We start from the raw sequence: 57,223 nt of genomic DNA, 5'->3' as shown, positions 1-57,223 counted from the left end.
CGCGCAGCGTCAAAAGGAAAAAGCAATTGTGGGTTTTATCGGTCCGAGTGGTTCCGGTAAGACGGCCGGCGCCCTTCTGATAGCTTACGGAATGATGCGTGAGGCATATCCAGAAGTAAACGACGAGGAAATCTGGTCAAAGATCGGTGTCGTTGATACTGAGCACCGACGCGCAAAACTGTACGCTAATTTACAGTTTGATGATATTCGCATCGGTAGCTTTAAGCATATTGATTTTACACCGCCGTATACGACAGAACGATATCAAATGGCAGTCGAAGCAATTAAGAACGCCGGTGCCGAAGTTGTCGTAATTGATTCACTCTCACACAACTGGCAGGGTGAAGGCGGAATAGTTGAAACACATGGCAGCATGTCCGGCAACTCGTTTCAAAACTGGGGCAAACTTGCGCCGGAAACAACCAAACTCATTAAGACGTTAACAAAAAATGACGTTCACATCTTGGCGACATTGAGAACAAAAACGGAGTATGTAGTGGAGCCTGATAATAACGGAAAAATGGCTCCGCGTAAGGTTGGAACAAAACCTGTACAGAAAGATGAAATGGAATACGAGTTTATGCTCAATTTCAATATTGATATTGATCATATGGCTGAGACATCAAAAGACAATACGCGGATGTTTGAAGGATCTTCAATCAAGCTAAACCCAGAAGTCGGCCGCAAACTTTATCAGTGGCTTGAGCTTGGCATTGACGTAATGGCGGAGGAAGAAACAGAACGCATCGGCTTGATTACTCACATCAAAATGATGATTGAAGGCAACGAAAAGGCTGCGCAAATGATTGAGGAGTTCCAGATCAAAGCGAATCAGAAGCTTGAACAATGGAATATCAAACTTGCTAATGCTGCTATTGATAGATTAAACAGCGTACTTGGAGGTGAGCCAAGTGAAAAATGATTCAAAACTCGAAGAGATTCGGGGGCATGCGACCATATCTGATGTGCCCTGGTTAATTTCAGAGATTGATAGATTGAATAGTGGCATAGACAGTGTAATTTATGATTTGCGAAATGAAGACATCACCGATCCGCATGTAGTGGATTCAATTACTCAAAATCTTGTAGCTGTACTAAACGGCAAATAAAACAAAAAATTGGAGGAATTAAATATGTTCACAGTAGACCACAGCAAAGGCGATACATTTGAACCAATTAAACCAGGAGAATATGAAGCAACAGTAATGCATTTTGAAGAAAAAACAGCAGCGTCAGGCAATAAGCGACTTGTCGTAGATTATGAAATTCGTTCAGATGTTGAACAGCCATGTCAGGGGCAGAAAATTTTATATGATAACTTCACGGTTACAGAAAACGCTATGTGGAGATTCCACCAGGCATCAAAAGCCGCAGGTTTCCCCAATGGAATGAAATTCAAAGATCATATCGAATGGGCGAATGCTTTCTTAAATAAACCAGTTCGTCTAGTTGTCGGAGAAAGAGAGCATAACGGGAAAACATATCCCGAAGTCAAAGGGTTTAAATTGTCCGAAGCATCGGCCCCTAATGCTGATCCAATTAATATCAGTGACGACGATGTACCTTTTTGATCATAGAAAACACAATTGAGGGAGTTTATAGCTCCCTTGTCTTTAAAGGGGAGTTATTACATGTACGAATTTAAGAACATACCGCAAGAGCTCAAAAACGCCCCTCAATGGATATTATGGCGTTCCGAAGAACGTGACGGTAAGAAAACAAAAGTCCCGTATCAGATTGACGGCAGCATGGCACAATCCAGTAATAAAAGAACCTGGTCAACATTTCCGACCATTATAAAATTCTATAATAACCGAGACTATGACGGGATCGGCTTCATGTTTTCAAAAGATGATCCGTTTATAGGCATAGATATTGACCATTGTGTGGAGGATGGGGTTTTGTCGCCATTCGCTCAAGAAATTGTTGATAGTGTAGGCAGCTATACCGAATTTTCACCAAGTGGAGAAGGTGTCCACATTATTGCCAAAGGTAAAATTCCGTTACGGGGCCAGGGAACAGGAAGAAAAAATCCCGAACTAGGATTAGAAGTATATAGACACGGGCGCTATTTTACCTTTACAGGAAACAGTCTCGGGATAGGGGCCATAGAAGAACGATCAGACAAGCTCAAGGAGCTCTTTAATAAATATTTGAAGGACAAAAAAGAAGAAACGAAAACATCTAGCCCACCTGCTGCTTCATCCCGTGATATGAATAATCTTTCTAATAAAGAGATATGGGAAAGGATGTTTAACAGCAAGAACGGGAAGAGCATTCAAGATTTGTTTAATGGTCATTTGATAAACGAGGATCATTCTGCCACAGATATGGCCTTGTGTAACCACTTGGCATTTTGGACCGATAAAGACACTTCAAAAATGGATTCAATGTTTCGTGAAACGGGATTGTATCGGGAAAAGTGGGATCGGCAACATTCGTCCGATGGTGCTACATATGGAGAAATGACCATTGCAGCTGCCGTTTATTCTACTCATAAAACAATATCCGATTTGATGGAAGAACAGCAGGATCAGCCTTACGAAGTATATATTTCTCATCCTGATAATTCTCAAGTTGAGGATACCGAAGAAATTATAGATACGCCGCCCGTGTTCCATTTGACCGAGTTGGGGAATGCTGAAAGGCTTGTCTATTATCACGGAAAAAATATCCGGTATTGTAATGAGCTTGAATGGTTAATTTGGAACGGGAAGATGTGGGAGGAAGACAGCAAACGAAAGATTGAGGCTTTAGCTGCTCAAACATTGCGTGCCATTTATGGTGAAGCAAAAGCAACGGAAGACGGGTACAAAAAAAAGCAGCTGAACGATTGGGCCAAAAAATGCGAGCGCCGCAATATTCGGATGAATACGATTTTAGATACACGGCCTATGGTTGCCGTTAAAAAGGAGGAGCTCGATTCTCATAAATATCTGTTTAATTGTGAAAATGGTGTGATTAATTTAAAGACAGGTGAAATTTTGCCACATGATCGGGATTTACTCTTTACAAAAATTTCGTCAGTAGCTTATGAAAAAGATGCGGATTGTTCAAACTGGAAAGCATTTTTAGAAAGTATTTTCATAGATGAAGAGGGCAACCCAAACTATGAAATTATTAATTTTATGCAAAAGGCTATTGGCTATGCATTAACGGGTGATACGTCTGAACAAGTAATGTTCTTCCTGTTCGGAAATGGACGTAATGGTAAATCAACGTTTATCAATACTGTTCAGCAACTACTTGGAGACTATGGGCGGCAAACGAACAGCGATACATTTATCAAAAAGAAAAATGATAGCAGCATTAATAATGACATAGCTCGCCTAGATGGTGCACGCTTTGTGTCGGCTGTAGAGAGTGAAGAAGGCCAGCAACTTTCTGAATCATTAGTGAAGCAGATCACCGGTGGCGAAAAGATGTCCGCACGTTTCTTGCGCCAGGAGTATTTTGAGTTTACACCGGAATTTAAAGTGTTCTTTACGACAAACCATAAACCAATCGTAAAGGGAAGCGACGAGGGTATTTGGCGGCGCATTCGATTAGTTCCTTTTACAGTTACGATCCCAAAGGAAAAAGTAGATAAGAAGCTACCGCAGAAACTAGCTGCAGAAATGCCAGGTATTCTAAGATGGGCCGTTGAGGGTTGTTTGAAATGGCAGAAGGAAGGGCTCAAGGAACCGGAAGTCATAAGGAAAGCAACCGAGGGATATCGAGAGGACATGGACATTTTAGGGCCGTTTCTTGCTGAAAGATGCGTGATCCATCCGGCCTCAAAAGTTGAGTCGAAAGAGATTTATAAGGAATACAAAAACTGGTGCTATGAAAATGACGATGTAGAACTTAAAAATAGAGCCTTTTATCGTCAACTCGAGATTAGAGGTTTTAAAAAGGAAACAGGAGCAAAAAATAAATTGTTTTTCATCGGAATTGGCTTACAAAAATTACAAGGTCATCTTAATTTTGATGAAAGGGTTAGTAAAGGGGTTAGTGAACCAACAACAAAAAATAACGTAACGCCGATGACAAGAAAGAAGCTCTAAGCATTGGTATATAAGGGTTTTAGATGATATTTTTCATTGGAAAAACAATATAGGGTTAGTAAGGGTTAGTTTTTTTATATGTTCCTCTCACATGAAAATTAATTAATAAAAAATAAATATATATATATAGGGCTTTAATACAAAAATATATAACCCTAACTAACTCACTAACCCAAAAACTAACCCTTTTTAAAAAGAGGTGGGGAAAATGCACCCGAAACAAATTTGTGCAGATATAGAAATGATGGGCGCTCGTTTGGTTCTCGATGGTAATGATCTTTATATTGAGAATCCCGAAAACGTCTATCAAGAACTTGTGGAATTTGTCCAGTCTTACAAGAAACGAATTATTCGTTATTTGAAAGGCGAATACTCGGATCATGAACATAATGTGAAACAAACAATAGATAAGATCATTAATTATTACATGGGCCTTGCTCAAGACTTAAATACAAAAATAGATGACTGGTTTAATCATGATTGGGAGGCAGCGATAAAAGTCTCGAGATTGCTCGTTTTATTTTGGGAGAACGGATGGAGAGACTTTGACAGTTCCGTTTCAAATTTTGAAAGTGAGGAAACGTACAAACTCTCATTAGAAATTTATGAAAGGGCAATGTCTTATTTTAAGGGGAATAAATCATGACTATTATTCATTACAACTATTCAGACACAGAGTTAAAAGAAATTTTAGGCAGCATGGTCATTATTGTGGATACGAGAGAACAGAAGAATCAACATGTTCTTGACTATCTCCGCAAAAAGAACGTATCAATCAAGTTCAAAGGGATGAAGACGGGCGACTATTCCGCAATGATTCCCAAAAATGAGGCATATGGAATCAATAGAGATATGTATTTAAACGCTGCTATCGAAAGGAAAAACGGAGTTGACGAGCTTGTTCAATCCATTAAGGATCGTTCCAGGTTTGAAAATGAATTGATTCGTGCATCAAAAAACCCTTTCACTCTTCTTGTGGAAGACCTGGAAGGGTATCAAAAGATACTCAACGGGAAATATCGTTCAAAATATGAACCGAAATCGTTGTTAGGCAGCTTAAAGACATTTGAGGTTCGTTACAATTTCTCAACGGTTTTTATTAATCCAAGTGCGACCGGAAACTATATCTATCATCACTTTCATTATATGGCCCGTGAATTACTAAAGGGGGGCTTGATGTGAATGAATTAATGAAGGCCCTTTATCTTGAGCGAAAAAAGGATGAAATCAAAGCGCAGCTGCTTAAAATGGGATATTTTAAAACGCCTGATGGTCGACAGTTGTATGAGCTATCACTAGATGAACTAGACGAAATATTCAAAAAACAATTGATTGAAAGGGGAAAATAAAAATGGCGTTTGTAGGTTTTGAAGAATCACACGAGGTGCGGCAGCTGGCTAAAAGTTTAATTGATGAACACCACCCACATTTAAAAGATGCGATAGGGCACATTGGTTTTTATATTCGAGAAGGTAGCAGCAAATGGGCGGGAAAAGCGAAAAAATGTACGGCCTTTGAACGCCATATGACTGATTACATGCTTTTCGTATTTGTAAATAAGGAAGCCTGGAAGGCAATGAACAAGAAACAGCGTGCCACCCTGGTCGATCATGAACTTTGTCATTTTACACGTACCAAAACGGAAGAACCGGACCCGAAAGATCCGAGGAATTGGATTACTGTGTACGGGCCGGCCGATGATCCTGATAGTTGGGGAATTCGAGAGCATGATGTGGAGGAATTTTCCGAAATCATTGAGCGTCATGGACTTTGGGATACGGGTATTGAATCATTCGCCGCAGTTGTGCGGGAGGCTGATCATCAAATGAATATTGATGATGTAAACCGTATAACAAGGGTGAAGTAAATGAGGAATCGGCTACTTATCTTTTATATCGTGTTCGGATTGTTTTCAGCTTTATCAATAATAAATGTGAAATAAGAGTCTTATATAATCACTAAAAATACCCTAAAGGATTTGGAGTTAACGCAATGAAAAGTATAGAGCTATTCGCAGGAATCGGAGGAATTGCGCTTGCTGCAGAATGGGCTGGCATTGAAACTATCGCTTTCTGTGAGCGTGAACCCTATTGTCAAAAACTACTGAATCAAAATTTCCCGAACGTTCCTGTCTTTGATGATGTACGCACCTTGAATAGACAACTTTTTGAAGACAAAGGAGTGATTGAACCTAATGGAACAATTGACATTATTTCAGGAGGATTCCCTTGCCAGCCTTACAGTATTGCCGGGAAGCGAAGAGGCACGGAAGATGACCGCGACCTCTGGCCAGAAATGTTTAGGATCATCAAAGAACTCAGACCCATTTGGGTTGTTGGTGAAAACGTTGCTAACTTCGCAAACATGGAACTCGACCGCACGGTACTTGACTTGGAAAGTGCAGATTACGAAGTCCAAACGTTCCTTATACCGGCTGTCGCCGTCGAAGCCCCGCATGAAAGAATGCGAACCTTCGTTGTGGCCTACGCCAAGAACAAAGGGGATGTGCGGAGGGACAGGATCATTTCAGACGATGATCGACCTTCAAACAAAAGGCGTGATCACAGAAACCGAGAGAAAACAAATGACGGCGGGCAATGGTGGGCAGCTGAACCCAACGTGGGTAGAGTGGCTCATGGGGTTCCCGATCGGGTGGACAGAATTAAAGGATTAGGCAACGCTGTTGTACCGCAACAAATTTACCCAATCTTTAAAGCGATTGTTGATATATCAAATAGAGCCTTGTGAAAGGAGGCAATGAAAGACTTGAGATTACAAGACATTCCAAGTAAAATTATAGATAATATTGAGACTTTAGGCACGAAAGAGCCTATTGTCGTTGTTTTATCTGATGGTAAAGCGAGATATGCACCGCTGCCGTCTCACGGTGAAACAAAAATCGTTACACATGACAATAAGGTGACTCGTGTTAGCTTCAATGAAGGCGAGTTGTTCAAGTAAATAAAACCGTTCTACCGGAAAGCCGGGGGCACTGATCATGACAGCATAAGCGCTGTTTGGTTGGTGTCCCTTTTTTATATTTCAGAAAAGAAGAAAACGAGGTGTAAATCTATGTCTAAAAAAGAACGAACGTTCTCTTAAGAACAAATGTACCCAAAATCACACGCAGGAGCTTTCACATGAAGAGATAAAGGAACTCATGGGCATTTACCGCCCAACATATAAAAGAAGCAGTGGCGGGGCATTAAAAAGCAAATAAAAGGGGGAAGTATTTTGAGAGATTTAATCATTGAATATAAAAGAGCATTGAAAGGTGCTAAAAAGATGCACCGACAGTTATCGGCTCTTACTGACAGTCTCTTAACCACTGAACATAAGAGCGATAAAAAGATTATCGGTGGAATGATTTATGACCTTGAATATACAATTGAATGGCTAAAGAGTGGTAAAGAACCGGGTGCCCGCCGTGGTGCTGATCGTAGAAATGTGTATAAAAGAACAATACTATCTGACCCTCGGTTAATTGATGCATTGTCGGAAGAGTATGCTATTAGTTGGAGAACTGATGGAGAACTAAGTGAGTGTGATAAAGAAAGAATTGAAGATGCTCTTTCTGTTCTTACTGAAAGAGAAGTTGACATTTTCATTATGCATACTGTGCAGAATATGTCTTTTGAAGAGATCGCTCAGTTATTAAACATTAAGAAAGGTACAGTTCAGAAAAACATTGAGCGATCTCGTTTGAAAATGAAAAATAGAAAAGAACAAAGCCTATTCTGTTTAACTTGAATAGGTTTTATATAATCGTTTTTGCCATTACAACTGCATCATTGTAATCATTATCAGTTGCATCTTCAAATCCTATCTGAACATAGGCATTTTCTCTGGATAAACTAATTTGTTTGTAGGGGCTTTGTTTTATAGAATTATCATTAGGATTAATATTCCATGCTGTTAAAAATAATCTAATTGGCGAGGATCCATCATTCTTTTGGGATATCCAATCTTCATTACCTAAGTTTCGATTATCCTTTTTAACTAATTCATTATATTCTTCATCATATAGAATAATTGTATTTTCATTGGCTGCATCAAATCCAAACATTAGTTTAACTCTATACCCGGGATGAATATTTAATTCATAAGTTTTGTTTTCTTCCAGTAACATTTGTTTATTCGGTCCTAATGCATTAGAGGTATTTGGCATAATTATTTACTCCTTTATACTCTACTTCATATTTCCATCTAGATCATCAGGTGGAAATATGTGTTGTTATAAATTTAATTATTTTATAAAAGTGTTTATATCTTAATTAATTTTCAATATCTGCAATAACAATGTACTCTGCATCAGCAGAGATTTGTTCCCCCGCTTCTGACTCTCCATTTATTATAACAACACCTTCTACAGCATTAGTGTCATGAGGATGAGGACCAGCTAAGACTCTAATTCCATAATTTTTTATCCCTGATTTACAATTAATATTTATACTGCACAGGGCTGCAACTGCATAGTTAACTTTTCCATTAAACTTTATGTAATCTTTGTAATGAAAAGTGTTAGGGTCAGTTGCTAAATTTTCGTTATTTCTTTGGAAAGTACCAACTACTTTTACTTCTAACGTCAAAATAAACACTCCTTTACTGTAAATTCCTTTATATTTTAGGATAATTATTTTTTTTTATGCTCATCATAAATTTCCAATTATTGATTTTGCATTTACTTTTTATTGTTGAATAGAAGATATAACGATAATTCAATTAGCTGGTTAATCCGGTGTATTCTAATCATTGGTTTGAATAAAAAATAATTAATGAAGCTAAGGGTGAATTTTTGTCTTACGAGTTTGTCCTATTTGTAAAGGATGTTTTCGTTCGACAAATTTTGCGAAGAATAAAATTATTCAAATGGCACGTCGATATATAATCTGGGGTGATTATATATGACTAGGAAACTTGGAGAAGCTAAATATGTTAAAAGTTATTTAGAACGCCGCTATGGTAAGATTTACAACACTACTTTCAACGACGATGTTGAGTTACAAAAAACAATTATCTTAGAGCATGATAAAGATCAGTTAAACAGGTTGTTAAAAAGAATTGAAGCTTCAATAAGTATAGAGAAAGATACTCAAACTTTATTCAGTCAACCTTTTTCAATAATACTTGTTATGATTACTGTTATGATGTCAGCAGGAATGGCAATGGTATCAAGCTTAATGTCATTTATGAGTAGTATCTTTGGTAAATATTTAGACAGTAAAGATGTTAAAGAGATTAATTTTGACGAGTTGTTCAATTCTCTAAGTGATTTTACACCTGTAATTCGATATGCTTTATCAATTTCTTTTGTGCCTTTTTTGTTTTTAATTATTTTTTGGTATTTTTCTTATAAAAGACATAAGAATTTAGTTAGCAAGTTATATGCGATCTTGGTTTTATTGGAAGAGTGCATAGAGCACTATGATGAAGTAAAACAGCAAGTTAATTCTGAATTAATGAAAGAATCAAAAAATAGAATAACCACATAAGCATGTTGAGAATGATGAGAGATACATAATTAAGTTAACTGGTGGACTGTGTGGATAAATGTTTAGGCTAATTTATAATGTTCTTAAGAACAGATTGGAGATTTATGGTGAAAGATAAACAAATAGGTGTTTCTCATTTTGTATACGTTTGTATCATTGCATTATTAATCATTTCATTTATATTAGTATTTGCTTTTGGTGGTAGCCAGGATGCTGGCAACCAAGTGAATGTAATGGCTACTGGAATTTCTATAATTCTAGCAGTGATTGCGATATTTATGACTTTAGTAGATGTCGCTGGTCAAAGGCAGTCAATTATTGATATCAAAGAAACTGCTGAAAAATTAGCTGAATCACAAACGATTTCTCAAGAAACTGTACAGAAGTCAATAGAAACATTAAATGAATTAGCTGATTTTAGAAAAGAACTGTTGAAATCAGTATCTGATTATAGAAATGGCACAGAGGAATTAATACTCGAATTATTTAAAAAGGAAGAGCAATCAATAAGTAAAGAAGAATTGCAAGAATTGTTAAATAAACTTAATAGGAAAACTTCAGATTTAGAATCAAAAGTACAAAAAATTGCTCCAAATGAAAAAATTGAATATAGATCGCAAAGGCAAATTCTTATTGATTTTAAACAATGGGTTAGAAGTAAATATCAAAATCAGTCAAAAATAAAAAGTAGCGAATTTTTCGAAGAAATATATAGAAAATTCTCTAATATGGAAATTTCAACTATTAAGAACTATATATTATATACAAGAGGTGTATATATAAGTACTGAAGAAAACGAAGACTATATTGATTTAGAAAAGTTAATGAATGTTGAAGACACAAGACCATTTGTAAGAACAAAATCCGGCATAATTTTGTAAGTTGAAATAAAAAAGGCACACTTTTGGCACAATCTTGGCAAAGCGTTTTGTCTGAGAGTGGTTATGATGGTATTAGGTGATAAATTGAGAGCGGCTTCCATTGTGGAGGTCGCTTTTTCGTTCGACAAATTCTGCGTTTTATAAAGAGTTCAACTTCTTCAGACGATATTTTATCTGAAAGGAGTGTTTTATTTTGCCAACAAAAAAAGTAACCTATGATTTTTACACATTTAAGTGTCAGTCTGATCAAAATGCATTATTGAATGCGTTGGAAAATGAAATAAAATTACGCAATAATGAAGAAATTAATAATATCTCATTATTCGATTTTGTCGCGAGAATATGGGATATAGAGAAAACAAATGAAGGTTTTTATATTTGCAACGTCGAAAAAATAAATGTTCAAGACGAGGCGAATATTGGAGATCTTCAAGCAAAAAGAACAACTATAGCAACGACACCTACTCAAGGTCCGTTGTTTGATACAGCGTTCATGTATAATCCGAAAAATGAAGTTATTGTACTTCAAAGAAACTGGAAGGGGTTGACTTACAAATCTTTTCTTACATTCCTTCATAAATTAACAAATAATGAAGAGGTTAAACTCGAAATTATAATAGATCCAGATATACTTGTTAAATTAGAAAAAATGGATTTAGTTAAAAAGGTTCATTATACAATATCAAATCCAACAAATTTAAAGTTTGCAGAAAATAGTAATCGTGGAGTCAATGGTGACTTAGAGGTTGCGAAGAATTTATTAGGAAATTCTATGAGTGTAGTAATTGGATCAGATAGAGGTAAACAGCTCTCGTTAGAAATGGCAAAGAAAAAAATTAAGTCTCTTCTTAAATTTCCTGAAAACATTTCAAAATTAGATGTTCGAGGTCAAGTTGACGAAAATATGGAAACTATTCACCTAGTGAAACATAAGGTTACTCATGTTGAAATATTCAAATTGAAAAAAGAAGAAAGATTAACTGTTACTAAGATTCTGGGAGCATTACCAGTTGCATATAAAGCACATGAAATTGATTTAAATAGGATGTATTTGAATAGAGAAGAGAAAAATTAAGAGGGTGAAATAATGCAAATAATGCTAGAAAAAGCTTATCCGCTAATAGGTGGTTTTCTTGGTGTAATACTAGCTTTTATTTCTAAGTTTAATTTATTAGAAATAGAAAGTTATAAAGAAATAATGTCTTCTTCAATAAGCCTTGGTTCAATAGCAGTTGGTTTTCTAGCAGCGGCCATTACTCTTTTGCCTTCTCTATCTAATAATGAATTGGTAAAGAACTTAAAAAGGTTAGGGGCTTACCAAAAATTACTATTGTATATTATTAAAGCGATCATAGGTTTGTTTATAATATCAATTTTATCAATTGTAGGTCTTTTCATTACTAATATTTCAATAGGAATTGTAAGGGACCTTTTCGGTTATACTTGGATATTTATTTTCATAGTGGCTATCTTATCTATTATTAGAGTTATTCATCTGTTCTTAAAATTTCTAGTCTTGACTCAAAATAATATCGACTAAGATCATAAAAATGTTAAAGAAAAACATATTGTTTAATTGCATAAAGAATTTTGTGAATGTCACCGGGCTTAAAAAGTGTATATATCGAACTAGCATCCTTCGGGGTGCTTTTTATTTTTTGGGGGGGAATCATATTAAATGAAAAAGCCATTAAAGCCATGCAATGAGCTCGGATGTCCTCAGCTAACGCGCGAATCATATTGCAAGCAGCATAAGATATCGAAGCCTTCATACGATCTGCGCCGTGAATCATCAGCACGTCGCGGATATAATAGCCGATGGCGTAAAGCCCGTGAAGGTTATTTAGCAAAATATCCTTTGTGTCAGTCATGCATGTTACAAGGCAAACGCCTTGCTGCTACAGTAGTGGACCACATCAAACCTCATAAGGGAGATAAAAAATTATTCTGGGATTCTTCTAATTGGCAGCCATTGTGTGCGTCCTGTCACAGTAGAAAGACCGCCAAAGAAGATGGAGGGTTTGGGAATGGATAATCAAACATGCGTGTGTGATCAATGTGGCACAACATTCATTATTAAAAGTTGTTCTAGGATTAGAAAGATTGGCGAAGGGATCAAACAACATCTTCTAGTTTGTCCGAGGTGCAAGACTGAGTACACATCCTATTATACGAATGCGTATATCAGACAACAGCAAAGCAAAATTAGAAAGCTATTCGTTGTCCTTCGGAACACGAAGGCTGAAAAGGCTATCGAAATGCACAAGATGAAAATAGCAACACTTCAAGAAAACTTACAAATTGATATGAATCAGCTTCGCATCGAAGTGGAGGCCCCCCAGGGTTAAATCCCTAGAAACGATTTGCCGTAGACCGCGTCTCCCTCAACATCACGAGAAATTCCCTAAATGAAATTTTGAAAGGAGGTGAGAGGATGGCGAGGCCTAGACAACCTGTAGATTTATTGTTGGTAAAGGGTAAGAAAAACCTTACCAAGAAAGAGATTAAAGAAAGAAGAGAGCAAGAAATAAAGGCACCAGATGGCAAAGTGAAAGCTCCTTCTTATTTACCAAAAGACTTAAAAAGAGAATTCAAAAAGATAGCGGATGAGCTCAAAAACATCGGAATTATGACAAATTTAGATGTAGATGCGCTTGCCCGTTTTTTGTTTGCTCGAAAACAATACTTAGAAATAACAGAAATCTTATTAGAGACACCGATCACAACCCTTGCTGAAAATTCAGAGGGAGAAAAGTTTGAAATTGCGAATCCTGCCTATAGTGATCTTCTTATAAATCAAGACAAATTATTTAAACAATGCAGACAAGCATCAAGTGATTTAGGCTTAACCATTTCCTCACGCTGTAAACTCGTTATCCCAAAGAAAGAAGACAAGCCTAAGACAAAAGAAGAAGAACGCTTTGGAGGTCGCATGTAATGCTAACGCAAGAAATGACCGCGGAGCTTTTAATTGAGCACGTATGGTCATATTGCGAAAAAATCCAAGCGGGGGAAATAAAAGCAGGAAAGAAGCACAAATGGGCTGTTCAGAGGTTCATCAAAGACGTAGAGCGGCTAGCAGATGAAGATTGCCCGTATTATTTTGACGCGGAAGCAGTTCTTGATTTCTATGAATGGGCCAAGCAATTTAATCATGTCGAAGGGATATTAGCAGGTAAGCCAATTGAACTTACAGACTTCCAATTATTCATCGCTGCTAATATCTACGGCTTTTACAAAAAAGTGAATGGTGCCAGGCGTTTTAGAAAAGCATACATCCAGTTAGCGAGAAAAAACGCGAAATCACAGTTGCTGGCTATCATGGCTTCATATGAAATCTTTCCTACTAGAGAAAAACACCGCGTGTTTATTGCTGGTTGGTCAAGAGAGCAGTCAGATGAAGTCTATCAAGCAATCATTGAACAACTAAAGCACGCACCTATTTTAGAAGGGAAATACACAGACGCTAACGGGCAAGTCACAAAATACGCAACAAATTCAATCATCAAACCGTTATCCCGTGAAGCCCGAAAGGTAGGAGACGGAAAAAACCCTTCTCTTGGAATAGTCGACGAATACCAAGCACATGAAACAAGTGAAATTTATGATGTTATTGACAGTGGAATGGTCGCACGTCGAAGCCCTTTGATGGTTATCATTACTACAGCAGGTTTCAACTTAAACGGGCCGTGTTTCAAAGAGTATCAATATGTTTCCAAAATTCTTGATCCCGACATTGAAATTGAAAACGATGACTATTTTGTTATGATCTGTGAGCTTGATCCCGAAGACGACGTAAAGGATGAGTCGAACTGGATCAAGGCAAATCCGATTGTAGCAACTTATCCAGAGGGAATGGAATCACTACGGTCAGCGATAAAAGTTGCATTAGACGTGCCTGAAAAGATGAGAAGTTTCCTCACAAAAAACATGGACATATGGGTCGATCAAAAGGACAACGGCTACATGAAAATGTCTAAATGGCGGGCCTGTCATGGTGAAATACCTGATCTAAAAGAAATGGCGATCTATCTTGGTATAGATTTATCTATGACAACGGATTTGACTTCTGTCGGGTGGGTTGGCGTTCTTGATAGCTTTTATTATGTCGGCCAGCATTCCTTCATTCCAGAGGAAAAGGCAAAAGAGAAAATGGCCACTGATAAAGTGCCTTATGATTTATGGCGTGATCAAGGTTGGATGACATTTACACCAGGGGAGGCGGTTGATTATCAATTTGTCGAAAGGTGGATTATTGAATTTGCTCACGTCAACAAATTGAGAGTGATTGAAGCTGCTTACGATAAATATAATGCGTTGCACCTTGCACAAAGGCTTGAAAGCAAGGGATTTAATATGATTGAGATGCCGCAAAGGATTCAACATCTTTCTTTACCAACAAAGAACTACAGACAAAAGGTATACGAGGGTAAGCTTATTCATGGGAACGATCCACTTCTAACTTTTGCGTATAATAACGCAATCATCAAACAAGACGCACAAGAAAATATTATGTTAGACAAAGCGAAATCACCACAGAGAATAGATCCAGCTGCAGCGATAATGAACGCTTTTGCCAGGGCCATGTATCACGATATGGGGGCAAATGTTGACTTAAACAAACATTTTTCAGGAAATTTCAGTTTTTAGGAAGTGAGAGAGTGAAAAAATTTATTGTACTACTGAAATCAATATTAAACGACTTGCTGTTTATTGGAGGGTGCATCTTTATTCTGCTGGCAGCGTATCGGGTAAATACAAACATCGGTCTATTTCTGACGGGTGTATTTTTTATGTTTTATGCATACCTGCTGTCAAGTCATGCGCGGCAGAAAGAGAGGTGAAAATAAATGTTTATAGACAAGTTTTTTGAAAAACGATCCGGCTCAAAAACGTTAGACGGTTTCAGCCAGTTGATCAATCTGTTTGGAGGTAGAGAAACGGCAAGTGGTGAAAGAGTCAGTGAAAGTAATTCATTTGAGCAGCCGGACATTTTTGCCTGTGTAAATGTATTGTCTGATGACATCGCAAAGCTGCCGATACACACATTTAAAAAAGAGAGTCAAGGAGTCAACAGAAACCCTAATCATCCATCTGCCTATGCGATCTACGCAAGGCCTAACCCATATATGACTGCATATGTGTGGAAGAAACTCATGATGACCCATGTCCTCACATGGGGAAATGCCTATTCGATGATTGAATTTGGGGCACATGGGTTCCCTGAAAATCTTTACCCGTTGCGGCCGGATGCAACAAAAGCATACATCCATCCCGACTCAGGGAGGCTATGGTACCAAACCAACGTTAACGGAAGAACGATGGAACTATATGAACACCAAGTGCTGCATTTTAAAGGTTTATCAACGGATGGCATTCACGGTAAGTCACCTATTGGGGTAGTGAGAGAGCATATAGGCGCTCAAGCAGCTGCCACAAAATATAACGCAAAACTATATAAGAACGAAGCCACGCCGCGAGGTATTCTAAAAGTACCTTCTTTCTTGGATGAAAAACCAAAAGAGAACGTCCGTAAAGAATGGCTGCGGGTAAACCAAGGTGAAAACATAGCCATTATTGACAATGGACTAGAATATCAATCTATTGCCATGCCGTTGCAAGAAGCGCAGTTTGTAGAATCTATGAAATTCAATAAAGCTCAAATTGCCATGATTTACAAAGTTCCTTTGCATAAACTCAATGAACTTGATAAAGCCACATTTTCAAACATTGAGCATCAATCCTTGGAATACGTAAAAAATACACTGCAACCGTGGATCGTGAATTTTGAACAAGAATTAAATATTAAGCTGTTTACTGACAATGATCAAAAAGCGGGCCATTATGTAAAATTCAATGTTGATAGTGAGCTGCGCGGCGACAGTAAAACTCAAGCAGAGTATTTTAAGACCATGAGCGAAGCGGGTCTTTTAAATAAAAATGAGATTCGCGACTTGATAGAGAGAAACCCTATCGAGCATGGCGAGAAATATCTTTCCAGTTTGAATTATGTGTTCCTTGACTTTATGGAAGAGTACCAGCGACTTAAAGCAGGTTCAACCATGAAGGGAGGTGACAACAAGAATGAGTAAAGAAAAAGAAGTGCGGCTGCTCACGACGCCAATTGAGATCCGTTCCGGGGGAGAAGGACAAGCCGAATTTATAGAGGGATATGCCCTGAAGTTTGAAAAGTGGTCCGAGCGTTTGGGATGGTTCAAGGAGATCATAAGCAGGGATGCTTTAGAATCTACCGATCTATCAAACGTAGTTGCACTGTTCAATCATCGAGAAGACTTTCCACTAGCGCGAAATACCGTCTCAGGTGATTCAGGACGGCTTGAATTAGAAATAGATGGTATAGGTCTTAAATTTAGATTTAAGCCTACTGATACGTCGTACGCACGTGATCTCTGTGAGAATATACGCAGCGGTCTTATTAATCACTGTTCATTTGCCTTTTCTTTGGATTACAACGGAGACGAACCCGACGAATGGAGAATAAACCAAAACGAAGACATATACGAACGAAGAATAAACAGGATACACCGCCTTTATGACATATCTCTTGTAACGACACCTGCGTACAGAGATACCGAAGCTGTGGTAGGAGCCCGCAGCTTAGAGAAAGTAGAAGAAATGAAAGAACAACGAAGCGCACCAACAGATGAAATTCTAAAAATTGAATTGGAACTTTTAAGCCTTGATCTTCCCGAATAAGGCTTTTTTTCGTTCAATAAGGAGGAAAAATAAAAATGTCTAAAAAAGAAATTGAATTACGTCAGCAGTTTACACAAAAGAAAGAAGATGCTAATAAAGCACTAGCGGAAGGAAAATCAGAAGAAGCACGTCAGCTTCTCGATGAAGTGAAAGAGCTTAAGAATCAAATTGAATTGATGGTAGAAGGACGATCACTGAACGTGCCGGATTTACCTGGCGGTGAAAATTTTGTGCCGGAGCTAGAACGTAACCCGGAGGGACGGAAAGGCGCCGAGGAAGATAAAGAAGAACGTCAAAAGAAATTCACTAAGGTGTTCTTGAAGTCTCTTCGCGGTAAATATTTAACACACGAAGAACGTGAATTATTAGAAAACCCCGAGTTCAGAGCAATGTCGGGTATAAACCAAGAAGATGGCGGGATCCTGATCCCTGAAGATATTTCAAGAACCATTAAAGAGTTAAAGCGGGAGCAAGAACATCAACTTGAACAATACGTAACAGTGGAGCCTGTAGGAACTCGTTCAGGTAGCCGTTTGCTTGAAAAAAATGGAGACATTATACCATTTCAAAAAATCGAAGAAATGGGAGAAATTCCGGAAACAGATCATCCTAAGTTTACTAATCTATCATACACAATCGCTGATTATTCAGGGCTTTTACCTCTCTCAAATACATTGCTGCAGGATACAGATCAAGCCATCATGACACATGTGGCGAAATGGTTTGTCAAAAAATCAGTCGCAACAAGAAACGCTCTTATCCTGGCTATCCTTGATGGATTGAAAAAGGTTGAATTTAAAGGCCTGGACGATATTAAAAAGACATTAAACGTTACTCTTGATACTGCCATTACATCCAGCGCAATTATCATGACAAATCAAGACGGGTTTAACTACCTTGATCAATTGAAAGACGCGGATGGCAAATATCTACTTAAAGATATTCCTTCTGAACCGACTAACAAAATGCTGTTTGGTCGCCGCGTGGTGGTAATCTCAAACAAAGTCTTGAAAACAAAAGCAGGGAAAGCACCTGTAATCGTTGGGGATTTAAAAGAGGCAGTTGTCTTATTTGATCGTCAGCAACAATCTATCGCCTATACGAATCTTGCTGCAGGATCGTTTGAGACTAACACAACGAAAGTACGAGCGATTGAACGTGAAGACGTTGTGGCTTGGGACAAAGAAGCGGTAGTATACGGCCAGTTGTCAATCAGCGAGTAAATAAAAAAGAGGTGAATAAGTCATGCGAGTGACAAAAAATTACACCACTGACGGCGGGGATCGAACTGTCATTGGTGGTGTTTTAGAATTTGCAGGCGGAAAAATCGTCAAAGACGGCGAGGAAGTGAGTGTAGGAGGCGGCGGATCAGCTGCACCAGGAAGCGTGACACATGAAATGCTTGCTGAAAAAGCTGTCCGGTCAGTAAACATCGGGACGGGAAGCGTCATGCCGGAGCATCTTAATTCGTCTATTGAAACTAGACTCAAGGGAATGGAAGACGAAATAAAAGAGCTGAAAAGCAAACTGAGTAAAGAATAAACATTGGAAAGGAATTGATCTAACATGGCAAAAGATTTTCTGAATGAAAGTAATGGAGTATTAACATCTGCAGAGGCGGACGCTGACGGAAAACCTATCACGGCTGTTTACGTAAAGGGAAACAGCAAAGAAAATCCTCTTTTCATTCAAGGGATGCAAGGAGAACAAGGGCCTAAAGGTGATACTGGCCCTCAAGGTCCAAAAGGCGACAAGGGAGATCCTGCAGTAATTGAAACGGGAGCCATTAAGAACGATCATTTAGGCGATGGATCTGTGAACTCACGGACAATCGGTAAAGGAAGCGTTAAATGGGACAATATCAATTCAGAAGTGCAAAAAATGATCACTGATTTAGAGTCGCGAGTCGACAAACTAGAGGGTAAAGAAAATACAGAATAAGTAGGCGGTCTTCTATGGATTTAAAAATGCTGAAAGATGAATATTTAAAAATTGATACCGATCAAGATGACGCCTTGCTTAAATCCTTAATCAATGCAGCAAAGGGATATATCAAAAATGGAATAGGGCGGTATGTAGAAGGTAACGAGCAGTATGCGCTTGTAACAGGCATGCTTGTTGCTCATTGGTACGAAAATCGAGGGGTGTATGAGTCAGGCGTTTCCGGCTCATCCATCCCTTTTACTATTCGGGACCAACTAACCCAACTTCGCTATGTGGAGGCAAAAGAGGATGAAGAAGATAAGCGAGTTGAATCGTCGATTAACTTTTCAAGTTAAGAAAAGGGAGCAGGACGACGAGATGAAATGGAATGAATCTTATGAGAATGTTTTTGAGACATGGGGTTCAATTGAAGGATTTTCCGGCTCAAAATCTGACACGCTTGTGGCCGGAGCTTTAGGGGTCAAGTCACCGAAGAAAATTACAATAAGATATCGGGAAGACGTTAAGCAAGACATGCGAATCCTTCATCAAAGGGGAACCGATGACGCAGGAGAGCCAATATACCGCACTTTCGAAGTAATGGATTTTAACGACGTTGATAATAAAAAGAAGCAGCTTGAAGTCACATGTAATGAGGTCGGCATAAATGGCTGATATGGATATTGAAGGATTCGAAGATTTAACAAGATTTTTTAATAAAATCGGTGATGACGTTGAAAAAGCTGAAAAGGTTGCTCTTAAAGCTGGCGGAGAGGTAATAGCAGAACACCAAAAACGTAACGTGAATAAGAGTTCAAAAAATCAGCCTCACATGGTTGAAAACATTACCGTTTCTGCGGCAAGAGAATCAAAAGACGGTGAGCTGTTTGTTTCGGTTGGACCGAATAGAAAAGTCGCTTACAGAGGGCGATTTTTAGAGTGGGGCACGTCTAAAATGCCACCGCATCCGTTCATCGAGAAAGGCGGAATCGAAGGGGAGGGACCAGCTGTGAAGATCATGGAAAGAATTATCACAGCGCCTATTAAATGAGTCTTGATGCAAAGAAAGAATTGAGTGCAGCGTTAATAAAAAACAATGAATTAAAGCAGCTTGTCACGGGTGGTTTCCATAATCTTGTGGCCGATGATGTGGCCGCATTCCCCAGGGTTGTGTTTTCAGAGATTACAAATAGGGACCAGGAATACAGAGACAACCATTCCGCAGCAAGTGAGGTTCGATTCCAGTTAAGCATATTTTCAAAAGCAGACACACGGAAAAACGAAACAGAAATAGCGAAACAAATAGATCGTCTTATGAAAGATTTAGGTTACGGAAGATATGATTCAGTCGATCTTTACGAAACAGATACAAAAATCTTTCACAGAGGCATGAGGTACGTCAAAACATTTTTCTAGGAGGAAAACAGATGGGGAAAACAATCTATGGACTAGACATGTTCCATTTTGCCGAGCTTATTCAGGATGATGACAAAGGACTTGAATATGCAAAGCCTGAAAGACTGCCAGGAGCTGTAAACGTCAAAGTCGATCCAAAATCAGAACAGTCTAAGTTTTGGGCTGATAACGGCGTGTTCGATTCATTTAACAACATGGGTGACATTGACCTTGAAGCAGAACTAGCGGATTTACCTATTGAGGTGCAAAACAAGATTTTCGGACACAAGGTCGAGAATGGGATTTCTTTTGCCAGTTCTGATGACAAGGCTATTTTCTTGGCTTTCGGCTTTAGGGCGAAAACATCCACAGGCGGCCATAGGTTTTACTGGTTCTTAAAGGGACTTCCTGAACTGATGGCTAACGAAAATAAAACCACAGAGGGGAAAGCAGATCCTGAAACCGCAAAATTCAAGGCAGGCTTTATGACTTTACAAAATAAGAAGGGGAAAAACCGTTGGAAGGCACAAGCTGAATTCGATGAAGGCTTTGACCCGGATGAATGGTTTAAACAAGTTGTATACGACGGGGCGTCGTTTGCAAAGGGAAAAGATACAGAGGATTCCACAAGTTCAGTAGACATCGGAAAGGGCGTTTAATAACGCTCTTTTTTATTTTGTAATCGGGAGGCAATAGCATGGAAGCATTGACAATCACCTTGCATTTAAACGGTAAGAAAAAGAAATTTTCCACACCTAACTTTATCACGGGTGTTTTATTTAGGACTGCGGCAGAAATAACAGAAGACCTTGAATCGAATGATCCTGAAAGGATTTATACAAGTAAACAATCAGAGTTTATCTGTGAAGTGTTCGGAAACAAATTCACTGCAGAAGAATTTGAAAAAGGCATTGATTCAAGACTTTTATATAGAACAATCTACGCAACTGCAAACTATGTCATCGGAAATATCGTTGAAGCGAGCAAGATCCTGAATCCAGAAACCGCAGAGGAAGCAGAGCCGGGGGAGTAAGTTTGTCCGATGCTGTCCTTGATATGTATAACGCATTAGAGGACATTGGCTTTTCACAGAACCAAATAGATGAAATGGATATTGTGTATCACTTGAAGCGACTCGCGCGGCGCAAAGAAGCGAGCAAGGAAAAGCCAAATAAGAACGCTGTAGCATCGGATGAGCCTTTGTACATTGATCAGATACCTGGACTGTAAAAAGGTGGTGAGGGATTGAGCAAAGACATTAAAGTAAAGCTGTATTCTAATTCGTCCCAATTTAACGGGGAAATGAAAGCAATTGCCGTTCAAATGAAGAACATAAAGTCTGAATTTGAAAAGAATCGGACTGCCGTCGGTGTGTGGGGTAATGAACTGAAAACGTCACAAACAAAAGTCAGAACCCTTTCACAGCAATTAGATCAGCATAAAATGAAGGTCAAAGCACTTGAAAGAGCTTATGCGGATTCAGCCATCAAGAAGGGAAAGGACGCGCGAGAGACACAAAATCTTGCCCGTCGGCTGAACTATGCAACAGCTGAAATGAACAAAACGCAAAATGCGTTGACTGAGACAACGAATAAAATTAAGAAAATGGAAGCTGAAATAAAACGTACTTCATCCTCTATGTATAAGATGGGCCAAAGAATGAATACAGTTGGCAACACAATGAGAAGCAAGGGTGCTTCAGTAGCGATGACTACAGGTGTTGCTTTTGCTGGCTTGGTCCTCCCACTGAAAGACGCCGTAGAAGTTGGTATGTCATTCGAAACACAGATGAGCAAAGTTAAAGCTATTTCAGGGGGAACAGCTGCAGAAGTCGAAAAGCTGAAAAACCAGGCAAAAGAGCTGGGAGCAACAACTGTTTTCACCGCCAGCCAAGCCGCAGATGCACAAAGCTTCCTGGCGATGGCCGGATTTAAAGCGAATGATATTTATGCAGCTATGCCAGGTATGCTGAATTTAGCAGCTGCAGGTCAACTAGATTTAGCTGCTGCCGCCGATATTTCATCTAATATGATGCAAGCTTTTGCCATGAAAGCATCGGAAGCGGGGCACGCATCGGACGTAATTGCATACGGTGCGGCAAACGCTAACACGAACGTGGAGCAGATGGGAGAGGCCATGAAGTTCCTTGCGCCTAACGCTAATTCACTAGGTTGGGGATTAGAAGAATCAGCGGCCGCAGTCATGGCGTTTGGTGACGCAGGTCTGCAAGGTTCAATCGCAGGACAAGCCTTTGGTACGTCTTTGATCAGGCTGGCAACACCAGCTAGAAAGGCGCAGAAGGTAATTGATAAGTTAGGGTTTGCTTTCTTTGATGCAGCGGGAGACATGAAGAGTATGCCGGAAGTTGTTGCCGAGATGGAAAAGGGTATGAAGGGCATGACGAAGGAGCAGCAAGCCGCAACCTTAAAAACCATTGTCGGAGCTGAATCATATAAACATTGGGCCGTTCTCTTACAAAAAGGCAGCAAGGCATTGAAGGATAATACGAAGGCGCTAAAAGAATCAGACGGTGCAGCTAAAAAAATGGCTGACACAATGCTTGATAATGCGCGGGGCAGTATCATTGCTTTCCAGTCTGCAGTTGAAGGGGCAAAGATTAAGCTTACTGAAAGTCTACTTCCTGCGCTTGGTAACCTAGCTGAAAAAGGAGCAGACATCGTTTCCATGTTTAACAAAATGGATTCTGCCACAGCTCAAACGGTTGCTAAAACTGCGTTGTTTGCTACGGGTGTTTTAGGCGCCACAACAGCAGTTGCAACGCTGACGATGGGTATCGGTGCGCTCTTAGCATTTACGGGTCCGGTGGGGCTTGCCATAGTTGGTGGAACGGCTTTACTAGGAGGCATTGCCGTTGCGACGTATGCTTACAATGAGCAGCTGAAAAATCAAAAGAAACGCCAAGAAGAAGCAAAAGAATCGGCTCTTCTATATGGTGAGGGCGTTTCTAAAGCGACACAAAAGGCGGCCGGTTCATATGTGAACCTACGCGAAAAAGCTACGTCGCAATTGTTCCAATTGACACAGGTTTCAGGAAAAGAAGCCGAGAAGATGGCAAGCAATCTATTGTCTACTTATCAAAAAATGTCCACATCTCTTATTAAGGAGTTAGAAGGATTTAAGACTGATGCAATTGCAGTTCTCAAAGGATTATTTGAAGACCAGGAGAAAGAGACGAAGAAAATCGGAGAAGATTGGTCTGATCAATTAGTTGGAGACATTGACAAAGACGTTCAAAAAGTCCGCGAGAAGATGCGTAAATTAGAACAGCTGAAAGATGAAACGGGTTTAATCACCTCTAAAATGAATGCGTCACAAAAGAAAGCTTTTGAAGATATCATTTCATTTTTCCAGCAGTCGACGAGTAAATTTGCTGCCAATCAAAAAGACGCTATTGCTATGCAGCAGAGGGTTTCTGAAAGTCAAAATAAACTCTCTTTCAAAAATGCCAAAAGCTACAACGATCAAATCAGCGGCATTTATAAAGAGGGACAGAAGGCGGCTAAAGAAGATCGCGACTACAGAAATAAAGTTTTAGACGAGGCCCTTGCAAAAGAAGCGATATCAGCAGCGCAGCACAAAGCACTAAAAGCTAAAAGTAATGCTGATTATCAAAAGGCTCTTGCTGAAAACCTAGAGGCTTACAAAAACAGTTCGAAAGCTTTGTTTGATCAGATGTCGCAAGATGGTAAGTTGCTGGACTTGGAAACGGGAAAAGCCCTGGAAAAACAAAAAGAGTATTCCAGTAATTCAATGGGGATTTTCATTGAAATGGAAGAGAGCGATGCAAAATACCAAGCACGCTGGGCCGAAAAACAGGTTGCTTTCTTACAAAAACTTGGAGAAAGCAAAGAAGAAGCCTTAGAAAAAACGAAACAAGCTCTCATTGAGTTTAACGAGGGTCTAGGCTTTTCTGCAGAAGAATCGGCGAGCAAAGCAAACGAAGCAATCATAAATGCTGAAAATGAATTCAACCGTGCAACATCTGCCCGTGAATCAGGAAAGAAAATGGGCGATGAATTTGCGGACGGCTTAACAGCTGCCACGCCTAACACGTTAGCAAGTGGGTCGATCCTTAAACAAACACTGGATCAAAAACTGCGAGAAGAAAACGGCATCCCTAGAATTGCAGGACGTGAAAAAGGTCAATCATTTAGCGATGGTATTAGTTCGACAAAAGTTAACGTATCTAACAGTGGTACAGTTCTGCAGCAAGCACTAAAACAAAAGCTGAGCGAAGGCAATGCAGGTGCTAAAACATTCGGCTCACAAAAAGGCCAATCATTTAGCGCGGGTATAAGCTCAACAAAAAGCAGCGCAAGCACTGCAGCAAGCAGCGTAAACCAAACAGCGTTATCAAACCTAAACAAAAATACCACTCAAGCTACTCAAGCAGGAGAGACAAAAGGGAAAAGTCATAGTGCGGGAATAACAAGCACAAAGGGCGCCAATACGTCTGCAGCATCATCCGTTAGTGCGTCAGCAACAGTCCAACTTGCCAAAACAACCGATGGCGGAGGCGGACAAAAAGCAGGGAATCAATTCGCGTCGGGCATTCGTAGTCAAGCCGGAAACGCAAGTAATTCAGGTAGTACCGTCGCAAAATCAGGAAAACAAGGCTTATCGAGTGTTAAGACAACTAGCACGGGTGCTGATTTTTCTAAAGGCTTTGCTAATGGTATTCGCAGCATGGGAGGCACAGGGGGCACGATATGGAAAGCTGCTTGGGCCATCGGGAAAGTTGCAATACGTTCGCTGAAAGATTCCATCCAATCAAAATCACCTGCAAAAAGGACCATCGCAGAAGGCGTGAACTTTGGTGACGGCTTCATCATTGGTCTTGGTGAAAAAGCGACGGAAGTGAAAAAGAGCACTGCAGCAATGGCACAAGGTGCTATGTCGTCCTTTAAATCTGAAATTAATAGAATGGCGTTTAACATCCAGGGAGCCGCGGATGAAATAAATACGATGCGCGCCGAACTGACTGTGAAAAACGAAATTGATACGCCTATTCTAAATCAGAAGCTAGATGCTCTTATTAACCTTCTATCAAATAATCTACAGACCAACAATGAAAACGTAAGTGCTACAGGGCAAACAATCAGAATCCATCCTGCGCCTGTCATTATTGGCGGTGAGCATTTAGCAGACATCGTTTTTAATCAAGGAGACACATCTATTCTAGACAAAAAGAGCGCTCAAAAATATGAGCAGAATGCCTATAAAGGAGGGCTGAAAAGATAAATGGATCTGTATTTTGATTTCAGAGATGGTTTAGGGGAGCAACCTTTGTCAGGGTTACTGCCCTGTTTTAAGTTGCTTAGCTTTGCACCTGACGCGCCGAGCACTGATAGGGAGCTTGTACAGTTGACCAGGTTTAACGGACTTGTACCAACGCAGCATCCGCGCGACATAGTGTACAAAGAAAGGTCTATCAAGGTTGAAATATTGCTTGATGCTAAAATAGCGGCAAACTTTTATCAGTACAGGCATGAGTTTTATGATCTCGTTGTTCAGCCCTTCTGGTATTACATCTCATGTGATCTGCTTCCTGGGAGGCGTTTTGCGGTTACGTGTGACGGAGGGTTTCAAATACCCAAAGACAAGCAAAAAAACCAGGTATCCTTCCAATTGGATTTTAACAATATCACAGGGCTGGCAGAGACAAAGGGCACGTCTTTAAGCGCGCAGAACTTTTCTAATGAAAGATGGTTTTCAGGAATGGGAATTCAAAGGCGCGACGATCTGCAGTACCGATTCAAAAACAAAAAACGGTTTAGTGTTTTCAATCCTGGCTTACCGATTAATCCACTGCAGCATGATTACAACGTGCTGCTAAACGCAAAGGGAAAAAACATAACGATTATCAATCACACGAACAATGAAAGATTGAAAATAGAAGCCGAATTGAAAAAGTCACAACAGGTCAGAAACCTGAAACAGTATACCGTAGTGGGTAGTAAAAGGTTGAAAACATCCGGTAGGCTACCGTCTTTAGATAAAGGCATGAATGAGTTTGAGATTCAGAATACAAATGATTTTGAGATTGTATTCGATACAAGATTTTATTTTCCGTAAAAGGGGGTTGTCATGGCTGCAAAAGATTTTATAAAAGAGATAGCAAAAGACGCGCAGAGGATTTATAAGAAATACAATATTTTAGCTTCTCTTATTATCGCGCAGTCTTGCCTGGAAAGCGGATGGGGAAAAAGCGACCTAGCTCAAAAGGGTAAAAATCTATTCGGAATAAAAGGATCATTCAACGGTCAATCAGTCCTCATGTGGACCACTGAATATGATAAAAAGGGTAAAGCAACGAGAGTTAAAGCCCCTTTCAGAAAGTACCCTTCATGGTACGAATCCGTACAAGACTTAGCAAAGCTCTATCTAAAAGGGGTAAGCTGGGATCCAAACATTTATAAGGCTGTAATAGGCGAAAAAGATTACACCAAGGCAACAGCAGCACTTGTGAAAGCCGGATATGCAACCGATCCAATCTACGCAACAAAATTAAACAGCATCATCTTTACTTACAAACTTACACAATATGACACCTTTGATGATGTGCCGGATGAACCAGAACCAGAAACACCAACTAAACCGACATATCCAAGCAAGGAATACCAAGGCAAGGATGTAGAATTAAATGGCGGGTTGCCCACTGACATTGATTTCAGGCAGCTGCACGTCTCAACCAAAGACGGCAAAGAGCTTGTGGAAATCGTTGGTGCTGTGTTGGAGCTGCAAGACGACACAACAGGTAAAAAGAGTTTCACTTTTACGTTAATGCGAACAGAGGATAACGGAACGGAATTTGATTTGCTTGTTCCAGGGAACATATTGTACTTGGATGAAAAAGATTACAATCATCAAAAATATTACATTACGGATATTGAACTTGATCAAAGTAGAAAAAACGTGTCACAGAAAAAGATAACGGCCAATCATGTGTATACCGTCTTGCTGGTAAATGACAGGGTGGAAGAAAAGATTTCAAAGAAACTGAAAATTAATGAAGCTTTAGACATTGCCCTAGCCGGTACCCCTTTTCAATATGTTCTAAAAGCAAAATTATCGGAGTTTGACGAGGTAGAGCAGGACGGCTTCGGTGAAAAGTTTCGCATTGAATTAATGGATCAGATTGTTGAAGATTATGAAATAGAGCTTGATGTAAATAACTACGTCATCTATGTACATTTAAAAATGGGTAAGGTAGTAGACTTCACACTTGACAGCCGATACAATATGCCAGGCTTTAAGTTGAAGATCAATGACCAAAACACGTCAACGCGCGCCTGGGGTTACGGCGCAGAAAAGAAAGCTAAGAAAAGTGACACAAAGTCAACCGATACAAAGTCGAACGAAGATGAAAAGGTGAAAGAGCCCGAATACGAATTCGAGCCTATTCTATACATCCATCCTGATGAGGACAAATTTTTGATCGAGGGTAAGCCGCGCTGGGGTGAGCCGATAAGAGACGACACAGTAAAAAAAGTAAGCAACATGGTATCTGCTTTGAAAAAGCACGTAAACCCGTATCCTGACGTGGTAGTTGAGGCTGAGTATCAGTATATCTATGAGCCAGTATTGCAGGGTATAGAAGAGGATTTTTGGAAAGGTGACACGATCCATGTCATTGCTGATACAGCAAATGGGATCACGTTTGAGGACGATGTAAGGTTAGTGTCTGTCACTTATAATCCCCTCAACCCGTATGACAGCCCTAAAATGACTTTCGCTAACTTCAGGAAAGACATTCAGGATTATCAAGTAAGTCAGGCGCGGCAGATTAAGCAGCAAAAAAGATATATTGATCAATTGATGAGAACGCTCAATTAGAAGCGTTTTTTCTTTTGGAATTGAAAGGAGTGAACATATTGGTCCGGCTTAAAAAAGATTATGACACAACCCGAAACTCGGTCTACGAATCCCAATTGCGCGGCGACATGCAAACGGTTGAGAATGAGCTTAATAAAAACGCAACTGAATTACAGTCTCACAAGGACAGTAAAAAAGCTCACTTGTCGAGTCAGATTATGCATGGTCTATTCACGGTTGCAAATAGGATTGATAACATGTGGGCTAGATTGACAAACCTTGTATTGAATCATGATGGAAAAGACGTAAAGGAAGTCATAGATATTCGTGTTGCTAGGGATGCATCCATTCATCCCACCGCAAAAGACAGATTGGATTATGACTTTCAAATTCTTGAGCAAGAAATAGAAGATTCTGCTGTTTCCCTGAATCTAAAAAGATTTATCAAAAAGTACGGAAGTTTTACGACAGGATTCAAGGCAGCCCTTAGTCTTGCAAAATTATATCCTGTGCACATTGTTGTTCCTCCTGGACAATACAAATTAATGGAGACAGCCCGTATCTACAAAAACACTCACTTGACCTTGCAAGCTGGTGCCGTTATTAAACGTGGCTTTGTAGGATCAATGCTTGTAAATGGTGACAAAGGTGACCAAACCAAAGGATATGACGGCCACGGAAATATACTGATTGACGGACAAGGGGTGTTTGATAGCGCAGGAGAAGAGATCAAAGAACAATGTTCAGTCATAGGTTTTGCACATGCTGAGCGCATTATCATACGGGACATCACGATCAAAGATGTGTGCGGCGGTCATGCCTTTGACTGTGCAGGTAATAAACACGTATTAATAGAGAATGTCTGGTTTAAAGGTTTCGCTGATTATAAAGGCGACAGGTGGTTTTCTGCTGCGATTCAGCTGGACTTAATGAGATCGGCGGGCAACTTCGGCGCCTTTGGTGCTTATGACCAAACCGTCAGCAAGCATGTCACTATTCGAGACTGCTATTTCAGCAGATCTGAAAGCTTAAAAGGATATGCACGGGGGATAGATTCTCACACCAGCACAGATGGCTTTTGGTATTCTGATATTCGTATCGAAAACAACGATTTTGAAGATACGACCGAGTACGCAATTTCAGGGAACAAATGGGAAGATGTTGTAATAAGCCGAAACAGATTTAAGGATTGTGCATCCGGTGTAAGACTAATGATTCCTAGAGTAGAATCGGTCTACACGCAAGACGCAAACGGCAATCCTACGAACAGGGTCAACAAGGTAAAGCGTCTTTCAGTCAAAGATAACACTTTTACCAATATCAAAGAGCGTCATGCTATTCAGGTATATGGCCGTAAAGGGATTCAAAAAATTGACGACGTTGAAGTTTCAGGAAACAAAATCAATGGCGTAAAGGTCAAGCATGCTATCCATTTATCGGATGTGGATGGCTTTTTGGTGTCTCACAATCAATTTAGAGACATCAAGCATCATGGGGTGCTCTTAACACGCTGCAGCAATGGCAAAGCTGATCTAAACGTCGGACGAGACATCGAAGGAAACGGCGTGCGCGTAGAATTAGGGTGCAAGAACATTGATGTCACAAACACAACTTTACGTGAAGTTGGATATTCGGGGATTTCTGTTTCAGGAGATTCAGAGGACATAAACGTTGATTTCAGCGATATTCAGAATGCAGGTAAAAGGACTTCTTCATCAAACCCGTATTACGGAATTATCTTCATGGATGGAGTCACAGATTCAGCAGCAAGATTCAACAAAGTGCGCGGAAAAAAATGCAGATACGCGATGTATTTAACCAGTAAATGCTCACGCATTCAGCATTTCGGCAATCGACTTAAAGGAGCTGGCGCAGAAGGTTCTTTAAAAGACAACAGCGTTGATCCTATTAAATCAATTGAAAATGTAATTTGAGTGAGGTGAGAGAAAATGATTCGAAAGAATGGGTCGCTTGATTTTGAAGTGAACGCATATACCAGTTCGAGCGTATCAACCAGCATAAATTTTTGGACGCAGGATCATCAGACGGCAAGGCTTATTTTCAAACTCACAAAAGAAGGAGTGCCGTTGCCTTTAGCAGCTGTCACTGGAAAACTTGTATTAGTTATGGCCGACGGCAGCCGATTCATTCGAGACGTAACGATAGTTGATAGAGTGAATGGACACGCCGAGTACGTTTTGTCAGATAAAGAGATCAAGCACTACGGTATAGTACAAGCTGAGCTGAATTTGTATTATACAAATGATCAATCTATGTCTGTGCATCAGTTCTCTTTTAACATTTCAAAGTCACTCATTGATCAAGACATTGTGCCGATCACTGAGTATTATGTAGACGAGTTCGAGGCGTTAAGAGCAAAGATAAATGAGCTTTACGAAGAATCTATACAAACGATTGATGATCTGAGGACCAAGTTTAAGGACTTGGATGAGATCGAAACAAAACAAGGTGCACAAGATAAAGTGGACGCTGCACTTGCGGCAGCTAAAAAATACACGGATGCTCACGCGGAAACACCTGCAGGTGCAAAAGATAAAGTAGCGGCGGCACTGGAAGCGGCAAAAGAATACGTCGATCCGCACCTTGAAAACAAAAAGATTCACGTAACAGAATCAGAAAAAAGTAACTGGAATAACGGCCAGCTGCACAGGCTTACACCTAACGACGGTAAAGTTGCAAGGTTGCCAAACGGTACTGATATTTTTTTACTGCCAACGGGTTTTTATATGGGAGCAAATCTGTTAAATCTGCCTGTAGAGAATGATTCCAGTTTCTATTACATTGAAGTTTTAGAAACATCATATGTCCAAAATGAAATTAATTACAAAAGGATTATTGCCACGAGATCATTTGATAATATGACTTGGATTGGCACGTTCCATGCACAAGGATTTCGAGGTTGGAAACGTCTCATAACAGACGGAGATGCTGCAGTCACTTGGAAAACACCTTCATTGTCCAAAGGATGGAAGCAATATGTATCATCAGATGGCTTTCCGCACACGTTACGCTATTCAAAAGATGCTTCGGGAGTGGTGGAGATCATCGGGTCTATTACTGGCGGTGTGATTGGTAATGATGTCGAGGCGTTTACATTACTTGAAGGATTCTTTCCCTTGCAGTCATTTCACTTTATTGGTGTAGCATCCAGTTTGGGGACACCGGGTGTACCACAATATCACCGAACCTATATAGGTACTGACGGTCGAGTTTGTGTTCAATCTTGTTCTAATACGGTAAACCCAAATGAATTTATTACGTTTGGGGTCCGTTTTAAAGCAAAGTAAATGTGGGAGGTGCGAATATGATCTGGGTGTATAAATATGATGAAAACTACATTTGGCAAGCAGACAAAGACATCGAAGTAGATGTAGAAAACGGAGAGGAAATCCCCAAAGGCTATACAGATATACAGCCGCCAGATGGGCTATTTATTGCAAAGTACGATCCCAAAAAAGAAGAGTGGTTTGAATCAGCAACACAAGAATACATTGATAGTTTGCAGCCTGATCCACCGCCACCAGATGATGTAGCGCTGCTAAAAAAACAAGTCGCTCTACTTACATTGCAGCTTTCGCAGCTGCAGAGAGGCGGGGTATCATGATTTATCCAACGGCGTCCGACATTAAAGTATTTTGGGATTGGGGCGTGTATACGCCTGAAATTATGAGGGAATATGTTTCGTTGAAAGTTATCACTAAAACAGAATTTGAAGAGATCACAGGATTGAAGTTCGACAAGCCTGCTGTCTCAGTGGATTTAGGTTCAACAGCATCTTAACAGGTGCTTTTTATTTTGCCTTCTTAAAGGAGGTGATTAACGAAATGGAGGAAACGATAGTGTTTATTAACTTTGAAACTTTGGATCTTGCACGAACATATCTATTTGGCGGAGTGAAATTTCTGGATTTACTCTTGCTGCTAAGTGTTATTGACGTTCTGACGGGTATCATCAAAGCGTGGAAAGTTGGCAAACTACGCAGCCGTACGGCATGGTTCGGTTACGTTCGTAAAATGCTCAGCTTCGTTGTTGTGATTGTGGCTAACATCATTGATCAGATCATGGGCTTAAATGGAGTGCTGACCTTCGGGACAGTGCTTTTTTATATCGCCAATGAGGGTTTGTCTATCGTAGAGAACCTTGCACAGATCGGCGTTAAAATTCCAGCTTCCATCACTGACAGGCTTCATGTGATTGAAAATGACAGCCAAAAAGAAGAAGAGGAAAAGAAAGCTACTGAGTAACCGGCGGCTTTTTTCTATATAAAAAAATGAATGGAGAGATTGAATATGACAAAGAAAATTATGCTTGATCCGGGACACGGCGGACACGATCCGGGAGCAGTAGCAAACGGGATGAAAGAAAAAGACCTTGTGCTAACAATTGCAAAGAAAACTAAGACGATTCTTGAAAAGGTTTATGGGGCAACGGTCAAACTCTCGCGTTCAACTGACGTTTATATTGATCTGTCTCAAAGAGCAAGACTAGCAAATAATTGGGGCGCTGATTATTTTGCATCCATCCATATCAATGCATCTGGTGGCACAGGCTTTGAGACGTATCGTTACGTCGAATTATCTGCATCATCCGGCACAGGCAGGCAGCAAAAAATCGTACATGATGTGATCTATAGAAAAATTAAAGGTAAAGCAGGGGACCGCGGAACCAAATCTAAGGATTTTGCTGTATTAAGAGAAACAAAAATGCCAGCGATTCTGACAGAGAACCTTTTTATTGATCGGGAAAAAGATGCCGAGCTGCTAAAACAAGATTCGTTCCTGAATCTATTGGCCGAGGGACACGCAGAAGGAATCGCGGCGGCCGTTGGTTTAAAAAAGGTATCATCGTCATCTGAAACAAGCCCTAAAAAAGAAACGACACCAAAGGGCATTAAAATGGCCGTAGTGAAGCCGAATGCTGACGGGTGGCTGTGGGTCTACGATAAGCCTAGTTGGTCAGCGAAACACAAAAAAGTAAAGCCTGGAGAGGCTTTTACAATTGATAAGACTGTGACGGTTAACGGATCGAAAATGTATAAGCTTAAATCAGGTCTTTATATCACAGCTGCCACGAAATATGTTCAGGTAAAACAAAAGTAAAATTAAAAGCCCTTCCGTATTGGAGGGGCTTTTTTGTTTGCTCTGTTAAATTATTAATTTAGAATAGCAAAAAGATTGAAATTGAACTATCTGAGAACGTGGAGAAAACTAATTTCGTTTAATTATATAGAAGAGTCACTATCAGCTTCTATAAAATCATTGAAAAAACTAGATAAAGTCAGTTCCTCAGTGTCGGCTATTTGTTTGAATTTAAACATTATATCATTATTCTTTTTTAGAAAGTGTTTAAAATCATCATAAAAATTCCCAAAAGCCAATTCTGAAACAAGGCTGTTAATTTCTTTTACTATCTCAGCATTTATTACACCATGTTTTAAATAAATTAATATTTTTTCAGATAACATATTAGCATTATTATAACCATTGGGAGCTATGAAATTGTTTTGACCAAATAAATAATCTTTCATATATCCGAAGTAATTAATTCTTTTAATATCATGTAGATTATCTTCATTGATATAACGGGTTGGTGCTTCTTTTACTAATTTTTTCATGAAACTAGAGCTTTCTGAATTAGGTATTGCATTGTTGATTAATATTAAAGCTATATTCCAAAAATTCTCTCTATAATCTTTATACTTAAAAAACTGCTCTTTCCAGAAATTCCTGATTAATGGTTCGTCAGATGTAAATTCATTAAGTTTAGAAGGAAATACTGAAATGAATTCAATGAAAGTTTCCCAATCTCTTTTAACAAAACTTAAAAAACCCCCCATTAAATCCACATTATTTGAGAAGGCGATTTCCTTCCAAAAAATCCTTATTGGACTTTCCTCGTTTTTAAATTTTAAATCACCATTAAATTCGATAATGAGCATGTTGTAAATTTTTTCTAATAGATCTGGGATTTCAGAATAAGATTCAACGACTAATGGAATTTGATCAGCTAAATACGTCGATGACTTTCCAGGTTGTGTATAATTGGGATCGAAATGAGTTTTAATTTTATTTATTAAACCTTCTTCCCCTCCATTAATTACAAATTTCGCCGAATTAGACTCTATAAAATGCCAAAATGATTCTACTGTAGAATTACTAATAAGATTATTTTTAGCATGAGCGCAATCATTCCTTCTTCTTCTCCAATACCTCATATCTTCACGAATTCCATCATTAATTAAGTAATAACTGCTACGTTTGGTATCTCTATCTGAAGCTTGTATTGTAGTAAACACTATATCTTCCCAAGTATCATCGTTATTAAGTTTCATAATTGTTGTTCTCCATGTATCTTCCTTAATCAAATCAGGTTTAATCTGTTGGGAAGCAGAAGTCTCTAATCTGTGTTTGAGTATTTTAAGAAAGAAAGAATAAGACAGAATGAATGAAGCTCTATATGCACCTATTCGATAACAACTTATAGCTTCTTCTATTAAAGGTAAGCTTTCTTTAGGTAATGCTTGTGATGATATCCAATTTTCAAAATCTAATTTCATTATTCTTTCCCTCCATGTGTCTATCGAACTTAAGATAAAGGTATTATATCAGAATTTTTTGCTTTTTATAGAGATCTCTTCTAATCAAAATAACATAAAGCTTTTCAATTATGACCAAAATCATGACCAAAATTTGACCAAAAAATATTGAGAGTTATAGAGATTCTATTTCAAATTTAAAATAATAGACCAATAAAAAACCCTTTGTTTTCAAGGGTTTAGAGTGTTGTATATACCGTATTTAAATTAGAAATTATGTTTAGAACCCAAGTACACCCATGGGAACGCGATCAGTATATGTCTCAGTATTAATAAAGAACCCCCTTGTAGCCATTGGCTTCAGGGGGTTTTTGTTTTGAGGAAGCCATCACCCACAATTCACCCCAGAAAAAAGGCGGCTTTGAAATTTCAACGAAGGTCTCAAAAAAGTATTCAAAACCTTGCTGAAATGATTGGTACGAAGTTCAAGTGAAGCGATATTCTCCGCTATATTTGCAAATGTAGAGTGTCTGATTATAAATTATCAGTAGATCACAGTAGTGTAGTTCACATTATTGTTGATCATGAGCTGGAACAGTTAGAGGATGAATTGAGCTTACCTGCAGAAAAAACTAAGATTAAAGAAAAAGTCCATGGACATTGAACGTAAAGTGGAGGGATTGAAAGCAGGATCAGATTAACAAAGGTAAACCGGTACAGACGGAAGAAACATCTGATAATAATTTAGATTCCTCTCAAAGTGTAAAAGACGATTCTGACGGGAATGCCTAAGAAGGCACGTAAACGATCAAAACGATGGTTCCTACTCTATCGCTTAGAGGATGGACAGAGTGTTCACCTCTATGAACCACTTAAAAAATATGAACTGCTCAGTCGGATCAGGAAAGGATGGAAAAATTATCAGATGAAAAACAAATTCTTAGAAGGAGTCTGGATTAAAGCATCTAGGAAAGGAAAAAGAGAAACACTTAATAAAGCAGGTTATGTACTTAAAGTAGCCGAGGATGACATTAGTAAGGTTCCTTAGTGGTAAAATCTTGGTTGTTCCAAAGTCTTGGGCGGAAAATTTGGATGAGGCACTTACTGAAGCTGATTTAAAGGTGCTGGTTGACCTGTCTTTTTAAGGGACGAAAACCTTTTTAAAATGTGTATACATGATTTGCAAGCTCTTCGGGGCAAATAAAAAGAACCAAAGCACAAGGCTACAGATTTAATGAATCTCGATAATTCATTATAACTGGGAGGTCTTCTGCGCATGAATAACTTACAAATTCAACTATTTCCATTAATAACTTTATGACCAAAGGAGAAGTGAAACTCATTATTCTAGATGGCCATTCCAATCAAACGTTTTTAGCTGAAACACCTATTTACGGGAAAACGGAAATCACTACACACGACGCCCAATTTACAAACTTAAATTACTCGAGTTCATACAAAATAATATAGCAGGAGATTCCTGCTATAGGGACAGTCAAAAATCAAAAATAAGTTAATTGCTGATGATTCTGAAATTATTAAAACAGGCATAGTGATGGCAGGTATTTACTTTAAAGTTAGCTAATTAAAAGTGAGATAGGGAGTCACCCTCCTATCTCATTTAATACCAACCTTGATATTTGCCTGTTCAAGTACAATCACCCTTTATAGCATCTTAATTTAAAGACACCGAAACATTTGATAGTTCTTTGTTTATTGGTTTTTAGATGTAGATGAATAGTTTTCAGCTCAGCTTGAGGAGTTATTACCTTTTGACTCATGTTGCTGTCTGCATTAGAAGTTGAAGCGAATGCAGGAGATGCAGAAACAAGTAAAGCAAAGGATAACGCGGAACAAGTTATAATTTTTTTTAATCTCATTTAAAACCCTCGCTTGTTTATTTTGATATACCTAATTATCCTATATTTTATAAAAAATTCAAGGGTGTTTTTGTAAAAATACAAACGATTTTCAGAATTAGATAGATTATAAGAAAATTTCAATATGGACTTTCAAGGAGTGGTAGGATGAAATCTGAACAATTGTGTTTACTTCCAGGGATTGATGAGAAACATAGTGGTAAATCATTACCAGCACCAACAAAAGCGAATGAAATGGTATAAGCCTGAAGATAGAGTTAAGAGAGATAAGGATATCCGAAATAAATATATCAGATGTATATTAGTAAATACGGAGATTCTAAATGGGATTGGTCTGGTTTAGACATTCACCATGTTATTCCTTTAGAATATGGTGGAGATAATAAAATGGGTAATTTATATGCAATCACAAGAACGCTGCATCAACAAGAGGTTTCTACTTGGTGGAGAGGCTATAGATAGAAGGTGAGAGATTGAGTAGAATCGTGCAGATATTAGAAAAACTTAAAAAACAATTAGATGAGAAAAACATCATCAAATTCTCGGTAGACGGTGAAGTCTATGAAAAGTGCTGTACCTTCAATGCCCCAGCCGATCAAGAAAATATAAAAAAATTTGAAAAGAAACATCATGCATTGCCTGACGATCTCAAAGAGTTTTTATGTCTACATAATGGTGCAAGAATATTTGACGACATAGTTTTTGGGAACAAGGTGGGTGGAGGATTACACGTTTTCAGTTTAGAAGAGATCGAATCCGAGTTGTCTAATGATTTTTTTGATCAGGTTGATATAATAGCTATTGCCGCTCTTTTTGAAGGGTGCTACTTGATGCTAAATAAGGGAAATTCCAATCTTTATCTATTTGAAGACGGTTTAGAATATAGGCTGCTTGATGTAGATTTTGAAACTTTTCTTCAGACGTATATTAATTCTGAAGGCGATGCGTTTTGGGAATAATAGAACCAAAGTGTCCATGTTTATGGGCACTTTTTTTATTTGTATTGCCGAGAAAAAGCCGACAAAAAGGGGGATAAAAAAGGGACCTTTTTTCCTATGTGGATCATCGTATGATAGAGACAAGCAAAACCAACGTGAATATTTTGTCCAGAAGGAAGAACCTGCGGACGCTGATCATTGAGCACTTTAAGTGCCTTGATTGGTGTGCGCTTTTTTTATTGAGAGACGGCCCTTTCCCTTATCAATGTCGTATCGAGGACAGTTTTTCATTTTAATTGATGATTGGCTGTACTTGGCATCCTCTCGGAGTGTAGTCATCATTCAAAAATCTATTTAAGCGAATAGCGTAAGGTGGTGCTTATTCGGCAAGGAGAGTATGAACATGAAGATCAGGGATTCTGTTTCTAAAGAGACATTAAAGCAATTTAAAAGCATTGCTCCTAGTTCTAATAGAAAGAAGGAGAACGATGCTGATCCCATTACGAATAGGGATTGCGAAGAAATCATGGGAACGAGACGCGAAACGTATCAAAGACAAGGCGGCCGTATTCGAAGAAAACGCTGATTTGATAGGAACAGTCGTCTTTTGGGCGTATGGTCGAAAAGAGAGGAAGAGGTTCAGCGATTCCGATAGTTGAACATAATAATATTTATGGTGAATGGTTGGATAATGTGGATAATGGAATATATAGATAATTTAGATAAGGTAGGGATAATATGAAATCATTTTATTATGAAAATTATTTTTGGGCAGATTCACATGATGTAGAAAAAGAAAAATATACTTGTGGTTACTGTAATTCTTTAGCTGCACCAACTTATGGATATTTAACTCATGAATATATAGAGACCGAAAGGAAGAGTGGTTCTAAAATACTTATATGTCCTAATTGTCGAAACCCAACACATATAAATGGAATAGGGCAGCAATTTCCACCTATAAGTATTATAAAAGGTATTAGGCATCTTCCAGAAAATATACAAGATCTGTATAAGGAAGTCTGTGATTCGTTTTCAGTCAATGCGTTTACAGGTGCAAGTATTTTGGCTAGAAAGATGATTATGAATATAGCAGTTGAAAAGGGAGATAAAAAAAACAAGAGTTTTATACAGTATGTAGAATTTTTGGTAAATGAAGGAATAGTTCCGAAAAGTGCCGAAAAGTGGCTTGATGCTGTGAGATTAAATGGTAATATTGCTGCTCATAATATAGAAAAATCAACTAAAGAAGAAACTCAAAAATTAATTGATTTTTTGGAAATGTTGTTGAGGATAGTCTATGAATTTGAAGCTGAATTATAACAATTTATAAATGGCACACTTTTGGCACGATCTTGGCAAAGCATTTTATTCTAGAGTGGTTATGATATAAATTGAGAGCGGCTTCCGTTGCGGAGGTCGCTTTTTTCGTTCGACAAATTTTGCATTTACCTCAATATTAATATTTATATCCGATATTAAAAATTGAGGAGTGAGTAGAGTTGGGTAAAAAAAATAAACGTGCAATTAAAAATAAAGGACAATATGAAAAAATTAAGAAATTAGATAATGAAATATACTCAAAGAAATTAATGGAGTTAGAAGATGTCATCTACACATATTCAGAAAAAGAGTTACTTGCGTACTTTTTAAAAGAATTTATATATGGTCAAAAGAAGGAACATTATAAAAAAAGTGTAGCAACTCTCTATAATTTAGATATTGAATGTCTAGAGTTTGCTATATCGAGGTTTGCGCATATTGAGAACATAAGAGATGTCTCTAAGTACTATCCAGCATTTGTCCCTTTATTGGCTGTATATTTCACTATGGCATTTAATATTAATACAAGTAAAATTTTAGCATTCATTGGCACAGCCATATCACTTATTTTCATTATAAGAATAATAATTAAAGAAAAAAGAGCTAGAAGTGTGGCTGTCTCAATGTTAAGAACATTTGAGCAAGTCCACGCTAGGAAACAGAAAGAAAACGAGTAAATTTCATTCGACAAATTCTGCGAATAGGTCCATATGCTCACTTTCTGCAGATATATAAAGATAGGAGGTGAACGAGCATGAGTTTGGATGAAATTATAAAAACTTTTGGTGTGCTGCCCACTGCATTAACAGCAGCGGCAGCTATTATCGTACCATTTATTACATTTATTTTAGGTAGAATCAATGAAGATCTTAAAGTTAAATTTGAATACAGAACTTATGTAGTGTTAGATGAAATAACTGGAGGTTATCAACTTAGGAATCATCCATTGGTAAAAAGAGGTGCAAAATTATTACTTCCAAAAAGCTACGATGGTTTAGAGAAATTTATAACAGATAATAGGCTCCATTTAGACAGCGATTTCACTGGTGCTTCGAGATTTAACTATTTACAGATAAAGACTATTGGAAAAAGTATAATTACGAGTGGACACGTTGAAATAGAATTAGATAACTCTGATAAGAGTATAATTGAGACATCTTTGCCATTTATGAGCCCTAATGATGAGGTGTACATACCATTGGATATAAATTATGGTGATGTACACGGGCGCAAATATGGAATCAAAAGAATAGATATTTCATACCAATTGCAAACAGGACAGCGGATGAAATTTAAAAGTATAAGGACATTTCGTGCAGGAAATGAGACAACGATTAGAGATAGTCATAGTGTAAAAAAATTTCGATTATTCTACTGGAAAACACAAAGTTCAAAAAATAAGAATATGGGATGGAACTATCTTAATTTGAATACGAACAAAGAAAAGAGCTCTTCTGAATGAAGGGTTTTTTTGTTCCCTGTAAATTGCTTCCGATAATTCTGTACACCAAGCATCGGCTTAAAGGTAGAGTGCGGCAGCAGTTTAGAGGAAATAAAAATTCAAAACACGAATCAGAAGAAGGCGGCAGATGAATATAGATGGAATCCAAACACATTCAGGTGGAGAAAGATTACGTCAAAGGCATGAAATACAAGGACCTTGCCAAGAAATACGGGATGTTGATCAACACCATAAAATCGTGGAAAAAGTGGCATGGTTGGGAAAGAAAAAAGGGTGCACCCATTGAGTTGCTAATGCCAAAACATATGCAATGGATAAAACACACCGTTACAATTCTATGATTCCAGCCTATACATCTGTGTGGACAAAAGCATCTGTGGTGATTAAATCAAACAATGCACATGATATAGCTTCTAAAAAATGGTCTAGATGGCATTAATCCTTAATGAGAGGAGATAGTAAATATGCCTTGGAATACAATTATCACTGCCGGTCTATTTGTTGTGATACCTGTAGTCATTATCACAGCAGTCGTTTACTTTATTAAAAGAAAGAACACCAAAACATCTAATAGTTGATGACTTTAAAAAGAGCCGTTCATATTAATTCGGCTCTTTTTTTATATTAGCTAGTCAAAATTGCTCCCGAATAAGGCTTTACTATATCAAAACACCCTAAATTTTGCGGTTTCTTTTCGGTGTCGAAAGATTCTTTAAATGATAATATATGTCATTATAGGGAATAGCAAGGAAGGGGTAGGGTCTTATGGAGAAAGTGCTTTCTTCTCATGTCGGTTTGAAAATCAATGAATGGTATTACCATATTCAAAGATTTAACGTACCGGACGCCGAAGCATATAAAGAAGAAATAAAATCTTTGCTCGATAACATGGAGGAAAACCAGGATTTATTATTATATTTTTCTCTCATGGAATTCCGACATAAATTAATGTTGGATTATTTGAATCCATTGGAGAATGGAAAAGAGCGTGCCAACTTTAGAGAATTAGCAATGAAGATCAAAAGGGACCAAGAGAAATTAACTGGCTTACTTGATTATTATTTTAATTTTTTCTATGGAATGTATGAATTTGAAAACTATGAATACCTCAACGCCATTACCTTCTATAAACGAGCAGAAAAAAAGCTGTCCCTTGTAAGTGATGATATTGAACGTGCCGAGTTCAATTACAAGATGGCTGAAATCTATTACCACATGAAACAAAACCACATGTCCATGCACCATATAGCCCAAGCAATAGAATGTTATCGAGAAAAAGATACCTATACAGTTAGACAGATACAGTGTTCCTTTGTCATTGGATTAAATTATATTGATATGGGTTGCCCCGAAAAAGCAAAGCCGCATTTTGAACATGCACTAGAAAAAGCAACTGAAAGCGACACCAAAAGATTAGTAGGATCAGCGCTGTATAATTTGGCTTTAAGTTATTTCCACAATGATGAAATTGTTGCTTCAATAAAATATTTAAATGATTCAATCAATGCTTTTAAAGAGCGAGGATATGAGCATTTTAACAGAATACTCGATCCTTTAAGTGTGCTTGTACGGTCGTATTTTTATGAAAAGGAAAACGATTTAGGGTTATATGCTCTTAACCAGGGCTTAGAATTGGCTGAAAAATTAAATGATGACGTGATGCTTAAAGTGTTCACATTTTATAAGGCGCTTTATGTCAAAGATGATTATGATAATGTCTTGAGTGATACCGAATATTTAACCGAAAGAGGAATGTATGCAATTCTTGAAGAATTATCGAAAGATGCAGCTAGAAGGTATAAAACAGTAGGAGATAAAGACAAGGCGTCGAACTTCTATGAGAAGGTTCTTTACTTCCAACAATTAATTAAAAGGAGCGATTGCCTTTATGAAATTTAAGTCAGTAGTAGCAACCCTCATCATTATTGGCACTTTGAGCACGCTGGGTTATTTCGCCTTTACACAAAACCACGAAGAAGCTATTAGAGGACACACATCAAGTATCGGTTATGATAAATTCCATTAGAAAGAATCCCTGTTCGGGGGCTTCTTTTTTATTTGAACATTATTTTTCATCGTTTTAAAATCCTTAATCTACAATCCTTTTTCTTTTCCCCGTTGCTCTATCAAATGATTCAAGGATATACAAAAATGTTTTCCCTACAGTTTTAATTGGTTAAAAAACGATAAAGTGGATTAAAGTGTAAGACTCCTTATGGTATTCTAGTAAAAGAATATTCCATAAAAGGAGTCTTTTTTATATGAAAATATTAGATGCTCCATCTTTACTGTCAGCTGTCGAACAAAGGTCAAAAGTCTATCAGGAGCTTCGAGACGAAATGCAGCATGTGAAAAAAGCATTAAAAAGTGTGTCGGGATTAGGTGATGAATTTACTGGAAAAGGTGCAGACAATATCAAAGCCTTTTATGAGGATCTTGCGCTTTATACAGATACTTATCTTGATTTTATTGATATGCAAAAAGCGTTTTTAGATGGGATAAAAGGAAAGCTTGATGATGAATCGTTAGGCGGAAGTACATTTATTGATGAGCATTTCTTAGATGCTCAACTGAAACAAGGGATTCAGAATAATAAAGATATGGTCAAGGAACAAAAAGAAGCCTTATCCACTATTTTTGATGACATCAGTGATCTCATAGAACTGAATGTATTTTCAAGTAAAGAGGTCAATGAACATTTAGACGATGCGAATAAAAAAAGAAAAGAGGCAATTGATGCTGTACATAAATTAGATCATGCCCTAAAAACAGAATACGCAAAATCAGAAGCGATCGAAAAACACCTCGCAACTTTTTATGCAAAAATGATGGCTGCTACAGGAAAAGGAAAAAATGCGCAGCCCATGTATTATGATGCAAAAGCGTTTCATGAGACAGATGTGTACAAGAATCACGATAAAATCGATGCACAGGTGAAAGCATATTTAAAAGTGAAAAAAGAAGAAAAAGAGAAACGAAGAATCAAAGAATTGAAAGAAAAACTCAACGATCCTACGTGTATATCAGAAGAGAAATACTTTGAGATTGTAGACGAAATTGGATATGAAAATCTTTCTTACGATCAAAAAATGTATTACAGCCAGCTTCTCCAGATCAAAGCGCAGGAAGAAGCATCAGAGGGGTTCGTTGATGTTGTAAAAGGTGCAGCAGTTGGTCTATATGATGTGGCTAAAGATACAGTAGTTGGTATCTACGATCTTGTGACAGATCCTGGAGGTGCCGTTGAATCGGTCGTAACGGCTGTTTCACATCCAATTGAAACGTCGAAAGCGATTGGAAAGTCGATTTCAGACTCATTCCAAAAAGAAGTCATCGATGGTGATGCATATTCTCGATCACACTGGTTTGCCTATGCGACCGGATCTCTAGCAGAAATCGTCTTTGGTTCTAAAGGGGCAGGAGCCATTACAAAAACGGGGACAACAGCAGCTAAAACGACGGTAAAGAAAGGGCTTGAACAAGGAGCAAAATCATTAGACAGAGTCTCTATTCCGAATCTATTGCCATACTCACCAAAGTTTCAAATGGCTGGCGGCCCGAAGCTGCCGTATAACGTGTTTGACGGAGAAAATCTCAAAAATAAACTCCTCTCCATGGCAAAGCGTCTAGACAACAATTCAGGATACGGTATCTCAAAGACAGGCAGACGATTACCCGCACCTAAATCACCACCGACTGTTGTCGGTTACGGAGATCACTATGTGAGATGGAAACGTAAAAAAGTGTTAAAACCGAATGTTGTTTATTCAACAAAGCAAGGCTACATCTACACAACGGATCACTACGGACGTATTGTCAAAGTCGAAGCAAGTGATTTAAAATACGGAGAGGTTAAAAGAAACCAGTACGCTCAGTCAAATTCAGGGAAGCCAGATAGATTATTAAAAGATGACGGAGGTCATTTGATTGCATCTATTTTTAAAGGGTCTGGGGATATTGATAATCTTGTGCCGATGAGTTCACAGATTAATAGAAGTGGCGGAAAATGGTATGAGATGGAGCAACGGTGGTTGAAAGCATTGAAAACCGATCCACCTAAAACTGTGACTGTTTCAATAAAAGCATTTTATGAATCAGATTCGTTAAGACCATCTGAATTCCTAGTCAAATACAAGATAGACGGAAGAGTTTATACAGACACAATATATAACAGACCAGGAGGATGAACAAATGGAAACAAAAGAGATGGAAAGCTTATATAGAGAAATAGCTAAAAATTTAAATGAAATGATTCCAGTGGAATGGGATACAATTTGGATGTATGCAGAAATGTTAGATGATTCTGCCTCTGCTCTCTTTTATTTTACGGTTCCTAATAAAGAGGAATATTTTTATTCACACAATATCCCAGATCAATATCAGGTTAGTGAAGACACATATGATAGCCTGTTGATTAACTTACAAAGAAAGCTAAGACAGTTGAGAGAAGAGTATACTAAAGAACAATCTGATAAATGGACAACTGTAAAAATGAAATTTACTTATTCAGGAAAAATGTCAACAGATTTTGGTTACGATGATGTATTTTCTTTAGGTATTGACAATATACAGAGAATAGCAGTTTGGGAATATGAAACGTTCGGATTTTTACCCGATGATGAGGAAGATAAAGAAGCTGTGCTAAATTTTATAAAAAATAAAGAAGAAAACAAATAGTACATTACCCTCCAAATACAGGAGGGTTTTTGTATTAGATATGAATTGGTTCTAGAAAAAGTAGACTAAGAGGATACAACTTGTTCCGACTGATTTGCATAAAAATGTACCACATATTGGTGCAGCATCAGACTTAAGAGGAGGCTACTAAAATGAGTTTTCAACGGATTAAAGACAAACTTGATCAATACACTATTGATATCAGATCAACCAAATCAAATAGCTCATTATACGAAATGAATAAAATAGAAGAAGAAAACGGATATCACATTTCTTCTGATTATTAAAGTTTTATTAATGAATATGGAGAATGTTGGATTGAGGACAATGTATATACCTCGCTAAGAGAAAAACCAGTGTGGTTAGTTGGTGAATCAGTGCCAGTTGAATTGTTTTATGGGTTGGAACAGAATGATTATGATATACGAGAAGCCATAAAAACATATAAAGAACAATTACCAGAACAAATAATTCCTATCGCAGACGCAGACGGCGGAGACCTAATTTGTTTAGATGTTAGTAAAATAAATCAAGGGAAAATTTATTTTTGGGATCATGAACTTAGAGATAGAGAACAGGATCTGTTCCTGATTGCTGATACTTTTACTGAGTTTATTGAAGGGTTATTTGTTGTTGAAGATGATGAAGATAGTGATACAGAAGATATTGATATCCAACTTAGTGACGATCTCATAAAAATGTTAAAGGAGAGAGATTAAAATTTAGACAAATCCTTTCAAGAAGACTAAACGTTTCTTCTATCTATATGGAAATTCATTTTAATCTGAATAACTTTTAAGTTTAAAGGGTGCTAAAGTGCATCCTTTTTATTTTTTAAAAAAACACTCTTTATGGGTGTTTTAGTTTGTATTAGCTATAGGATGTAATGCATGATTATGATCATCTAAAAGATAATCAGGATGGCTTTTAACATTGTATATTTAATTGTTTTATCAGGATTACCCACGAAGTATTATGTCATCAAAGGGAAGGCTTTTTATTATGGTGATGCATATTCTCGATCACACTGGTTCGCCTATGCAACTGGTTCTCTAGCAGAAATCGTCTTTGGTTCTAAAGGGGCAGGAGCCATTACAAAAACGGGGACAACAGCAGCTAAAACGACGGTAAAGAAAGGGCTTGAACAAGGAGCAAAATCATTAGACAGAGTCTCTATTCCGAATCTATTGCCATACTCACCAAAGTTTCAAATGGCTGGCGGCCCGAAGCTGCCGTATAACGTGTTTGACGGAGAAAATCTCAAAAATAAACTCCTCTCCATGGCAAAGCGTCTAGACAACAATTCAGGATATGGCATCTCTAAGACAGGCAGACGCTTACCAGCGCCAAAATCACCACCAACCGTTGTTAGTTACGGAGATCACTATGTGAGATGGAAACGTAAAAAAGTGTTAAAACCGAATGTTGTTTATTCAACAAAGCAAGGCTACATCTACACAACGGATCACTACGGACGTATTGTCAAAGTCGAAGCAAGTGATTTAAAATACGGAGAGGTTAAAAGAAACCAGTACGCTCAGTCAAATTCAGGGAAGCCAGATCGATTAATGGATGATGATGGAGGTTATTTGATTGCGTCTATTTTTAAAGGTTCCGGGGATATTGATAACCTTGTTCCAATGAGTTCACAGATTAATCGTAGTGGTGGGAAATGGTATCAGTTGGAGCAGGAATGGTTGGCAGCCTTGAGGAAAGATCCACCTGAGACAGTATCAGTTTCCATAGAAAGCATTAGATATGAAGGAGATTCTATGCGACCAACTTTATTTAAAATTAAGTATAAAATTGGAGCTAGGAGAGTTAAAAAGGTATCGATTGAAAATAAGCCAGGAGGTTAATTCAATGGAAATGGAACCATCGAATGAAGTTTATCAAGAAATTTTGAATACAATAAATGAAATAATACCTGTTGATTGGGAGAATGTTTTGCTATATGCGGAAATTCTGGATGACTCTCGTGAAGTTTATTTTTTCTTTAATACAAACAAACAACAAGAATATATTTATTCTCATGATATTCCTGATATATTTGAGGTCAGTGAAAATATATATGATGACTTATTAATTAATTTACAGGATTCTTTTAAGAAACTCAGAGATGAATTTAAAATTAACGAGCAAAAAACTTGGACAAATTTAACGCTGAAAATCAAGAATAGGAATCAATTTACCATTGATTTTAATTATGATGATGTATTGAACTCTCATTACAATACCTATCAACGAATGGCTATTTGGGAATATGAAAATTTGGGATATCTCCCTGAAGATGAGGAAGATAAAGAAGCCGTATTAAATTATATAAAAAATAAAGACGATAACTAACGCACAATACCCTCCGATTTAAGGAGGGTATTTGTCATATATGTTTCAAAAAACCTCATTCCATTATCTAAACCGATAAACCGTCACTTCACAATCACCCAGCACCTCTTCAATCATCTCTTCAACAATCGTCCAATCGCCGCCAGCCAATCCGCAGCCGATCCCGTATGGAATGGCGATGGACGTTTGGTTTTTCTCTTCAGGTGATTGTGTCACTGTATCCTTTAGGTGTTGAAAGCAGCTGCGTAAGGCATCGTAGTCTGTTTGCTGTCTTGTTCTTCCGTATCCAGCTTGGGCAAATAAGTTGCCAATTGTTTTTCCGTCTTTTGTTGTGATGAGTTGAACGGAGCTTAGCAAGTCATCTCCTTGTTCTGTACATAACTGTTTATAATCTTTGTACACATTCGGATATTTGCTTTTGATCTGTTTCGCTAATCCAGCGCCCATGACTCCTTTACAGTTCACCTGGTGACAGATAATGTCTTCGCTTGCTTCTAAAATGTTGCCATCCACCGTTTTGATCATTTGATGTAACCCCTTTTTGATAAAATACAAACTTATGTTCTATTATAACAGTTGTCATCATGTTATTTAATAGCCAAAATGCTTTTGATGGGTTTATTTGAAGACAATTCAATATGAATCTGATTGTCAAAGTTGATACATGTCATCTAGAATATGGAGAGACTACAAACACGAAATCAAGCAGAAACAGTGAGGGGTAACATATGAATCTATTAGAAACGAACCGGTTAATGATTAGATCGTTTTGCGATGAAGATGCGGCAGGAATGCTTGAGTACTTGGCTCATCCAAGAGTCAATTGTTTTCTCGATGATCGAATCTCTACTTTGGAGGAAGCGGCTGCTAAGGTGCAAGAGAGAAAAGAAGATCACTCATATGTAGCAGTTTGTTTAAAAGAAAGTGGGCAGGTTATTGGTGAATTGTTTCATTTAAAAGAGGAGCCTGATACGTATTCAATTGGCTGGAATTTTAATGTAGCATATGAAGGGAAGGGATATGCGCGTGAGAGTGCTGAAGCATTCTTATCCTATTTATTTTTAGAAAAGAGAGCAAGGCGTGTTTATGCCTATGTAGAGGATGATAATGTCCGTTCACAGACATTATGTGAGCGATTAGGCATGCGGAAAGAAGGCCTTTTTCTTGAGTTTATTTCATTTACGAACCATGAAGACGGCACACCTAAATATGAAAACACATATCAATATGCTTTGCTAAAAAAAGAATGGGTGCAACATCACTCTCGTTAAACAAGTGAGTACATGATGTTCTAGTGACAGTAAAGTGACAAACCTGTCATATGATTCCATGGTTTGTTCGTTCGATCGATGGAGGCAGATATCTCATTTCAATTATCCTTATCCTAAATCAAGTAAAAAGGGATGAAATGAGATGCGCGGATTTAATGAAGATTTATTTAGGTGGGTGAATCAGCTTAGTATTGATCATGGTTACTTGAATCCGATATTTATTGGACTAGCTGAATATACAGTGCTGTTAGCAGCGCTCATGTGTCTGTTCGTATGGTTTCAAAATCGAAGCAGGTACAATAGGGCGATGGTCGTTTCTGCCGGACTGACCTTCATATTGGCAGAGTTACTTGGGAAAATCGCAGGGATCTTTTATTTTAATCAGCAGCCCTTTGCAGAAATGAGCCACGTCAATCTTTTGATTCAAAAGGAAGTGAATAACTCTTTTCCAAGTGATCATACCATCTTTATTTTTTCGATTTGCCTGATCTTTTGGCTGTTTCACAAACGCCATATGTATTGGCTGATCATTGCGTGTGCTGTTGGTTTTTCAAGGATTTGGGTAGGTGTTCATTATCCATTTGATGTATTAGCAGGAGCTGCTATAGCGTGTTTAACAGCCGTCGCCGTTGTATATTTGCCGATATGCCAAAAGAGCGTTGATGCCCTCTTGTCATGTTATGAATGGCTTGAACAGAAATTGTTAGGGAAGAGAACAAAATAATATTGTTGCAGCAAAATACCCCGATCTGTTAACGCTGAGATCGGGGTACTGTTTATTTTCGCCAAAACGCTGAACAATCCGCTTTGTCTTCGATATTAAATTCGATGATTTTTTTCAGGAGAGGATAATCAACTGGCAAGCTTTCTTTCATGCGAAACAGATTTTTTCCATGATCGTACCCAGCTTGTACAATGTCAGCTGAAAATTGATCAATGCCTTTTGCTTCTGGTGCGACAGAAATGTGATGTTTTGCCACGCTAAACCCAATAATAAATGTGCCGTGATCTGTGAACATGGGCTGATTCCAAGCAATTCTTGGCTCTAATTGAGGGAATGTGTCTTCTATCCATTGTAGGATGTCTTGAGTGCGCTGCTTCAGCTCGGGGTTACCGATTTTGCTGACGTATTCTTCAAAAACGTGCATGATATTTTATCCTCCCAATCCATCTACCTCATAAGCCTCAGACGGGATTCGAACCCGCACTCCTTTCGTAAGCATAGGCTAGGGGCAACACGCTTCCCTACGGAATTTCACCGACAGGAATTTCACCTGTCTCAGCTCGTGTGCTTTTCGGTGCTTCTGAAACCCTTGCCTTGCGACCCGCCAGCTACAATTTGTTTTACGGCGCTCTTCCCTTCTAGAGCTACTGAGGCGCGAAGTTATTGATTATATTATATAAAGAAATATAGGAAATGAAAAGCTGTGCTGATGATCTTTAGACAAATCGCACGGTATGAACCATCATAAGATTAGAAAGCCCTAACATTAGGCTTTTTTCATTTCATCTCGAGATGTTTATTTTTTTAAAAAAAGCGGAATTTTTTCGCAAATATCATTGACTAGGAGAAAGAAACGCACTTTCAATGGAAACGGTTATTGAAGATTCAAGTGATTCATATTAAAATGATGTCAAATGGACTAATTAGCAATTGCTAATAGAAGTTCCATATTTAGTGAAATCATGTGTTGCAGCTGAAGGTGATTGGGGGTGTAGAATGAGCAAAGTTCCTGTTGCGGAATTGGCATCACTATTAAATGACTGGAACATGGAAATCAAAAAAGATCATGCAGATGAGGCGGAACGGTTATTTGCCAAAGCGAAACAAGCGGTAGAGGAAATTGACGATGCGGATATCCTCATATACTATTCTCTTCTTGAGAAGAGGCATCACATTCTTATGTACAATTTAAGAGGGCAAAAAGGCAATGTTTCAACGAAAAGTATAGAGAGTCATTATGGAAAAAAAGAAGATGACCTGTCTAACCGTCTTGCCTATTATTTCGATTTTTATGAGGGTGTGTATGAGCAGCATCAAGGTAATTATGAGGTTGCATTGCAAATGTATCAAAGTGCTGAAAAGCTCTTAGATAAAATTCCAAGTGAGATAGAACGTGCTGATTTCGATTTTAAAGTGGCATGGCTTTATTACCGGCTCAGTCATATCATGCTCTCATTAAGCTATATCCGCAGAGCGCTGCACGTTTATAAGCGGCACAAGCAGTATGAAAGAAGAACGGCCCTTTCATACTCTCTCATCGCAGCGAATCTAACAGAGATCGGCAGGTATGAAGAGGCGCTTGAGAATTATCGTCTGGCAGAAGAGGTTTTGACAAGCGAGCAGGATGATTTTATGCTGGCTCAGCACCACCACAATGTGGCCATTTTATATTCATTTTGGAACAAGCCGAAGGAATCGATACGCCATCTTGAAAAAGCACTGTCCCATCAAGAGTATTATGATTCAGATTTCTTTTTCCATTCTACGTATCTGATCAGCCGGGAACTCTGTGTGATTGGTGAAAAGCAGCGTGCAAGCCAATATATAGAGGCTGCATATGCCAGAATAAAAGATGCTTCTCATGAAGTGTTTCAGCTAAAAATAGGCATCGTACATGATCTTTACTTAACGCATGCACCACAAAGATTTCAGCAAATTGATGAGAAATTAAGAAAGTTAGAAGAGAAGAATGAATATCATGAAGTAAAAGAGCTATCACAATTTGCAGCAAAATATTGTGAAAAGCAAGCACTTTATGAGCAGTCTGTTTTTTACTTGAACAAAAGTTTAGAAGCGGATTTACATATGAAAAGAATGGGGTTGATTTAAGATGAAAACAGGATTAAAAGTATTATTCGTTGTTGGTTTAGCGGTCGCTGCGACTGTTCTGACGCAAAACGTTGCAGGTTCATTCGAAGTTGCAGAAAAAATCATTGGTGGTTAATACCATTTATCTCTCGCCCTTGTTGATGATCGTCAGCAAGGGTTTTTTGTGTTTTAATAGGCTCTTCTTATTAAACGCTGCAAGAACGTTTAATAAGAAGAATTCGCAACAAAGGGGGTGTGCAAATTTATTACCTGCTCCATTATTCTAAATAAACATAGGGCAGAGCAACAAGTTAAAAAGGTCACTTTTCTTTGCTTAATTTAATTTTTTGCAGGACTTTTCATTCAAATTTTATCAAATTGGTCTAATGTACATAGAAGGAAGAGAAAAAGCAGGAGCACCGCCCCATTTGTCATGCATATGATGAGTTAAGGTCTGATTCGAAGGCAGGTGATTGTATGTATCCACGTGTTTATGGAGGTTTTCATGGAGGCGGTTTTAGCGGAGGAGCAGTGGGCCCTCATATTGGCTTTGGCGGGTATTATGTGAGCCCTGGAGTGTTCTCTGGTTTAGGCGGTTACCCCGGATATGGGGGATTTGGGACGTTTTCAGGATATTCTCCATATGGCTCCACGTTCATCATGGGGCGTCCTCCTGGTTTTTATGTAAGAAGTTATTAGTGTTTCACCACAGTGATTGAAATAGCCATTTAGAGATTGGCTATTTCAATTGGTGAAAGTGCTTAAATGTAGCCGTGATCACAATGACCCCTAGAATGCAGATAGGCAGCCAAATGATGATAAACGGATCGTAACGATCTGTATATGCTGCTAAAGCCGCTCCTAGGCAGTAGAAGACAATAGAGCCTATTCGCATCAAGCTTACAAGCTGGATAGGGGCCTTTCTTTTTTCTCGGTATGATATACGCTGGGCTGCATCTTCAAATAGGTTCGCAAGTGTACTCGTAAGAACGGTTGTGGAAATGCCAGCAACATTCAATTTACGAGCGGCCGCCGTTTGCATGCCCATAGCCATACTTAAAAGGATGATCAGCATAAAGTAAGCACCTTGTGTATAAGGGAAAATGGTCATGAGAGCAAATAGAAGCAAAATCATTACCTCTATGATAAAAATGCGTGTAACGGCTTTTGGCCAAAACGTTTTTTCATGCTTTCCGCCTATTACAACTGCAAGTAAAACCCCTAAAACGAATCCACTTAGCGCAGTGATGGAATGAAGGGCTGTTAGCTGCAAGGAGCTTCCTGCTGCAATGCCAAGCAGCACAATATTACCTGTCATATTGGCTGTAAACACATGTCCTAGGCTTAAATAGCCAATCACATCCACAATTCCTGCGGAAAGACATAAGAAAATCAAAGCTGTATTTCGAAATGAATGTGCGGTCAAAATAGTCATCCCTTTCTTCCTCTCTAATGAATAAGTGTAACGCTTCATGACCGCGGCTGTCCATCTGATGAGATGGTCACATGTCTGAAAGCCGATGTAAGACTTGTCTAAAAGCATCATCATTCACAAGATGTCTCATGCGGCGGAACGGATCGCCTTTTTCCTTTAAACGCTCTATGACAGCTGGCATCGTAAATAGAGAAGGATGAAGCTCCCCATGTTGGAGTTCGTCCCATTCAAGCGGTGTCGCAACAAGTCCAAGCTCATTTCCTCTTGGGGAATATGGAGCGATAATTGTTTTTCCAGCATCGTGCTGAATGTAGTCTAGATACAAGCGATTGCCGCGTTTTTTCTTAAGACGTTCCAGAGTAAAAAGATCCGGTGCTTGTTCACATAAAAATTGGCATATAAACGCGGTGAATCGTCTTGTTTCTTCGTATGTGAAGGCGTTTTTCTTTAATGGGATATAGACTTGAAGCCCTTTTCCTCCGCTTGTTTTAATAAAGGCTGTGAGAAAAAGCCCGTCTAAAATCGCTTTGATTCGTTTAGCAGCTTCTATGGCTAGATGAAATTCATTTACAGATGGCGGGTCCAGATCAAAGACGATTTCTGTCGGCCGATTCGTATCTCTTGTTTCAAAAGGGATATGAAATTCCATTGCCAGCTGGTTGCCAAGCCAAAGAAGCGTACGAGGATCATTACAGACCGTATAAGAAATATCATCAACTTCATCTGTCAAAACAAAATCCGGCGCATAATCAGGAGTCGACTTTTGATAAAAGAATTCGTCTCCAGTGCCATGCGGATACCGAATTAAAGTAAGACGCCTTTCACGTAAAAAGGGCAAAAGATAGGGAGCCACTTGTCTTAAATAAAGTAAGTAATCTGCCTTGTTTAGTTGAAGAGCCGGGACAATCGGTTTCTCAGGGTGAGTGACGTCTATAACAGCAGGGAGTGGATACAGCTGTTTGAGCATTTGCTGAAATGTACATGCTGCCGGATCAGCATCTAGTAAAAAGGAAGAAAAACGCGGCTCTCTTAACGCCGATCCATCAAAGGATATACAAGCAATGCTGGCAACGATAGAAGGGGGGATTTCGTATAATGATCCTCCTGTTAACTGGCCTTTTGTCTGAAATAGCGTACGCAGCGTTTGTTCTTCTTCTTTAGAAAATCCATGCTTGAATTGGACAACCTCGATGAGAGCCGAATCTTGATAAATGGAACCTTGGAAATAGCCATTATCTTTGTCAAAACGGGTCACAATGACAGAGACATACCGCCAGTTTTTCATTTTCAGCCATTCTTTTGAACGAATATTGTCATGCCATTTACTCGTCTTTTTTTTTGCTACTAGTCCTTCTGCTAAATACGTCGTCATCACGTTTTTCATGTATTCAGAGTCTGGGTCTGTATGAATGACCTGCAAAAGGGAAGGGTGCTCCAGCTGAACTGATGAGGGGAGCTTTGCGTCTTGGAATACTTCCAGCAGTTGATTTTTTCTATCCATCAGCGGTAAATCAACGAGAGGTTTCCCTTTGCAGCTTAATAGATCAAACGCAATGAAATGACATGGAAAACGTTCAGCCTGTCTTTGGATCGCTTCTTTGTTTTTCAGCCTGCCTCTTTGCTGAACCTTCGCGAACTCGCTTTGCTGTTCACTCAGTAAAAAGACCAATTCTCCGTCAAGCGTCAGCGGTAAAAAAGGAGCAAATTCGTCTCTTAATTGTTCGCACTGCTCTATCACTTCAGGAAATTGCTCATTTAGCCGTTTTCCGGTCCTGCTTTCTAAACGAATCTCGTCTTCTTCCCATACAAGAATAGCCCGAAAGCCATCATATTTTAATTCATACACCCAGTCTACACCAGCAGGAATATCATGTGCAGGTGTTAATCGCATAGGTTTCATTGTGCATGTCACTTCCTTATATCATGTGTTCTTAGAGTGGGATGAAATTTTCAATCACATACATAAGTCTGATGAAAACATTACATAGTAAGGAGAAAAGAACGGAGGAAGCACAATGCATACAGTATGGAAAGGCGGCATTAGTTTCGGATTGGTCAATATTCCAGTCAAGCTGTTTACCGCTACAGAGAACAAAGACATTAAATTAAGGCAGCTGCATAAAGAGTGTCACACGCCCATTAACTACAAGAAAGTATGTGCCAATTGCGGTGAAGAGGTAGCGCCAGAACAAATTGTGAAGGCGTATGAATATGCGAAAAATAAATTTATTGAATTGGACGATGAAGAGCTAGAAAAACTGCGAAAAGAAAATGAAGAAAAAGCCGTTGAAATCATTGATTTTGTGAAGATTGAAGAAATTGATCCCATCTATTACGAAAGAAGTTACTTTTTATCACCGGATACCGGCGGAGCAAAGGCTTATTCATTATTAAGAAAAGCTCTAGAGGAATCGGGGAAAATTGGTGTGGCAAAAATTATGATCCGCTCAAAGGAACAATTAGCGATCGTTAGGTGCTATGAACATATTTTGCTGATGGAAACCATTCATTTCCCTGACGAAATTAGACAAGTATCAGATGTACCGAATATTCCCCAAGAGGAGAACATTGTCAAGAAAGAGTTAGATACAGCCCTCCTTTTAATCGAGCAGCTGACCACGACATTCGATCCAGCAGCATATCAGGATGAATACAGAGAACAGCTGATGAATTTAATCGGCGATAAAATATCCGGAGAGCATACTGTTCAACCAGAAACGACAGGCAAAAAAGATCCTGCATCCAATGTGACTGATTTAATGGCCGCACTACAGGCTTCGATCGACCGATCAAAACCAGCCAAAGCGAAAAAAGCAGCGCCTAAGAAAAGAAAAACACCAGCCAAAAAAGAAAAGAATGCATAAAAAAGACCGCTGACGAGCGGTCTTATTGCGGCTTTAACACATCCTGAATCGTCCCATCTTTTCGGTGAATGACAACGGATGTTCCTTTATTAGCTGAAATCTCCTTTGCCCGCTTAATTGCTTCTTGTTTTGTTTCTTTGACCTCACTTGCTCGTTTCGCTTTCTCAGTTTGAACCGCCCAGCCTTCCTCGTGCTTTACTACATGTTGCGCATGATCCATGAGCTCTGGTCTTGCGGAGCTGCTGCCCTCAGATGGTTTGACAGAACCATGAGATGAGAAATTCTCTACTTCTTTCTCCGTTGCGTTCTTTTTCCACTCTTTCGCTTGACTGATTGCAATTGGAATGGCTCTATTTTCCTCATAGCCTTCCTGAATCATCTTATTGGCAATCTCAAGCGCTTTTTTCCGAATGACGTTGTCTAATGATTTAAATGAAGCTGGATAATCGTTCATCGTCCAAGGCATATGAACCGCTCCTTTCTGTTATTTTATTTGAACACCTTCCCCCATCTGCAATAGATCAAACATACAATGTCTCTCAAACTAATGTTAGGGATAAAATACATCGTTTTGCTGAGGCAGAATATCATCAACTCCTGCAGAATAGAAGGTAGAAAAGGAGTGATTTTGATGATGATAAAAGGACTGTATGAAGCACATTTACCTGTGAGTGACTTAAAGACATCTATTGCGTTTTATGAAAAATTGGGATTGACACTTGCTCATGAGAATGAAAGAGTAGCCTTTTTATGGATTGAGAAAGGAAAGAGCTGGCTTGGCATATGGAAGGCAGATATGTCCACTATTCCATATCACGTAGCAACTCGACATGTAGCCTTCCAAATTAAAACATCCAGTATCGAACAGATCAAGAGTTGGCTGATTGAAAGAGACATCAGCATTCACCCAATGTTTGGTTTTTCAGAAGAAAAGCAGCCTTTAGTTCTCGATAATCCGCCGCAATTTCATGCAGCGATCTATTTTCTTGACCCAGATGAGAATCTGCTTGAATGCATTGCCCCGCTTGAACTTGATACAGCAGAAAACTACGATATCATGGCATATGAGGACTGGGACCGAAAGAAAAATCCGTTTATTGATTGACAAAACCACTCATTGTAACTATATTGATTACAACGGTGGTGAAAGATTGTGAAACAAATTAGCAGCAGGTATCCGATTGCTGTTCATATTGTGTCATTTATTGCAGGTGTTCCAAAAGAGTGTACAGGTGATTTTATTGCAGAGAGCGTGAATTCAAATCCAGCCATTGTTCGAAAAATGATGGCAATGCTCAAACGGGCGGGTCTCATTGAAATTCGACGCGGAGTAGGCGGTGCTTATTTAAAAAGACCGGCTGAGGACATC

The 57,223-nt window shown here is 38.6% G+C and carries 69 protein-coding genes and 1 pseudogene (2 of these 70 only partly in view); 62 read left to right on the top strand and 8 right to left on the bottom strand.

Going from position 1 to position 57,223, the window contains the following annotated elements; all coding sequences use genetic code 11:
- The 11 genes from JVX94_RS05760 to JVX94_RS05710 all read left to right on the top strand — a co-directional run.
- Positions 1-922: the 3' portion of an AAA family ATPase gene (locus JVX94_RS05760; protein WP_205184899.1), read on the top strand. The gene continues 17 nt to the left of window position 1, outside the view; only the last 922 of its 939 coding nucleotides appear in the window; its start codon lies beyond the left edge, outside the window; it ends in the stop codon at positions 920-922.
- On the top strand, positions 912-1,109 hold the full coding sequence (locus JVX94_RS05755) for a hypothetical protein (protein WP_019260095.1): 198 nt from the start codon (positions 912-914) through the stop codon (positions 1,107-1,109). Before JVX94_RS05760 ends, JVX94_RS05755 begins: the two co-directional genes overlap by 11 nt.
- Before the next feature lie 24 nt (positions 1,110-1,133).
- Positions 1,134-1,571, top strand: a complete 438-nt coding sequence (locus JVX94_RS05750) for a DUF669 domain-containing protein (RefSeq protein ID WP_205184895.1) — start codon at positions 1,134-1,136, stop codon at positions 1,569-1,571.
- A gap of 60 nt (positions 1,572-1,631) precedes the next feature.
- Positions 1,632-4,046 (top strand): phage/plasmid primase, P4 family, encoded by a 2,415-nt coding sequence (locus tag JVX94_RS05745; RefSeq protein WP_205184893.1) that lies wholly within the window; start codon positions 1,632-1,634, stop codon positions 4,044-4,046.
- 208 nt (positions 4,047-4,254) lie between these two features.
- Positions 4,255-4,692 carry a hypothetical protein gene (locus tag JVX94_RS05740; protein ID WP_205184892.1) on the top strand — a complete coding sequence of 146 codons (438 nt, stop codon included), beginning with the start codon at positions 4,255-4,257 and terminating at the stop codon, positions 4,690-4,692.
- Positions 4,689-5,228 carry an ERCC4 domain-containing protein gene (locus tag JVX94_RS05735; protein WP_034319962.1) on the top strand — a complete coding sequence of 180 codons (540 nt, stop codon included), beginning with the start codon at positions 4,689-4,691 and terminating at the stop codon, positions 5,226-5,228. Before JVX94_RS05740 ends, JVX94_RS05735 begins: the two co-directional genes overlap by 4 nt.
- Positions 5,225-5,395 carry a Fur-regulated basic protein FbpA gene (gene fbpA / locus JVX94_RS05730; protein WP_073206640.1) on the top strand — a complete coding sequence of 57 codons (171 nt, stop codon included), beginning with the start codon at positions 5,225-5,227 and terminating at the stop codon, positions 5,393-5,395. Before JVX94_RS05735 ends, fbpA begins: the two co-directional genes overlap by 4 nt.
- Positions 5,396-5,397: 2 nt before the next feature.
- Positions 5,398-5,913 carry a putative metallopeptidase gene (locus JVX94_RS05725; protein ID WP_205184890.1) on the top strand — a complete coding sequence of 172 codons (516 nt, stop codon included), beginning with the start codon at positions 5,398-5,400 and terminating at the stop codon, positions 5,911-5,913.
- A 125-nt stretch (positions 5,914-6,038) separates the two neighbouring features.
- Positions 6,039-6,794: a DNA cytosine methyltransferase gene (locus tag JVX94_RS05720; protein ID WP_205184888.1), complete on the top strand. Its 756-nt coding sequence runs from the start codon at positions 6,039-6,041 to the stop codon at positions 6,792-6,794.
- Between the two features lie 18 nt (positions 6,795-6,812).
- A complete protein-coding gene (locus JVX94_RS05715) occupies positions 6,813-7,007 on the top strand; it encodes an XtrA/YqaO family protein (protein WP_481748187.1) in 195 nt (64 codons plus the stop codon).
- Positions 7,008-7,280: 273 nt separating this feature from the next.
- Complete coding sequence (locus JVX94_RS05710; protein ID WP_205184885.1) at positions 7,281-7,796, top strand: sigma-70 family RNA polymerase sigma factor; 516 nt, start codon at positions 7,281-7,283, stop codon at positions 7,794-7,796.
- Positions 7,797-7,803: 7 nt separating this feature from the next.
- On the opposite strand, the gene JVX94_RS05705 is transcribed toward JVX94_RS05710, so the two are convergent.
- Both JVX94_RS05705 and JVX94_RS05700 read right to left on the bottom strand, forming a co-directional pair.
- A complete protein-coding gene (locus JVX94_RS05705; RefSeq protein ID WP_205184884.1) occupies positions 7,804-8,214 on the bottom strand; it encodes a DUF4114 domain-containing protein in 411 nt (136 codons plus the stop codon).
- Between the two features lie 106 nt (positions 8,215-8,320).
- Positions 8,321-8,635 (bottom strand): hypothetical protein, encoded by a 315-nt coding sequence (locus tag JVX94_RS05700; RefSeq protein WP_205184882.1) that lies wholly within the window; start codon positions 8,633-8,635, stop codon positions 8,321-8,323.
- Positions 8,636-8,950: 315 nt separating this feature from the next.
- Here JVX94_RS05700 and JVX94_RS05695 point away from each other — a divergent pair, with 315 nt between their 5' ends.
- From JVX94_RS05695 to JVX94_RS05560, 29 genes are all read left to right on the top strand, one after another.
- A complete protein-coding gene (locus JVX94_RS05695; protein WP_205184879.1) occupies positions 8,951-9,538 on the top strand; it encodes a hypothetical protein in 588 nt (195 codons plus the stop codon).
- 107 nt (positions 9,539-9,645) lie between these two features.
- Positions 9,646-10,419: a TraB/GumN family protein gene (locus tag JVX94_RS05690; RefSeq protein ID WP_205184876.1), complete on the top strand. Its 774-nt coding sequence runs from the start codon at positions 9,646-9,648 to the stop codon at positions 10,417-10,419.
- A gap of 193 nt (positions 10,420-10,612) precedes the next feature.
- Complete coding sequence (locus JVX94_RS05685; protein ID WP_205184873.1) at positions 10,613-11,494, top strand: DUF6731 family protein; 882 nt, start codon at positions 10,613-10,615, stop codon at positions 11,492-11,494.
- A gap of 12 nt (positions 11,495-11,506) precedes the next feature.
- Positions 11,507-11,959, top strand: a complete 453-nt coding sequence (locus JVX94_RS05680; RefSeq protein ID WP_025094071.1) for a hypothetical protein — start codon at positions 11,507-11,509, stop codon at positions 11,957-11,959.
- A 138-nt stretch (positions 11,960-12,097) separates the two neighbouring features.
- Entirely contained in the window at positions 12,098-12,454 is a 357-nt protein-coding gene (locus JVX94_RS05675) for an HNH endonuclease (protein ID WP_205184871.1), read from the top strand.
- A gap of 399 nt (positions 12,455-12,853) precedes the next feature.
- Complete coding sequence (locus JVX94_RS05670) at positions 12,854-13,357, top strand: phage terminase small subunit P27 family (protein ID WP_205184868.1); 504 nt, start codon at positions 12,854-12,856, stop codon at positions 13,355-13,357.
- Positions 13,357-15,069, top strand: coding sequence for a terminase large subunit (locus JVX94_RS05665; protein WP_205184865.1), 1,713 nt, complete (start codon positions 13,357-13,359; stop codon positions 15,067-15,069). The genes JVX94_RS05670 and JVX94_RS05665 overlap by 1 nt, the downstream gene beginning before the upstream one ends.
- An 11-nt stretch (positions 15,070-15,080) precedes the next feature.
- Positions 15,081-15,263 carry a hypothetical protein gene (locus JVX94_RS19550; RefSeq protein ID WP_240193805.1) on the top strand — a complete coding sequence of 61 codons (183 nt, stop codon included), beginning with the start codon at positions 15,081-15,083 and terminating at the stop codon, positions 15,261-15,263.
- A gap of 6 nt (positions 15,264-15,269) precedes the next feature.
- Positions 15,270-16,511, top strand: coding sequence for a phage portal protein (locus JVX94_RS05660; RefSeq protein ID WP_205184862.1), 1,242 nt, complete (start codon positions 15,270-15,272; stop codon positions 16,509-16,511).
- A complete protein-coding gene (locus JVX94_RS05655; RefSeq protein ID WP_205184859.1) occupies positions 16,504-17,136 on the top strand; it encodes an HK97 family phage prohead protease in 633 nt (210 codons plus the stop codon). Before JVX94_RS05660 ends, JVX94_RS05655 begins: the two co-directional genes overlap by 8 nt.
- A 35-nt stretch (positions 17,137-17,171) precedes the next feature.
- Positions 17,172-18,359 carry a phage major capsid protein gene (locus JVX94_RS05650; RefSeq protein ID WP_205184856.1) on the top strand — a complete coding sequence of 396 codons (1,188 nt, stop codon included), beginning with the start codon at positions 17,172-17,174 and terminating at the stop codon, positions 18,357-18,359.
- 22 nt (positions 18,360-18,381) lie between these two features.
- Positions 18,382-18,678 carry a hypothetical protein gene (locus JVX94_RS05645; protein WP_205184854.1) on the top strand — a complete coding sequence of 99 codons (297 nt, stop codon included), beginning with the start codon at positions 18,382-18,384 and terminating at the stop codon, positions 18,676-18,678.
- A gap of 24 nt (positions 18,679-18,702) precedes the next feature.
- On the top strand, positions 18,703-19,077 hold the full coding sequence (locus JVX94_RS05640; protein WP_205184851.1) for a collagen-like protein: 375 nt from the start codon (positions 18,703-18,705) through the stop codon (positions 19,075-19,077).
- A gap of 14 nt (positions 19,078-19,091) precedes the next feature.
- Positions 19,092-19,415 carry a head-tail connector protein gene (locus JVX94_RS05635; RefSeq protein WP_205184848.1) on the top strand — a complete coding sequence of 108 codons (324 nt, stop codon included), beginning with the start codon at positions 19,092-19,094 and terminating at the stop codon, positions 19,413-19,415.
- Positions 19,369-19,734 carry a phage head closure protein gene (locus tag JVX94_RS05630; protein WP_205184846.1) on the top strand — a complete coding sequence of 122 codons (366 nt, stop codon included), beginning with the start codon at positions 19,369-19,371 and terminating at the stop codon, positions 19,732-19,734. Before JVX94_RS05635 ends, JVX94_RS05630 begins: the two co-directional genes overlap by 47 nt.
- Positions 19,727-20,110: an HK97-gp10 family putative phage morphogenesis protein gene (locus JVX94_RS05625; protein WP_205184844.1), complete on the top strand. Its 384-nt coding sequence runs from the start codon at positions 19,727-19,729 to the stop codon at positions 20,108-20,110. The genes JVX94_RS05630 and JVX94_RS05625 overlap by 8 nt, the downstream gene beginning before the upstream one ends.
- Positions 20,107-20,475: a tail completion protein gp17 gene (gp17, locus tag JVX94_RS05620; RefSeq protein WP_205184842.1), complete on the top strand. Its 369-nt coding sequence runs from the start codon at positions 20,107-20,109 to the stop codon at positions 20,473-20,475. The genes JVX94_RS05625 and gp17 overlap by 4 nt, the downstream gene beginning before the upstream one ends.
- An 11-nt stretch (positions 20,476-20,486) precedes the next feature.
- Positions 20,487-21,113 carry a major tail protein gene (locus tag JVX94_RS05615; protein ID WP_205184840.1) on the top strand — a complete coding sequence of 209 codons (627 nt, stop codon included), beginning with the start codon at positions 20,487-20,489 and terminating at the stop codon, positions 21,111-21,113.
- Positions 21,114-21,151: 38 nt separating this feature from the next.
- On the top strand, positions 21,152-21,487 hold the full coding sequence (gene gpG, locus JVX94_RS05610) for a phage tail assembly chaperone G (RefSeq protein WP_059375584.1): 336 nt from the start codon (positions 21,152-21,154) through the stop codon (positions 21,485-21,487).
- Positions 21,488-21,489: 2 nt separating this feature from the next.
- Positions 21,490-21,684 (top strand): hypothetical protein, encoded by a 195-nt coding sequence (locus tag JVX94_RS05605; protein WP_205185582.1) that lies wholly within the window; start codon positions 21,490-21,492, stop codon positions 21,682-21,684.
- A 15-nt stretch (positions 21,685-21,699) separates the two neighbouring features.
- Complete coding sequence (locus JVX94_RS05600; protein ID WP_205184838.1) at positions 21,700-25,716, top strand: phage tail tape measure protein; 4,017 nt, start codon at positions 21,700-21,702, stop codon at positions 25,714-25,716.
- On the top strand, positions 25,717-26,550 hold the full coding sequence (locus tag JVX94_RS05595) for a phage tail domain-containing protein (RefSeq protein WP_205184836.1): 834 nt from the start codon (positions 25,717-25,719) through the stop codon (positions 26,548-26,550). It abuts the gene before it with no gap.
- Between the two features lie 12 nt (positions 26,551-26,562).
- A complete protein-coding gene (locus JVX94_RS05590; RefSeq protein ID WP_205184834.1) occupies positions 26,563-28,311 on the top strand; it encodes a glucosaminidase domain-containing protein in 1,749 nt (582 codons plus the stop codon).
- A 38-nt stretch (positions 28,312-28,349) separates the two neighbouring features.
- A complete protein-coding gene (locus JVX94_RS05585) occupies positions 28,350-30,224 on the top strand; it encodes a right-handed parallel beta-helix repeat-containing protein (protein WP_144494826.1) in 1,875 nt (624 codons plus the stop codon).
- Between the two features lie 15 nt (positions 30,225-30,239).
- On the top strand, positions 30,240-31,598 hold the full coding sequence (locus tag JVX94_RS05580; protein WP_205184832.1) for a BppU family phage baseplate upper protein: 1,359 nt from the start codon (positions 30,240-30,242) through the stop codon (positions 31,596-31,598).
- A gap of 17 nt (positions 31,599-31,615) precedes the next feature.
- Positions 31,616-31,915, top strand: coding sequence for a hypothetical protein (locus JVX94_RS05575; protein ID WP_144494822.1), 300 nt, complete (start codon positions 31,616-31,618; stop codon positions 31,913-31,915).
- Positions 31,912-32,091, top strand: coding sequence for an XkdX family protein (locus JVX94_RS05570; protein ID WP_144459770.1), 180 nt, complete (start codon positions 31,912-31,914; stop codon positions 32,089-32,091). Before JVX94_RS05575 ends, JVX94_RS05570 begins: the two co-directional genes overlap by 4 nt.
- A 44-nt stretch (positions 32,092-32,135) precedes the next feature.
- Positions 32,136-32,555 carry a phage holin family protein gene (locus tag JVX94_RS05565; RefSeq protein WP_205184830.1) on the top strand — a complete coding sequence of 140 codons (420 nt, stop codon included), beginning with the start codon at positions 32,136-32,138 and terminating at the stop codon, positions 32,553-32,555.
- Between the two features lie 45 nt (positions 32,556-32,600).
- Positions 32,601-33,410: an N-acetylmuramoyl-L-alanine amidase gene (locus tag JVX94_RS05560; protein ID WP_205184821.1), complete on the top strand. Its 810-nt coding sequence runs from the start codon at positions 32,601-32,603 to the stop codon at positions 33,408-33,410.
- A gap of 122 nt (positions 33,411-33,532) precedes the next feature.
- On the opposite strand, the gene JVX94_RS05555 is transcribed toward JVX94_RS05560, so the two are convergent.
- Entirely contained in the window at positions 33,533-34,867 is a 1,335-nt protein-coding gene (locus JVX94_RS05555; RefSeq protein WP_205184819.1) for a hypothetical protein, read from the bottom strand.
- Positions 34,868-36,145: 1,278 nt separating this feature from the next.
- On the opposite strand from JVX94_RS05555, the gene JVX94_RS05550 reads away from it, so the two are divergent.
- The 15 genes and pseudogenes from JVX94_RS05550 (at position 36,146) to JVX94_RS05490 (ending at position 47,472) form a co-directional block, all read left to right on the top strand.
- A complete protein-coding gene (locus tag JVX94_RS05550) occupies positions 36,146-36,316 on the top strand; it encodes an XtrA/YqaO family protein (protein ID WP_313959867.1) in 171 nt (56 codons plus the stop codon).
- An 883-nt stretch (positions 36,317-37,199) separates the two neighbouring features.
- Positions 37,200-37,685 carry an SMI1/KNR4 family protein gene (locus tag JVX94_RS05545; RefSeq protein WP_205184817.1) on the top strand — a complete coding sequence of 162 codons (486 nt, stop codon included), beginning with the start codon at positions 37,200-37,202 and terminating at the stop codon, positions 37,683-37,685.
- 382 nt (positions 37,686-38,067) lie between these two features.
- A complete protein-coding gene (locus JVX94_RS05540) occupies positions 38,068-38,250 on the top strand; it encodes a hypothetical protein (protein ID WP_205184815.1) in 183 nt (60 codons plus the stop codon).
- A gap of 152 nt (positions 38,251-38,402) precedes the next feature.
- The gene (locus tag JVX94_RS05535) at positions 38,403-38,987 is read left to right on the top strand and encodes a DUF4145 domain-containing protein (RefSeq protein WP_205184814.1); all 585 of its coding nucleotides are present in this window, start codon (positions 38,403-38,405) and stop codon (positions 38,985-38,987) included.
- A gap of 179 nt (positions 38,988-39,166) precedes the next feature.
- The gene (locus JVX94_RS05530) at positions 39,167-39,664 is read left to right on the top strand and encodes a hypothetical protein (protein ID WP_205184811.1); all 498 of its coding nucleotides are present in this window, start codon (positions 39,167-39,169) and stop codon (positions 39,662-39,664) included.
- A 77-nt stretch (positions 39,665-39,741) separates the two neighbouring features.
- Positions 39,742-40,449 (top strand): hypothetical protein, encoded by a 708-nt coding sequence (locus tag JVX94_RS05525; protein ID WP_205184808.1) that lies wholly within the window; start codon positions 39,742-39,744, stop codon positions 40,447-40,449.
- Between the two features lie 137 nt (positions 40,450-40,586).
- Positions 40,587-40,736 (top strand): annotated as a pseudogene (locus JVX94_RS19545) (phage terminase small subunit); the annotation flags it as partial.
- Positions 40,737-41,214: 478 nt separating this feature from the next.
- Positions 41,215-42,348 carry a response regulator aspartate phosphatase gene (locus JVX94_RS05520; RefSeq protein ID WP_205184805.1) on the top strand — a complete coding sequence of 378 codons (1,134 nt, stop codon included), beginning with the start codon at positions 41,215-41,217 and terminating at the stop codon, positions 42,346-42,348.
- Positions 42,349-42,710: 362 nt separating this feature from the next.
- The gene (locus tag JVX94_RS05515; RefSeq protein WP_205184802.1) at positions 42,711-44,636 is read left to right on the top strand and encodes a T7SS effector LXG polymorphic toxin; all 1,926 of its coding nucleotides are present in this window, start codon (positions 42,711-42,713) and stop codon (positions 44,634-44,636) included.
- Positions 44,637-44,640: 4 nt separating this feature from the next.
- On the top strand, positions 44,641-45,126 hold the full coding sequence (locus JVX94_RS05510) for a TIGR01741 family protein (protein WP_223250968.1): 486 nt from the start codon (positions 44,641-44,643) through the stop codon (positions 45,124-45,126).
- Between the two features lie 73 nt (positions 45,127-45,199).
- Positions 45,200-45,277, top strand: coding sequence for an HNH endonuclease (locus JVX94_RS19750; protein ID WP_141211636.1), 78 nt, complete (start codon positions 45,200-45,202; stop codon positions 45,275-45,277).
- A gap of 1 nt (position 45,278) precedes the next feature.
- Entirely contained in the window at positions 45,279-45,413 is a 135-nt protein-coding gene (locus JVX94_RS19690; RefSeq protein WP_275891461.1) for a hypothetical protein, read from the top strand.
- Between the two features lie 6 nt (positions 45,414-45,419).
- On the top strand, positions 45,420-45,845 hold the full coding sequence (locus JVX94_RS05500) for an SMI1/KNR4 family protein (RefSeq protein ID WP_205185517.1): 426 nt from the start codon (positions 45,420-45,422) through the stop codon (positions 45,843-45,845).
- A gap of 201 nt (positions 45,846-46,046) precedes the next feature.
- A complete protein-coding gene (locus JVX94_RS05495) occupies positions 46,047-46,985 on the top strand; it encodes a DNA/RNA non-specific endonuclease (protein WP_240193804.1) in 939 nt (312 codons plus the stop codon).
- A 4-nt stretch (positions 46,986-46,989) separates the two neighbouring features.
- Complete coding sequence (locus tag JVX94_RS05490) at positions 46,990-47,472, top strand: antitoxin YezG family protein (protein WP_076839701.1); 483 nt, start codon at positions 46,990-46,992, stop codon at positions 47,470-47,472.
- 63 nt (positions 47,473-47,535) lie between these two features.
- Here JVX94_RS05490 and JVX94_RS05485 read toward each other — a convergent pair whose 3' ends face one another.
- Positions 47,536-47,997 carry a macro domain-containing protein gene (locus JVX94_RS05485; protein WP_205184800.1) on the bottom strand — a complete coding sequence of 154 codons (462 nt, stop codon included), beginning with the start codon at positions 47,995-47,997 and terminating at the stop codon, positions 47,536-47,538.
- Between the two features lie 203 nt (positions 47,998-48,200).
- On the opposite strand from JVX94_RS05485, the gene JVX94_RS05480 reads away from it, so the two are divergent.
- Both JVX94_RS05480 and JVX94_RS05475 read left to right on the top strand, forming a co-directional pair.
- The gene (locus tag JVX94_RS05480; protein WP_203129859.1) at positions 48,201-48,743 is read left to right on the top strand and encodes a GNAT family N-acetyltransferase; all 543 of its coding nucleotides are present in this window, start codon (positions 48,201-48,203) and stop codon (positions 48,741-48,743) included.
- A gap of 142 nt (positions 48,744-48,885) precedes the next feature.
- A complete protein-coding gene (locus JVX94_RS05475) occupies positions 48,886-49,467 on the top strand; it encodes an undecaprenyl-diphosphatase (RefSeq protein WP_095408588.1) in 582 nt (193 codons plus the stop codon).
- 52 nt (positions 49,468-49,519) lie between these two features.
- Here the strand turns inward: JVX94_RS05475 and JVX94_RS05470 are convergent, their stop codons facing one another.
- Entirely contained in the window at positions 49,520-49,891 is a 372-nt protein-coding gene (locus tag JVX94_RS05470) for an iron chaperone (protein WP_203129860.1), read from the bottom strand.
- Positions 49,892-50,463: 572 nt separating this feature from the next.
- On the opposite strand from JVX94_RS05470, the gene JVX94_RS05465 reads away from it, so the two are divergent.
- Together JVX94_RS05465 and JVX94_RS05460 are read left to right on the top strand one after the other, a co-directional pair.
- Positions 50,464-51,576, top strand: a complete 1,113-nt coding sequence (locus JVX94_RS05465) for a response regulator aspartate phosphatase (protein ID WP_144470606.1) — start codon at positions 50,464-50,466, stop codon at positions 51,574-51,576.
- Between the two features lie 456 nt (positions 51,577-52,032).
- On the top strand, positions 52,033-52,254 hold the full coding sequence (locus JVX94_RS05460; RefSeq protein WP_058015686.1) for a hypothetical protein: 222 nt from the start codon (positions 52,033-52,035) through the stop codon (positions 52,252-52,254).
- A gap of 40 nt (positions 52,255-52,294) precedes the next feature.
- On the opposite strand, the gene JVX94_RS05455 is transcribed toward JVX94_RS05460, so the two are convergent.
- A complete protein-coding gene (locus JVX94_RS05455; RefSeq protein WP_095408693.1) occupies positions 52,295-52,990 on the bottom strand; it encodes a YoaK family protein in 696 nt (231 codons plus the stop codon).
- Positions 52,991-53,057: 67 nt separating this feature from the next.
- Positions 53,058-54,890 carry a DNA ligase D gene (locus tag JVX94_RS05450; protein WP_205184798.1) on the bottom strand — a complete coding sequence of 611 codons (1,833 nt, stop codon included), beginning with the start codon at positions 54,888-54,890 and terminating at the stop codon, positions 53,058-53,060.
- Positions 54,891-55,005: 115 nt separating this feature from the next.
- Here JVX94_RS05450 and ku point away from each other — a divergent pair, with 115 nt between their 5' ends.
- Complete coding sequence (ku, locus tag JVX94_RS05445) at positions 55,006-55,854, top strand: non-homologous end joining protein Ku (RefSeq protein ID WP_048240214.1); 849 nt, start codon at positions 55,006-55,008, stop codon at positions 55,852-55,854.
- Positions 55,855-55,876: 22 nt separating this feature from the next.
- Here ku and JVX94_RS05440 read toward each other — a convergent pair whose 3' ends face one another.
- Complete coding sequence (locus tag JVX94_RS05440) at positions 55,877-56,320, bottom strand: DUF2188 domain-containing protein (protein WP_205184795.1); 444 nt, start codon at positions 56,318-56,320, stop codon at positions 55,877-55,879.
- 165 nt (positions 56,321-56,485) lie between these two features.
- Between JVX94_RS05440 and JVX94_RS05435 the strand changes: the two genes are divergently transcribed.
- Together JVX94_RS05435 and JVX94_RS05430 are read left to right on the top strand one after the other, a co-directional pair.
- Entirely contained in the window at positions 56,486-56,959 is a 474-nt protein-coding gene (locus JVX94_RS05435; protein ID WP_095408593.1) for a VOC family protein, read from the top strand.
- Positions 56,960-57,007: 48 nt separating this feature from the next.
- Positions 57,008-57,223, top strand: the 5' portion of a protein-coding gene (locus tag JVX94_RS05430) for an Rrf2 family transcriptional regulator (RefSeq protein ID WP_144470614.1). Its footprint extends 198 nt past the window's final position; the window shows 216 of its 414 coding nt (coding positions 1-216); it begins with the start codon at positions 57,008-57,010; the stop codon falls past the right edge of the window.

The sequence above is a fragment of the Bacillus sp. PDNC022 genome (assembly GCF_016919285.1).
GTDB lineage: Bacteria > Bacillota > Bacilli > Bacillales > Bacillaceae > Bacillus > Bacillus safensis.
The sequence above is the reverse complement of the archived record's forward strand: the minus strand, read 5'-3'. Positions and strand labels throughout refer to the sequence as shown.

Bases quoted from the DNA above. Each gene is read 5' to 3' on its own strand.
- gp17 (WP_205184842.1), top strand. From the start codon at position 20,107: ATGAGTCTTGATGCAAAGAAAGAATTGAGTGCAGCGTTAATAAAAAAC.
- JVX94_RS05495 (WP_240193804.1), top strand. From the start codon at position 46,047: ATGGCTTTTAACATTGTATATTTAATTGTTTTATCAGGATTACCCACG.
- JVX94_RS05540 (WP_205184815.1), top strand. From the start codon at position 38,068: ATGAAGATCAGGGATTCTGTTTCTAAAGAGACATTAAAGCAATTTAAA.
- JVX94_RS05520 (WP_205184805.1), top strand. From the start codon at position 41,215: ATGGAGAAAGTGCTTTCTTCTCATGTCGGTTTGAAAATCAATGAATGG.
- JVX94_RS05705 (WP_205184884.1), bottom strand. From the start codon at position 8,214: ATGCCAAATACCTCTAATGCATTAGGACCGAATAAACAAATGTTACTG.
- JVX94_RS05740 (WP_205184892.1), top strand. From the start codon at position 4,255: ATGCACCCGAAACAAATTTGTGCAGATATAGAAATGATGGGCGCTCGT.
- JVX94_RS05650 (WP_205184856.1), top strand. From the start codon at position 17,172: ATGTCTAAAAAAGAAATTGAATTACGTCAGCAGTTTACACAAAAGAAA.
- JVX94_RS05750 (WP_205184895.1), top strand. From the start codon at position 1,134: ATGTTCACAGTAGACCACAGCAAAGGCGATACATTTGAACCAATTAAA.
- JVX94_RS05655 (WP_205184859.1), top strand. From the start codon at position 16,504: ATGAGTAAAGAAAAAGAAGTGCGGCTGCTCACGACGCCAATTGAGATC.
- JVX94_RS05470 (WP_203129860.1), bottom strand. From the start codon at position 49,891: ATGCACGTTTTTGAAGAATACGTCAGCAAAATCGGTAACCCCGAGCTG.
- JVX94_RS05535 (WP_205184814.1), top strand. From the start codon at position 38,403: ATGAAATCATTTTATTATGAAAATTATTTTTGGGCAGATTCACATGAT.
- JVX94_RS05560 (WP_205184821.1), top strand. From the start codon at position 32,601: ATGACAAAGAAAATTATGCTTGATCCGGGACACGGCGGACACGATCCG.
- JVX94_RS05480 (WP_203129859.1), top strand. From the start codon at position 48,201: ATGAATCTATTAGAAACGAACCGGTTAATGATTAGATCGTTTTGCGAT.
- JVX94_RS05745 (WP_205184893.1), top strand. From the start codon at position 1,632: ATGTACGAATTTAAGAACATACCGCAAGAGCTCAAAAACGCCCCTCAA.
- JVX94_RS05440 (WP_205184795.1), bottom strand. From the start codon at position 56,320: ATGCCTTGGACGATGAACGATTATCCAGCTTCATTTAAATCATTAGAC.
- JVX94_RS05665 (WP_205184865.1), top strand. From the start codon at position 13,357: ATGCTAACGCAAGAAATGACCGCGGAGCTTTTAATTGAGCACGTATGG.
- JVX94_RS05695 (WP_205184879.1), top strand. From the start codon at position 8,951: ATGACTAGGAAACTTGGAGAAGCTAAATATGTTAAAAGTTATTTAGAA.
- JVX94_RS05635 (WP_205184848.1), top strand. From the start codon at position 19,092: ATGGATTTAAAAATGCTGAAAGATGAATATTTAAAAATTGATACCGAT.
- JVX94_RS05660 (WP_205184862.1), top strand. From the start codon at position 15,270: ATGTTTATAGACAAGTTTTTTGAAAAACGATCCGGCTCAAAAACGTTA.
- JVX94_RS05725 (WP_205184890.1), top strand. From the start codon at position 5,398: ATGGCGTTTGTAGGTTTTGAAGAATCACACGAGGTGCGGCAGCTGGCT.
- JVX94_RS05525 (WP_205184808.1), top strand. From the start codon at position 39,742: ATGAGTTTGGATGAAATTATAAAAACTTTTGGTGTGCTGCCCACTGCA.
- JVX94_RS05455 (WP_095408693.1), bottom strand. From the start codon at position 52,990: ATGACTATTTTGACCGCACATTCATTTCGAAATACAGCTTTGATTTTC.
- JVX94_RS05570 (WP_144459770.1), top strand. From the start codon at position 31,912: ATGATTTATCCAACGGCGTCCGACATTAAAGTATTTTGGGATTGGGGC.
- JVX94_RS05485 (WP_205184800.1), bottom strand. From the start codon at position 47,997: ATGATCAAAACGGTGGATGGCAACATTTTAGAAGCAAGCGAAGACATT.
- JVX94_RS05460 (WP_058015686.1), top strand. From the start codon at position 52,033: ATGTATCCACGTGTTTATGGAGGTTTTCATGGAGGCGGTTTTAGCGGA.
- JVX94_RS05625 (WP_205184844.1), top strand. From the start codon at position 19,727: ATGGCTGATATGGATATTGAAGGATTCGAAGATTTAACAAGATTTTTT.
- JVX94_RS05435 (WP_095408593.1), top strand. From the start codon at position 56,486: ATGATGATAAAAGGACTGTATGAAGCACATTTACCTGTGAGTGACTTA.
- JVX94_RS05680 (WP_025094071.1), top strand. From the start codon at position 11,507: ATGCAAATAATGCTAGAAAAAGCTTATCCGCTAATAGGTGGTTTTCTT.
- JVX94_RS19690 (WP_275891461.1), top strand. From the start codon at position 45,279: ATGAGTTTTCAACGGATTAAAGACAAACTTGATCAATACACTATTGAT.
- JVX94_RS05475 (WP_095408588.1), top strand. From the start codon at position 48,886: ATGCGCGGATTTAATGAAGATTTATTTAGGTGGGTGAATCAGCTTAGT.
- JVX94_RS05615 (WP_205184840.1), top strand. From the start codon at position 20,487: ATGGGGAAAACAATCTATGGACTAGACATGTTCCATTTTGCCGAGCTT.
- JVX94_RS05595 (WP_205184836.1), top strand. From the start codon at position 25,717: ATGGATCTGTATTTTGATTTCAGAGATGGTTTAGGGGAGCAACCTTTG.
- JVX94_RS05555 (WP_205184819.1), bottom strand. From the start codon at position 34,867: ATGAAATTAGATTTTGAAAATTGGATATCATCACAAGCATTACCTAAA.
- JVX94_RS05630 (WP_205184846.1), top strand. From the start codon at position 19,369: ATGAAGAAGATAAGCGAGTTGAATCGTCGATTAACTTTTCAAGTTAAG.
- JVX94_RS05590 (WP_205184834.1), top strand. From the start codon at position 26,563: ATGGCTGCAAAAGATTTTATAAAAGAGATAGCAAAAGACGCGCAGAGG.
- JVX94_RS05450 (WP_205184798.1), bottom strand. From the start codon at position 54,890: ATGAAACCTATGCGATTAACACCTGCACATGATATTCCTGCTGGTGTA.
- JVX94_RS05575 (WP_144494822.1), top strand. From the start codon at position 31,616: ATGATCTGGGTGTATAAATATGATGAAAACTACATTTGGCAAGCAGAC.
- JVX94_RS05675 (WP_205184871.1), top strand. From the start codon at position 12,098: ATGAAAAAGCCATTAAAGCCATGCAATGAGCTCGGATGTCCTCAGCTA.
- JVX94_RS05515 (WP_205184802.1), top strand. From the start codon at position 42,711: ATGAAAATATTAGATGCTCCATCTTTACTGTCAGCTGTCGAACAAAGG.
- JVX94_RS05565 (WP_205184830.1), top strand. From the start codon at position 32,136: ATGGAGGAAACGATAGTGTTTATTAACTTTGAAACTTTGGATCTTGCA.
- JVX94_RS05645 (WP_205184854.1), top strand. From the start codon at position 18,382: ATGCGAGTGACAAAAAATTACACCACTGACGGCGGGGATCGAACTGTC.
- JVX94_RS05465 (WP_144470606.1), top strand. From the start codon at position 50,464: ATGAGCAAAGTTCCTGTTGCGGAATTGGCATCACTATTAAATGACTGG.
- gpG (WP_059375584.1), top strand. From the start codon at position 21,152: ATGGAAGCATTGACAATCACCTTGCATTTAAACGGTAAGAAAAAGAAA.
- JVX94_RS05670 (WP_205184868.1), top strand. From the start codon at position 12,854: ATGGCGAGGCCTAGACAACCTGTAGATTTATTGTTGGTAAAGGGTAAG.
- JVX94_RS05580 (WP_205184832.1), top strand. From the start codon at position 30,240: ATGATTCGAAAGAATGGGTCGCTTGATTTTGAAGTGAACGCATATACC.
- JVX94_RS05735 (WP_034319962.1), top strand. From the start codon at position 4,689: ATGACTATTATTCATTACAACTATTCAGACACAGAGTTAAAAGAAATT.
- JVX94_RS05640 (WP_205184851.1), top strand. From the start codon at position 18,703: ATGGCAAAAGATTTTCTGAATGAAAGTAATGGAGTATTAACATCTGCA.
- ku (WP_048240214.1), top strand. From the start codon at position 55,006: ATGCATACAGTATGGAAAGGCGGCATTAGTTTCGGATTGGTCAATATT.
- JVX94_RS05720 (WP_205184888.1), top strand. From the start codon at position 6,039: ATGAAAAGTATAGAGCTATTCGCAGGAATCGGAGGAATTGCGCTTGCT.
- JVX94_RS05490 (WP_076839701.1), top strand. From the start codon at position 46,990: ATGGAAATGGAACCATCGAATGAAGTTTATCAAGAAATTTTGAATACA.
- JVX94_RS05510 (WP_223250968.1), top strand. From the start codon at position 44,641: ATGGAAACAAAAGAGATGGAAAGCTTATATAGAGAAATAGCTAAAAAT.